The following is a 57671-nucleotide window of genomic DNA, read 5'->3' as shown; positions in this document are numbered from 1 at the left end:
TGATCGCCGCTTCGGTGGCCGGGCTGGTGTTCTTCTGGATGGGGCACAGGCTGGCGGCGCAGGGCTCCCATTAAACTCCAGCGAGCTACTTTGTTAGTGATACGCCATGAGCCATTTTTAGCGCAGGGGGGATTCTCTGCTCCGTCTGGTGAAGAACGAGACGGCGCAGAGAATCTACTTCCGGATTCATAACGGTTATCCAACTGCGCGCCTGAAATTTACGACTCATATTTCTTCTGAGTTAAAAAACCTAAGTAAAGTGCCTGAATAAAGGAAAACTCACGCTATTAACTTTAAATTAATTAATATGTGAAATATTAATTAATTGCATCTCATCTATTCGTCTGATCGATTTTATTTCCATCATTGCATAGATCTTTCTATTATCTATAATGCATATCGGCTTTTTAATTTTCATCACTTAAATGAACGTCATCAAGACGCCAGATGATATGAGCGAGACCGTCTTGAGGCGAGATAACCCACTATTTTTCAGTGTGTCATCAATAATACTCACCTGTAAAAACAGTCAGTTAAACAACGAATAATGTGTTTACAAGCCAGAGGGCAATATGAAAAGGAATTTCCCATTAAATCAAGATCGATACTTGGAAAATTTAACCAACGAAAGCCATTTACAAAATGGGGTTTGTTTTGCGATGACTCAGGACTGGCTAATGAACGAAATGTCAGCAACCAGAAAAGACAAGCAATATTATAAAGAGGTTCATCGTTTCTTTTCCCGTCAACGGGCATACTGTGAATTTACCTGGCTCACGCTGGGACAAATGTTGGTATTAAAAAGCGATCGTTATAAATCAACAGATGAAAAGTTACTTCGGTGCTATGAAGGTCAAAGAATTCATCAAGATAATAAGAATGGGTTCTATTTTGTAGCCGTCGTAAATGATGTGGATTTTTTCCACTGTATTGGCGTATCTGTTAATCAGAAAACTTATCGAGTATTTGATGCTAACTATGGCGAGTTTGAATGCTTTAGTCACAATGAAGAAGAATCTAAGTTAAAACTTCGGAGTTGGATAATGGAAAAATATTATTCTCGCAAAAATGCCCCTTACCTGACAATTGCCCGCTTATCGCCTAAATAAACGAAGAGAATGAAGAGCTTAAAAACGGCGGGTATCCTACCCACACCCGCCGTTCATCATTCTTTTCCGTTATTCTTCGAGCCCCCTGTTCTTCAGCATAGGCTCAATTGACGGTGCTTTACCGCGCCAGGTTTCGTACAGTTTTTCGAGATCTTCGCTGTTACCGCGCGAAAGGATTTGATCGCGGAATTTCTGCCCATTTTCCCGCGTCAGCCCGCCCTGCTCGGTGATACCCGCAAAGGCGTCGTCGGCCAGCATTTCGGTCCACAGGTAGGCGTAATAACCGGCGGCGTAGCCGTTGCCCCAGATGTGCTGAAAGTAGCTGGAACGGTAACGCGGCGGGACGTAAGCCAGATTGACGTTGTCCTTCGCCAGCGATTCTGCTTCGAACTTATCGACATCCTGCTGCGGATCGCTCGCGCTCAGGCTGTGCCAGTGCATATCGAGCAGCGCAGCGGCCAGCAACTCGGTCATGTCATAACCTTTGTTAAACTTATTGGCCTTCTCGATTTTGTCCTGCAATGCCTGCGGCATCACTTCACCGGTCTGATAATGTTTGGCGAAGTGAGTAAACACTTTCGGGTCACTCGCCCAGTGCTCGTTGAACTGTGACGGGAATTCGACAAAATCACGCGGCGTCGCGGTGCCGGAAAGGCTCGGGTATTGTTGATCGGCGAACAGCCCGTGCAGGGTGTGGCCGAACTCATGGAACATCGTGATCACGTCATCCCACGACAGCAAAGCCGGTTGCCCCGCAGCCGGTTTCTGGAAGTTCGCGACGTTGTAAATCACCGGTTTTGTGCCCAGCAGTTTGGACTGATCGACGTAGTTGCTCATCCACGCACCACCGCCTTTATTGTCGCGCTGGAAGTAATCGGCGTAGAACAGCGCCATTGATTTGCCGTCTTTGTCGAACACTTCAAAAACACGTACGTCGGGGTTATACACTGGCAGGTCTTTGCGCTCTTTAAAGGTGACGCCGTACAACAGGTTCGCCGCGTAGAAGACGCCATTTTCCAGCACATTATTCAGCTCAAAATAGGGTTTGATCTGTGCGTCGTCGAGGTCATATTTTTCTTTGCGTACCTGCTGCGCATAAAACTGCCAGTCCCACGCCGCGACCTTAAATTCGCCGTGCTGTTTATCAATCTGCGACTGAATATCTTTTGCCTCACGCTCTGCCCGGGCAGTCGCTGCCGGAACAATTTTGTGCATGAAATCCAGCGCGGCCTGTGGCGTTTTCGCCATCTGGTCTTCCAGCTTCCACGCGGCATAGCTCGGGAAGCCCAGCACTTTGGCCTGTTCGGCGCGGACTTTAGCCAGTTTCGCGATCAGTTCGCGGGTGTCATTGGCATCGCCTTTCTCTGCGCGATTGATTGAGGCTTCGTACAGTGCTTTGCGCGTTTCGCGGTTTTCCAGCGACTGCAACAACGGCTGCTGCGTGGTGTTTTGCAATACCAGCAGCCAGGTGTTATCCAGCTTGCGGTCTTTGGCTGCCTGCGCGGCGGCGGAAAGCTCGGCATCACTCAGCCCGGCCAGTTGCGCTTTGTCTTTCACCGTCAGGCCGCCCGCTTTGGTGGCGGCCAACAGTTTGTTGGTGAACTGAGTGCTGAGCGTGGCCGCCTGCTGATTAAGGGCTTTGAGTTTATCTTTATCCGCATCGGACAGATTCGCGCCTGACAGCTCAAAATCCTTATACGTCACCTCGATCAGGCGCTGGGATTCGGCATCGAGTTTTAGCGACGCGCGCTGGTCATAGACCGCTTTCAGCCGCGCAAATAATTTACTGTTGAGATGAATAGTGTCATCCATCGCGGCAAGCTTCGGCGACATGTCTTCATCTATTTTTTGCAGCGTATCGTCGGTATTCGCCCCGGTCATCGCGCCAAAGACGTTCTGGACGCGCTGCAACATCACGCCGGATTTTTCCAGCGCGACATACGTATTCTCAAAGGTCGGCGGAGAAGTGTCATCGGCAATTTTATCCACTTCAGCCAGTTTCTGACGGATGCCTTCAAGCAGCGCAGGTTCGTAATCACTGTCTTTATAGAGATTAAATTGCGGAGCCTGATACTCGAGCGGGCTGGCTTTTAAAAAAGGATTATCGGCGTTGATCGCGTGATTCATGACGTGCTCCTGCGTGGCGGGCGGCGCGGATTCTGCCGCCATTGCGTACTGGCTGAACGCCAGACTGGTTGCCATAAAGAGGATGGACAGACGCATTTCAGTCTTCCTTAGCTGATTGAAAGATGGACTCCGTTAAGCCTTTGAGAATAGACGCCTGCCAGCCGATCGGCAAAACGAATACTTAAGTAAATCGTGTTATTACGAGGCAGGTTCCATATTTTCGATCTGTATTTTCTGTCAGGATAAGCCCCTTCGCGGCGGGAAAAATGACAGAGAACGAGATGATCAAAGACCAGACTTTCAGCGACCAGCGGTTTAGCCAGAAGCAGCTGACGGGCGAAATATTTCATGATTGCCGGTTCCTGCGCTGCCGTTTCGACAGCAGTGATCTGTCTGAAGTCGCCTTCGTGAACTGTATTTTTTACGATGATGAAACGCAGGCAGGTTGCTCTTTTCAGCATGCGCAGCTGAAAGACGCCAGTTTCAAAAACTGCGATTTAACCATGGCCGACTTCAAAAATATTCAGGCGCTGGGTCTGGAAATCCGCGAATGCAAAGCCACCGGCGCAGATTTCAGCGGTGCCAGCTTTATGAATATGATCACCTCGCGCACCTGGTTTTGCAGCGCGTTCATGACCAAAAATAACTTCAGCTACACGAACTTCAGCAAAGTCATTCTGGAGAAATGTGAACTGTGGGAAAACCGCTGGACCGGTGCGAATGTGCAAGGCGCGAACCTCAGCGGCTCCGATCTTTCCGGCGGCGAATTCACCGAGTTTGACTGGAACAATGTGAACATCACCCATTGTGACCTGACGAATTCCGATCTTGGCGAACTGAACCTGCGCAAGGTCGATCTCGACGGCGTGAAAATCGATGACTGGCAGCAAAGTCATTTGCTGGAGAAATTAGGCGTGATTGTGATTCATTCGAAGTAAGGAAGAGATTGAAATTTTAAGAAGTGAGAAAAGGTTTTTTGTGCCGGAAATTCAGCAACTGAAACCCAAAAGTGCGCTTCCCCCATACCCGTCATCAGAATCCTTTGGCTTTGTGCTATAACAGACCTTCGCTGTAACCACGAAATTAACCTCATGAAAGATAATAGTATTTACTCACCGAAAACCTCTGTTCCGGAAAAATCACGGACATTAGGTTGGGCTGATTTATTCTCGCTTTGGTTCTCGCTCGGCATGGGCCTGATGGTATTGCAGGCGGGGGCGATTCTGGCTCCGGGTCTGGGGCTCGCGGGATCGCTGGCGGCTGTTGTGTTGGGTTCCGCAGTGGGCGTTGCACTGCTGGCGCTGGTCGGGGTGATCGGCGGACAGACGGGAATGTCGTCGATGGCATCGCTGAGGCTGAGCCTCGGTAAACGCGGCGTGGCGTTGCCGGTGGTGTTTAATCTGATCCAACTGGTCGGCTGGGGAGCGTTCGAAATCGTCGTCATGCGCGATGCGGCCACACTTCTGGCAAAACGGGCGTGGGGCGATGGCGGCTTGTGGGCCAATCCGACACTCTGGACGTTTATCTTCGGCGCAATCGCCACGCTGCTGGCGGCCAGCGGGCCTCTGGCATTTATCCGCGTGGTGTTGCGCCGCTGGGGGATCTGGTTGCTTCTGGCAAGTTGCGCGTGGCTGACCGGTTACCTGTTCCTGCATGCGGATTTATCCACGCTCTGGCACAAAGCGGGAGACGGCTCGATGCCGTTCGCGCAGGCCTGTGACATCGTGGTCTCGATGGCCTTTTCGTGGCTGCCGCTGGTGTCGGATTACACCCGGTTCGGCAAAACCGCCAGACAGAACTTCTGGGGAACGGCGTGCGGATATTTTCTCGGCAGCGTATGGATGATGTCACTCGGCGTGGGCTACACGCTGGCGTTCGTCAGCACATCGACTGACGCTAACGCCCTGCTGCTGGCACTTTCCGGCATCGCGCTGGGCATTCCATTGTTACTGATTCTGGTGGATGAACACGAAAACGCGTTCGCGGATATCCATTCGGCGGCGGTCTCGGCGGGGACATCGTTGCCCATCAGCATCGGAAAACTCACTCTGGGCATTGGCTTGCTGTGTACGCTTATCGCATGGGGTGTGCCGCTCACGCAGTATGAAAACTTCCTTCTGCTGATTGGCTCAGTGTTTGCGCCCCTGTTCGGCGTCGTGCTCACCCATCATTTTGTCCTGCACGCTCAGACCCATAAAGACCTGAATGTGCATTCACTGGCAGCATGGATTATCGGTATCGCGGTCTATCATCTGATGGCTCACCTGCTGCCGGACATCGGCGCGACCCTTCCGTCGCTGGTGGTCGCAGGGCTGGTGTGCTGGGGATTAGGGCGCAAATCCTGACCTACGAAAACCGCCCCGAGGGGCGGTTACGGCCACTGGATTATTTCAACTTACCCTGCCCGAAAAAATCGTTATACAACATATATAGATGCGCGGCGCTCCATGAGAAATTCGGGGCGCCCTGCTGCTTACCGTTGAGCGGGTTGTAATTCTCACGGATCGGGCCGTCGGTGATCAGTCCGTCGGCGTGGTCGAAGAAGGTCTGCGCCATAGCGATGGCATCATCGCGATAGCCATATTGCTCCATGCCTTTTAAGCCGAAATAGAGCTGATCGACCCACACGAGGCCACGCCAGTAGATGTCTGCACCGAACGCCGGATTGGTCAGCGAGGCGGTGCCGAGTGGCACGTAGGTGTTGAACTCTTTCGGATCTTTCATGACTTTTACTACCGCGTCGGCGTGGGCCTGCGTCGCTGCGCCGTTGAACAATGGGGACCAGCCTTCGGGACCTTTGCCACGTTCGACAATCGGCTTGCCTGCACAGCCATTTGCCAGCGGTTTGTCTTCAATACGGATGTCGTAGAAGAAGCCGCTGTGACTGTCGAACATGCAGGTATTGATGTAATCAGCCAGTTTCGCGGCTTTGCTGCGAAAAGCTTCCGCTTCGGATTTCTTGTCGAGAATGTCCGCCATTTCAGCCAGATATTTATTGTCGCTGAACATATAGCTGGCTTCGTCCACCGACTCCTGCAACAGCGAATAGCCTAACAGCGTGCCGTCGGCGGCGCGGTTTTCGGCGAAGCTGACCTGCCAGTCCTGTTTTTTACCCCCCTTTTCGACGTATTTCGCCAGCTGTTTGGCATCGATGAAGCCAAAGGCGGCGGCATCGTCACGGCCAGATTCCCAGGAGGCAGCAACTTGCGCGGGGATCTCAATGCTGTCGTATTTTCCTGACTTCACGACCTTGTCGTAATTCTTGAGCCCGGATTCTGTCTGTTCTTTTTGGCCGTCTTTGACGGTAAACAGCATCTTGCCGTCGGCAGTGTTATGCGCTTTATCGCGGGTCGCGCCATATTCCGGCACGCCGTTATGGTTATGATCACGGTTGCGCAACCACCAGTCATGATAAGCGACCAGCTTTGGGTACATCTCAGCCAGCCACGCCTTATCGCCAGTGGTTTTGTAGACTTCCATCACCGACCACGCCGCCAGACTCGGCTTGGTGTTGCGCTCATTCCAGTTGGTACCGTCCCCGCCGCGCTCGGCGCTCGGGTTATAGGCAATAAGATCGGGAACAAAACCGGCATCCCAGGGACGCAACGGATCGCCGGGCTGGATCTGAAACGCAAACACCGCACGGATATTGTCTTTCGCCACCTGCGGATTGAAATGGGCCATCGCGTACGCCTGTTTCCAGGTGTCCCATGGCCAGGTCTGATTACCAGAGAACCAGCGGCCGGTCACCGACGGCGTGACAGAATCAAACTTCATCGCGCCTGCCGCACCGCGCCAGTTACCGTTAAGGGTTTCGATGGCTTTTACCGCCACGCGTTCCTGTGCTTTTGTCGCGTGCGCATTGGTCAGCCCTTTATTCAAATACCCTTCCCAGCGCTCTTCACTTGCGGTGAGATAAGTGTGCGGATGGAGGAGAATATCGGCGATTTTCGGCTGTTCCTGCTGCACTTCGGCGGCAGTCAGCAGATGCGAATAGGTGGTGAAAATCGTAGTGGATCCGGAGATGTCCGCCTTGCCGGTAAACTGATGACCCTCGACGGTCGTCTGCATCGGCAGAGATTTGTGGATCTGATACTGTGATTCCCCTGATGTCATCAGGCTGGAAGGCGCACGCACTTTGCCGAAGGTAACGCGCAGCCCGTCAGCCGTCGGGAGGATAGTACGCGTATAGCCGGGATATTCCTGTTCGATGGTTTTATCCGACTGCGGCTTGCCTTCCTGAGCGTGAAGTTTCTCCAGAAGCTGGCCGTCCCACACCAGTTCCAGCGGGGAATCGGTGGTGATTTTGGTTTCAAGCAACGACGTGCGCGAGGTGACGAAACGCAGGGTCAGATCGATACGGATGCCGGGCGCAGTTAGCGTCTGAACAAGCGCGCCGGGAATGCTGTACGCCGTCATGCTCAGCGCGACTTTCTTACCTTCTTTGAAGACCGTCAGGCGGTCAAAATTCTCCGCCATAAAGTTGATGTATTCTTCGGTCAGCAGCGCCGGGCCAGGAAATCCGCCCATACTTTGCGGGCCTGCCGGTAATAAATGTCCATGCCACGCACCGTCATCAAATAACGGATTAAAACGCTGGTGCTCATCGAAATCATAATCGAGCATATATTGTGGCGCACCGGTACGGTTAATGACGTTTTTATAATCCCCTGCATGCAATATCTTGGCATTATTGGCCAGTGCAGTGCCGGAAATAAATAATGCCGCTGAGACCAAAAGTGTGGCGTATTTAAGTCTGCTGACGTTTTTCATTATGATTTACCCCAATAGAAATATTGCATCAGAAATACTGAATTACTGGCGCCGGTATTGTCGTTGCTCATATAAACTTTACTGTCTAATGCCGTCGCGAAGCGGCCACCGTAATATTCATACCAGATCCCAGCCTGTGCATAGGAAGTCGTGGTGTCAGCCGCATTATCTAAATGGTGTTCGGCGTAGCTGTACGCGGTGGAAAGATAGAGGCCTGACGCGGCTTCGGCCATCGCGCTGACCATCATCCCGGATTCGCTGCCCGGATGATTGCCATCGCCCTTGCCGGTGTGATGCCAGATGCGCCCGGCGAGATTTTTGCCCTGCAAACCGGCGAGAAACAGCTGCCCGGTGCCGTCGGTAAGCTCAAGGCCGTTGAGCAGCGTCAGCCCTTCCGTCAGGTCATATTGCGTATAACCGTTGACCATCGCCCGATAGGTGTATTTGTCTGAATAACGGTCATATTTTCCAAAATGCAGCAGCGCCTTGCTTTCATCGACACGGCTTTCCGGCGCGGCGGTCACGCTATAGCGAAACTTGCCAGTGAGGTTCTGAATTTTCGCAGCCTGAGTTAAATCGCGCGTATTGGGAATAACGTAACCGTATTCCGGTGTGAAATCGCCCCACCATTGCAGGTCATCGAGTGAGGAATCGTTGCGCATACTGAGGATCATCTCGGTGCCGTTATCCGTACGATAGCCGCCATAAAACCGGTTCAGGCCACCTTCAAATCCGCCCCAGCTGTGGTCCGGCACCCAGGCATTTCCCTGATGATCGGCCTGCACTGTCCAGCCTTCGCCATAAATAAGCCCGAACCAGTTGCCGTGCTTTATTTCCAGCCCGCCTTCGATATAAGTTCCATCGCTGTATTTATGCTGATCTTTACCGTTTAAATAGACGCTGCCGCCGCCGCCCATTTCACCATAAAAACGGTAGGCGGTCGCATCCGGGTTCTTAGGCGTTATTTCAGGCGGGGTTAATACATTGTGTTCGGCAGGTACGGCCGGTTCCTGCGCCCCTAAACTCATTGGCGAGGCGAATAATAAAAGCATTAATATTTTATTGAGTGATATTTTCTTCATGGTTATGCGCTTCGCTCAGGATGAGAAGTTTTAGGTGAGCCAAAAAGTAAAACGCATAGTAGTAAATATTTTACTAAAATATACTGAATTATTGGTAAAGCGTTAACCTTGTCACATTGCTTTTTTGGGCGCTCACGCAGCCGCAGCGGGTGTACATAAGCGGCTGATCACATTAAGCTACGGCTTTCGTTTACCTATTTATGAGACGCTGATGGCTACTTTGAAGGAAATCGCTGAGGCCGCGAACGTATCCGTTGCGACGGTTTCGCGCGTGCTAAATGACGATCCGAGCCTGAGCGTGAAAGCGCAAACCCGGCAGAACATTCTGGAAGCGGCGGAGCGTCTGGAATATAAGCTGTCCCCTTCCAAACGCAACGCGACGCACCGGATGACCTTCGCGGCGCTGTTCACCTACCGCCAGGGGCTGGAAATCGATGATCCTTACTATCTTTCCATGCGCTATGGCGTTGAAACGCAATGTGAAAAACTCGGTATCACGCTAATTTCTGGTTATGATTTCAGTGGCGATAAACCGTTGCCGTCCGCCGACGGATTTCTGGTCATCGGCCAGCCGCAGACCGCGCTGCATCAGCAACTCAGTCAGCAATCCTGCCCAGTGGTCTTCATTGACGGCGTGATGGAAGACGCACAGTTTGACTGCGTGAATGTGGATCTCTTTAAAATCAGCCAGAAGGTGATCGATTTCTTCATCGCCCAGGGTTACTCGCGCATCGGTTTTATCGGCGGGCGCGATCATCCGGAGTTCGCCGACCAGCGTGAGCAGGCGTTTGTGGAATATGGCCGGCTGAAAAACGTCGTGCAGCCACGGGATATTTATTACGGCGATTTCACCAGCCAGTCCGGCTATCAGTGTGCGAAGAAAATGCTGGCAGAGAACGCGCCCTGGCCACCGGCATTGCTGATTGCCACCGATTCGATTGCGCTGGGCGTGACCCGTGCGCTGCTGGAACATGGCGTGAAAATCCCCGAGCAAATCGCGCTGATAAGCGTCAACGACATCCCGACCGCCCGCTTTGTTTTCCCTTCTTTATCAACGGTTCGCATTCATTCAGAAACCATGGGTGCGCAGGCAGTCAACCTGCTGACTGAACGCCTGCGCGATGAACGCAGCGTACCGCTTTCGCTGTTTGTACCGAGCTCTTTGCAGCTGCGCGACACCACGCGCCGCTGATCCGGGGCTGGTACGAATCACTCTCTGGCACGCGGTTTTTCGATGAAAAGGCAGTGTCAGAGGGATCTCCGACGATCGGTAAAGTTAACTGCATGATCCTCAAACACATTTTTAAAATTGTGTGATCTCTCTGACAATCAGTAAATGTTTTTAGTTATTTTTACTAAATATTTACTATCTTATTTCCCATAGAAACACGTCTCAGGAGAGATCACGTGAATAATTGGGAAAACATCGACAAGCAGTCAGAAAACCGTTTACCGCCTCGCGCCCGGTTTTTCAGTTATGAAAACGCGCAGCAGGCGCTGAGCTTTGACCGCGCCGCCAGCCAGAATTTTCAGCTGCTTAGCGGCCGCTGGCAATTCCGCTATTTTGCGCATCCGGCGTTAGTTCCTGATGAATTCTACCGTCAGCCCGTGAGCGGCTGGGGTGATATCGCCGTGCCGGGGATGTGGCAAATGGAAGGCCACGGCCAGCTGCAATATACCGACGAAGGTTTTCCCTTCCCGATCGACATTCCTTTCGTGCCCACCAACAATCCGACCGGCGCATATCAGCGCACATTTTGTCTGGATGCTTCATGGGCAGGCAAACAAACCCTGATTAAATTCGACGGTGTCGAAACCTACTTCGAAGTTTACGTGAACGGTCATTACGTCGGGTTCAGCAAAGGCAGCCGCCTGTGCGCGGAGTTTGATATCAGCGCGGCGGCGCAGCCGGGCGAAAATCTGCTGTCGGTGCGCGTAATGCAGTGGGCGGATTCGACCTACATCGAAGATCAGGACATGTGGTGGATGGCGGGGATTTTCCGCGATGTGTATCTCACCGGCCAGGACCCTGTCCATCTGCAGGATTTTTCCGTCGTCACGGCATTCGATGAAAACTACTGCGATGCGACATTGAACATTGATGTCGCTCTGCACAACCTTCATCAGCCGGTCAGCGGTTACCGGCTGCATGCGCAGCTTTGGGATGGCGAACGCTGCATCGCGGAGTTGTCGGCAGAAGGCTTGTGTATCAGCGACGAAACCCGTTGCAGGCTGGAGATGCCGGTCAGTCAGCCACGTCAGTGGAACGCGGAGCATCCGGCGTTATATCAGCTGCTGCTGACGCTGTATGACGACGCGGGCAAGGTGATTTCCGTGGTGCCGCAACGCGTCGGATTTCGTGATATCACCGTGCGCGACGGGCTGTTTTATATCAACGGGCGTTACCTCAAACTGCACGGCGTGAATCGGCACGACCACGATCACCGCAAAGGGCGCGCGGTCGATATGGCGCGGGTTGAGCGCGATATCATCCTGATGAAACAGCACAACATTAACTCGGTGCGCACCGCACATTACCCGAACGATCCGCGCTTCTACGACCTGTGCGACATCTACGGCTTATTCGTCATGGCCGAAACCGACCTGGAAAGCCACGGTTTCGCCAACGTCGGCGATCTGAGCCGTATCACCGACGATCCGCGCTGGGAACGGGCCTATGTTGAACGCATCGAGCGACATGTGATGGCGCAGAAAAACCATCCGTCGATAGTGATGTGGTCGCTCGGCAACGAATCCGGTTATGGCTGCAATATCCGCGCCATGGCCACGCGCTGCAAAGCTCTCGACCCGACGCGTCTCATTCATTACGAGGAAGACCGCGATGCCGAGGTCACTGACGTCATCAGCACCATGTATTCCCGCGTTCAGATGATGAGCGCGTTCGGCGAATATCCGCACGCTAAACCGCGCATTATTTGCGAGTACGCCCACGCGATGGGCAACGGCCCCGGCGGACTCGCGGAATATCAGGCCGTGATGAACCGTCACGCCAGCCTGCAAGGGCATTACATCTGGGAATGGTGCGACCACGGCCTGCTGGAAACCGCCGAAAACGGGAAAATACGCTACACCTATGGCGGCGATTACGGCGATTATCCGAATAATTACAACTTCTGTATGGACGGCCTGATTTACCCTGATCAGACGCCAGGCCCCGGTCTGCGCGAATACAAACAGGTGTTGTGCCCGGTGGAAATCAGTCGCGATGGCGACGCTCTACGCGTCAAAAACCGTTACTGGTTCAGCTCACTGGCAGACATCACGCTGACGCTGACCGTACAGATTGCCGGGCGCTGCGCAGAAACCCGTAAAATCACCCTGCCGCACCTGCAACCTGGCGAATGTGAAGAAATTCCACTGCCGGAATTCACCGTCAGCGGCCAGGAAACCTTCCTTAACGTCAGCATCAGTAAAAACAGCCCGACCGCGTACAGCGAAGCGAATCATCCGCTCGGACATTATCAGGTGCTGTTGCAGGCCGCAGAGACGCTGGCGACCTTACCCGATGCGGATAGCCGCATACCGCTGGTTTGCGACGAGCAGAAGCTACTGATTATCGTCAGCGGTCAGGGCTTTCGCCTTGAGTTTTCCCGCCTCGACGGCGAACTGAAAAGCTGGCAGGTGGACGGCGAAGAAATCGTTGGCCGCGCGCCCACACTCAACTTCTTCAAACCGGTAATCGACAATCATAAGCCGGAGTTTGAAGGCATCTGGCAGCCTAATCATTTGCAGATCATGCAGCAGCATTTTCGCTCGCTGCATTGTGAGCGATTGAACAACGACGTCGTGATTGAAGTGCGCACGGTGATCGCCCCGCCGGTGTTTGATTTCGGTATGCGCTGCGTTTACCGCTGGCGGATATCGCCGCAGGGCGCGGTCAGTCTGGATCTGTCCGGCTCGCCCTATGGTGATTTTAGCCACGTTATCCCGAAAATCGGGCTGGATTTTGGCATCAGCCGCCGTTTTCAACAGGTGGAATATTACGGTCGCGGGCCGGGCGAAAACTATCAGGACAGCCGTCAGGCGAACCTGATTAGCCATTATCAGCAGCCGGTAAGCAGCCTGTTTGAGAACTACCCAATGCCGCAGGACAACGGCAACCGTCAGGATATCCGCTGGCTCAGCCTGCGCGATAACGCCGGAAACGGGATTTTCATTCAGCCGCGCCAGCCGATCAATTTCAGCCTGTGGCCGTACAGTTCGCAAATGGTGCAGCAGGCGCAGCACATCGACGAGCTCACGCCGGATAGCTGCCTGACCCTCAACCTCGACCATCAAATCATGGGGCTCGGCTCCAACTCCTGGGGCTCGGAAGTTCTCGATTCTTACCGCGTTTACTTCTCGGCGTTCAGCTACGGCTTCACGCTGGTGCCTTTCCGCCAGCAGGACACCGACAGCCTGAGTCTTGCCGAACAATCCTTTCAACCCCAGCCCTTAGAAACCCCGGAGGCGAACTGATGATTATTCTTGACTCGTTAACTGAATTTCAGCGGCTGTACGGCACAGGAAAAAAATGGCTGCGCTGCATGGAAGCAGTCAATAACGTTGAAAATATCCGTCCCGGCGTTTTTCACTCTGTCGGCGATTCGCTGGTATACCGACTGGCGTCCGGCGCAGAACCGCAGCGGGCAGAATTTGAAGGCCACCGCCGTTATTTCGATATTCACTACTACCTCGAAGGGAGCGAAGACATTGAATTCGCTGCCAAATCACGGCTTTACACTTTCGCGCCCTACAGCGATGAAACCGATCGTGAACTCTTCACCGGCAGCGGCGAAAAAATCACAGCGCGAAAAGGCCACGTCATCATTTTTGAAAATCACGAAGCCAGCCGCTTCCGGCCAGAAAAAAACGTTAAAAAAGTCATCCTGAAAGTGACCATCGAAGAAAGCTATTTCTTAAACAAATAATAAAAAACTCACCCTACAAATATCGCAGTTGGAGATTCACTATGGCCGGGTCCAGTCGCAATACGATCGGTAAATTTGGATTGTTATCCATGACGTTTGCCGCCGTTTTTAGCTTTAATAATGTCATCAATAATAATATTCAGCTGGGCATCGCCTCCGCGCCGGTCTTTCTGGTGGCGACTGTGCTGTATTTCATTCCGTTTTGTCTGATCATCGCCGAATTTGTCTCGCTGAATAAAAACTCGGAAGCCGGCGTTTACGCCTGGGTAAAAAGTGCGCTCGGCGGTCGCTGGGCATTTATGACGGCGTACACTTACTGGTTCGTGAATTTATTTTTCTTCACGGCGCTGCTTCCGCGCGTTATTGCTTATGCCTCGTACGCATTTTTAGGGCATGACTATATTTTCACACCGGTCACCACCGCCATCATCAGCATCTGTTTGTTCGCTTTTTCCACGCTTATTTCCAACAGCGGTGCGAAATTACTCGGCCCGATGACGTCGGTTACCTCCACATTAATGTTGCTGCTGACGTTTTCTTATATCGTGCTGGCGGGCGCGGCATTAATTGGCGGTGTCGAGCCGGCGAATCCGATCAATGTCGACGCCATGACGCCGCATTTTAACTGGGCATTCTTAGGCATTATCGCGTGGATATTTCAGGCGGCAGGCGGTGCGGAATCGGTCGCGGTATACGTCAATGACGTCAAGGGCGGCAGCCGCGCATTCGTCAAAGTCATCATCATTTCCGGGCTGGTGATCGGCGTGCTTTACTCCATCGCGTCACTACTGATCAACGTATTCGTAGCGCAGTCTGCGCTGCATTTCACCGGCGGCACGGTGCAGGTATTCGAAGGATTATCGGCACACTTTGGTTTACCGGCGGTAATGATGAACCGCTTCGTCGGCGTCGTTTCATTTACCGCGATGTTTGGTTCACTGCTGATGTGGACGGCCGCGCCGGTCAAAATCTTCTTTACTGAAATTCCTAAGGGGATTTTTGGGGAGAAAACCATCCGTCTGAATAAACACGGCGTGCCGACGCGCGCGGCGTGGATCCAGTTTCTTATCGTCATCCCGCTGATGTTAATTCCGACCCTGGGCTCAAACAGCGTGCAGGAATTAATGAATACGCTGATCAATATGACAGCCGCGGCATCCATGTTGCCACCGCTGTTTATTATGCTGGCGTATCTGAATCTGCGGCTGAAATATGACAACGTTGAACGCGATTTTAAAATGGGCTCTAGAAAGCAGGGGATCACCATCGTCAGTACACTGATTGTGATTTTTACCGTCGGATTTATCGCCTCAACATTCCCGACCGGCGCCAGCATTTTAACCATTGTGTTTTATAACGTCGGCGGGCTGGTGCTGTTCCTCGGTTATGCAGGGTGGAAATACAATAAATATTCTAAAGGGCTGGATGCACAAACGCGTTATCACGAAGACACCCCTTTGGCGAGAATTGTACTGGAATCGCAAAACGAGATGGCCCGCATAAAGGAGGCGAATATCGCAAAATCCCTTTCCGGCGCATGAGGAAAATAAAGGCATAAAAAAAACCGCCTGAGGTTAACAGGCGGTTTTTTTGTTTTTCGGTTAAGGAATTACAGCGCGATATCCGCTGGCAGATTGGTTTCTTCCTGCGCCTGTGCATCGAGCGGACGCAGCTGAACCACCTCGGCGACCGGCGTCGTCTTCATGGAAGGCGTCTCGAGTTGCAGAATACGGCTGGTTTCCAGCAGCTCTTTCTCGGTTGCTTCCACATTGCCGTTCAGTTTTGTGCCATACGACGGGATGATCTCCCGGAATTTGGCCTGCCATTGCGGGCTGGCGGCTTTCTCTTTAAACACGGTTTCCAGCAGCTTCATCATGATTGGCGCAGCAGTGGACGCGCCCGGAGAGGCGCCCAGCAAGGCGGCGATGCTGCCATCTTTCGCACTGACCACTTCAGTGCCCAGACGCAATACGCCACCGTGTTTGCCATCTTTTTTGATGACCTGCACGCGCTGCCCCGCCACCCAGCGTTTCCAGTCTTTTTGCTCGGCCTGCGGGAAGAATTCCTTCAGCGCTGCATGACGGTCGTTATCACTGAGCATCACCTGCCCGACCAGATATTTCACCAGGTCGAAGTTACCCATGCCGACGTGCGTCATTGGCAGTAAGTTCGAGCTGTTGACGCTCCCGAACAGATCCCACAGGGAACCGTTTTTGAGGAATTTGCTGGAGAAGGTCGCGAACGGCCCGAACAGCAGAACCTGTTTACCGTCGATGATACGGGTGTCGAGATGCGGAACGGACATCGGCGGGGCGCCCACGGCGGCCTTGCCGTACACCTTCGCCAGATGACGTCTCACCACGTCCTGATTCTCAGTCACCAGGAATTCACCGCCGACCGGGAAACCGCCGTAGTCACGCGCTTCCGGAATACCGGATTTTTGTAACAGGGTCAGCGACGCACCACCGGCACCGATGAACACAAATTTCGCGTTCACGACGTGATGTTTGTGACTGTGTTTGAGATCGGTGATGGTCACGCGCCAGCTTCTGTCCGGATTGCGCTGGATGTCGCGCACTTCCTGGCCATTCGCCAGCGTGAAATTGGATTTTTTCTGCAGGGCTTCCACCAGCTGACGCGTTACTTCGCCGAAGTTCACGTCGGTGCCTGCCGTGGTGCGGGTTGCCGCCACTTTTTGCGCCGGATCACGGCCATCCATTACCGCCGGGATCCACTGTTTGATTTGTTCCGGATCTTCCGAATATTCCATCCCACGGAACAACGTACTTTCCTGCAGGGCAGCAAAACGTTTGCGCAGGAAATCGATATTTTCATCGCCCCAGACAAAGCTCATGTGCGGCACGCTGTTAATGAACGAGCGTGGATTATTCAGCACACCTTTTTGCACCTGATACGCCATAAACTGACGGGAAACCTGAAAGGCTTCGTTGATCGCCACGGCTTTGGTGATATCGACGGAGCCGTCCTGCATCACCGGGGTGTAGTTCATTTCTGCCAGCGCGGAATGGCCTGTCCCGGCGTTATTCCAGCCGTTCGAGCTTTCCTGCGCCACGCCGTCCATGCGTTCGATCATATGGATCGACCAGTCCGGCTCGAGTTCCTGAAGATAGGTCCCGAGCGTAGCACTCATAATTCCGCCGCCGACCAGCAATACATCAACGGATTTTTCGTCTTCTGCGGCCGCAGGCTCGCTGGCACCCAGTGAGTCACGGTTGAGAAGCATACCAAGTATCTTTCTCATGACGTCTGTTTCTCTAAATGTTCAGTTCTGTTTCGTTATGACGATTTGTTATGACTTCTGTTATCACAATCGAACAAGAAATTAGCAAAAAAACACGCGGGAACGTTACTGAATCTTCATTTTTTCAAATGATGGCAACGAATATAACATTATCACTACATAATTTAAAAAAGGATTTAACCTTTCAAAAAAAGAGGAGATGAGAACGTCTGACTTGCGCGCAGGCCGCAATCCGACAGGGTTTTCGGGGATTTATGACGATGTTTTTGACAGATTTGTGGCGTACAAAGAACGCGCAATTCGTGCTAAATCGGATTTGAGGGAGGAAGAAATTGGAGAAGATTGTTAAAAAGGCGCGGTCTCCCGCGCCTTCCTGATAACGGCTTTAAGATTCAGATTACAGAGCGACGTCAGCCACTTGTTTCTGCTCCTGGCCTTGCTTCGGTGCTGAAGAGTTATCCGCCGCCGGTGCCGGTTCGACCGGTTTTGGCTGTGGATTATCCAGCATCAGAACGCGGCTGGTGTCGCCCAGTTCTTTCTCCGTTGCGGCCACGTTGCCGTTCAGCTGCGTGCCGTAAGAAGGGATGATTTCCTTCAGTTTGGCCTGCCACTCTGGCGTCGCGACTTTGTCTTTGAACACTTTTTCCATCAGGTGCAGCATGATCGGTGCAGCGGTAGAAGCGCCCGGTGATGCGCCCAGCAGAGCGGTGATGCTGCCGTCTTTCGAGCTGACCACTTCGGTGCCCAGACGCAGCACGCCGCCTTCTTTCTCATCTTTCTTGATGATCTGCACGCGCTGACCCGCTTCCCACAGACGCCAGTCTTCTTTCTTCGCATCCGGGAAGTATTCACGCAATGCATCGAAACGGTCATCGTCGGAGAGCATGACCTGGCTGACCAGATATTTCACCAGATCGAAGTTGTCGATGCCCACGTGGGTCATCGGCATGATGTTGGAGAAATTGACGCTACCGAACAGATCCCACAGGGAACCGTTTTTCAGGAACTTGCTGGAGAAGGTCGCGAACGGCCCGAACAGCAGAACTTGTTTACCATCGAGAATACGGGTGTCGAGGTGCGGAACGGACATCGGCGGCGAGCCAACGGACGCTTTACCGTACACTTTTGCCAGATGACGTTTCACGACGTCCGGGTTCTCAGTCACCAGGAATTCACCGCCAACCGGGAAGCCGCCGTAGTTATCCGCTTCAGGAATACCGGATTTTTGCAGCAGGGTCAGGGACGCGCCGCCTGCACCGATAAACACGAATTTGGCTTTGATGACGCTTTCTTTGTCGCCGTTTTTCAAATCAGCAACCGTGACGTTCCAGGTGTTATCCGGGTTACGTTTGATTTCACGGACTTCATGGCCAAGGCTCAGGGAGAAGTTAGGTTTCTTCTGCAAAGAAGCCACCAGCTGGCGGGTTATTTCGCCGAAGTTCACGTCGGTACCGATTGGAATGCGCGTCGCGGCCACTTTCTGTTGCGGGTCACGACCTTCCATCACCAGCGGGATCCACTGTTTGATTTGCGCCGGGTCTTCAGAGTATTCCATGCCACGGAACAGCGTGCTTTGTTGCAGCGCGGCGTGACGTTTACGCAGGAAATTGATGTTGTCATCACCCCACACAAAACTCATGTGCGGCGTGCTGTTGATGAAAGAACGCGGGTTGTGCAGAACGCCGTTTTCGACCTGATATGACCAGAACTGGCGGGAGATCTGGAAGGATTCGTTGATCTCCACCGCTTTGGAAATATCGATGCTGCCATCGGGTTTTTCCGGCGTGTAGTTCATTTCTGCCAGCGCAGAGTGACCGGTACCGGCGTTGTTCCAGCCATTGGAGCTTTCCAGTGCAACACCGTCCAGACGCTCAACCATATTGATTGACCAGTCCGGTTCTAATTCCTGAAGGTACGTCCCCAGCGTCGCGCTCATAATGCCGCCGCCGATCAGTAATACATCGACGGGCTTCTCATCTTCTGCGAACGCTGACTGACTGAAGGCAACCACGTTAAGGCAGAGGATCATGGCGAATATCTTTCTCATGACGTCTGTTTCTCTGAATGTTTAGTTTTAGTTTTGCAGGTGAAAGCTATCCAAATTTCCCTGGATAAACGAAATCAACAACCCGATGCGGTGGGAAACAAGCGATTGTTTCCACAGAGTATGAAAGGACAATAATGAGGAGTAACGAAAACTGCGGTGACTAACGACAATTCAACCACACAAATGTTACCGATTACTCATATTATCGAGATTTCGTAAACATTTTAACATTGCCGTTACGTGCATTAAAAATAGTTTAATACTTTAAATAATTACATAAGTTAGTTCCGTGACGAAACTATCTGCCACACACTCAGGCTAATTTTGCCTGCAAACTGGCCGCATGTTCCGCCAGAACCGCCGCCGGACTGTGGCCTATCAGCATGAAGTTATAGCCGGACTGCCTCCAGTAAACGACGTTCATTTTCTGCCGGATTTCACTCTCCTGCGCCGTGTCGTCGCGCTCTTCGCTACGGGTAATGCACAGCGCCATCGGGCCGAAACGTGCGTCCAGATAGGTGATCTGCGCGATGTCATATTCATCGTAATGCAGCATTCGGGCATTTTTCAGCGCCGCGCCCTGCACACTCAGCGCCGCCGGTGTTAACACGATCCCCAGCGATTTCTGCACCCGCGACAGCTGGAGCTGCTGCTGTTCAGGGGAATCGTTGATGTCCGCCAGCGTCTGCGCGGTGTAAAGCGACATGTAATCAGCCACGCGATCGCGCCAGGTGATGTCGGCACGCAGCAGGGTCGAATAACGCCCGGCGAGCAGCCCGACCGCCAGAAAACTCACCGATGCGGCAAGCAGTGCGCGACGGCTGACGCCGCGCGAAGCGGCGGCAGGTACATCCGGGATCGCATCCAGCGTGGCCTGAAGCCTGCCGACTGGCGCATCCTGCAACATTGCGCCGAAAGCATCGTGGAAAGGCAGACTACTGCGCGCCATCTGCGCCAGCCGCTCAGCCAGAACATCGTCGTGCGCCAGCTGTCGTTCAAACTGCGCGCGCTGTTTTGCGCTCAGCTGATTATCGAGATATGCCACTAAGGCTTCATCGGAAAAGGGAGAAGACAGGATTTCACGGTTCATTTTTTTTCTCCCTGTCGTGATGACATTCCGGTATTTTTTGCCAGCGTCAGCCGTGCGGATGCCAGACGGCTCATGATGGTGCCAATCGGCACTGACAGCGTCATCGCCGCCTCCTGATAGGTGAAACCTTCTACATACACCAGAAAAACCGCGTTGCGCTGGGCTTCAGGCAGGCGTTTCACCCGCTGCATCACCTGCGTATGCCAGTGCCTGTCCTCAAAGGTAAACGTCTCTGCGGGTTCATCCAAATCATCCACATCCACAAATCCCTGTCCCTGGCGAACGTGCTGCGCCCTGAGTTCATTGACCCAAACGGAGTGCAGAATTGAAAAGAGCCAGCGATCGACCCCGGCGCTCTCCTTCACCTGCGCGCAGCGCTCCAGCGCCCGCACGCAGGTGGATTGCACCAGATCGTCCGCCACATCGCGCTTATGCGATAATACCATCGCGTAGCGCCACAGGCGGGCCAGACACTGGCTCAGTTCGTGACGTAATTCTGTCGGTGAAATTTATCGTTCCCCGTACTCAGGATTCCGGATGGCCGTCGATAGCTGCGCTCAGATCGCGATATTCCTCGCAGCCGGTGCCGCATAAGCCTTTGATGGTTGCCAGCTGCGCTTTGGCGAGATCGGGACGCCCTTTAATCATATAAGCTTCGCCGAGATACTCGCGCACTTTGGCGTAATTCGCATCAATGGCGATGGATTTCTGATAATAGCCGATGCCTTCGTCGGTGCGCCCGAGTTTGCGGGTCGCATAGCCGCGATAATTCCATGCCTCTTTGGTGTTCTGATCTTTTAACGTATTCAGCACCGTCAGGGCTTCCTGATATCGGCCTGTTTTTGCCAGATGGTAGGCGTACTGAGTTTTATCCTGATCCGAAATCATACTGCCTTTATCTACCATGCAACTTTTGGTTTTGCTGTCGTAGATTTGTCCTTTCGGACAATCCGGCGTTTTCTTCGCATCTGAGTCGTCGCCCATCGCGCTGGCGCCTGCACTGAACAACAAGATATTGCCCGCGAAACAAACCACTGACAGCGCCTGAATCATCGTTTTTGTCTTCATTTTGATGTCCTGTAGAGAGGGATCGTTAACTTCGGCTGATTACCAGGACGACACCGTGAAGACGGTTTGAAGAAGCGCGCCGCCCCGACAGTGTTCGTTTAAAGGTAAACACCTGAGCGCGGCTTTCTATTCGGTTTATTTGGTGGTGGGAGCAAAAAATCATACTCAGGTGGGTGAAATATCGCCTATATATAATTCAGGGCGGTTCAAAGCCGCCCACTGACCGCAGAATTTCACTTTGAGCCAGTGAAAATATCAGAGTTAACCCAATAAAGATTTGTTCTGAGTGGCCGATAACCGTAGTGGGCGCTTTATACGTCAAAGGCTGCGCCAACATTTTGTGATTACTGCATATAGAGGTGTGGCAGGTGAGCGAAGTACCCAAAGAGTCGTTTGCTAAGCGTAACACGCTGGCAATTTTGTCCGTTTTACGGGACCTTAAAAAAAATCAGACGCTGGTCATGATCACCCACACCCGTGGTCAATTTATCAGTAAAATTCTGGACGTGAACGCCGACGGCCATCAGTTCTTATTCGATCTGGGCAGTTCCGATTACGAGAATGGGCTGGCGATGGAAGCAGAATCGCTGACCTTTGTGGCGGAACCGACCGGGGCAAAAGTCGAGTTCTCGTGCAGCAAAGTCCGCCAGGTGACGTTTGACGGCCTGCCGACATTTATCTGTGATATTCCGCCAGTGCTGTATTTCATCCAACGCCGTGAGTATTTCCGCGTTAATGTGCCGTGGCTGCCGGACTACCGTTGCAGCGGCAAACTCTCCGATGCCACCGAGTTTGCTTTTCGCGTGAGAGACATTTCGCTGGGCGGTCTGGGGCTGGAAATTGAGGGCACCACGCTGCCGGAAATCACCTCTGGCGAAGTGCTGAAGGATTCCGTGATCCAGCTGGCCGAGCTCGGTACGTTTAAACTGGATTTGCAGTATATCGGCTCGATGCCGCGTAAATCGGTGAGCAATAAAGGCGAGACGGTCAGCTCCCAGCGTCTGAGCTTTAAGTTTCCACGCTTATCGCCCGCGCAGGAGCGAGACCTGCAACGGGCAATTTTCGAACTGGAAAAACAACAGCATATGAAAGCGAAACGTTTCCAGCACGATTAACGCTGCCATCAGATAAACATGCCGCCTGATGCTTCGACGCGCTGGGCGGTCATCCAGCCCGCTTCATCGCTGAGCATCAATGCCACCATATCGCCGATATCATCCGGCAATCCGACACGGCCCAGCGCGGTGTTACCCGCCACCATTTTATTCACCTGCGGATTATCGCGCACCATGCCGCCGCTGAAATCCGTCGCAATCGCGCCGGGTGCCAGCACGTTAGCGGTGATGCCGCGCTCGCCTAATTCCCGCGCCTGATAACGGGTCAGCACTTCGATTGCGCCTTTCATGATGGCGTAGGCGGATGAGCCCGGCAGCGCAAAGCGCGCCAGCCCGCTTGATACGTTGAGGATACGACCACCGTCAGCCATCATCGGCAGCAATTTTTGCGTCAGGAAGAACGGACCTTTCAGATGGATGTTCATCATCAGATCGAACTGTTCTTCGGTGGTCTCAGCGAATGCTTCGTGCAGCCCGACACCGGCATTGTTCACCAGAAAATCGAAGTTATCGCGCTGCCAGACCGCCTGCAACTGCGCTTTCACCTCTGCGACAAAGGCATCAAAGCTGCTGCTGTTGCCCGCATCGAGTTTGACAGCCACCGCCTTCCCGCCCGCCGCTTGCACCGATTTCACCACCGCCTGCGCCGCATCCTGCTGGCTGTGGTAGGTCAAAATGATATCCACGCCCTTTTTTGCCAGCTTTTCAACGGCATTCTTACCTAAACCACGGCTTGCGCCGGTCACGATAGCGATTTTACGACTCATTTCAGACCTCATTGGGGTTATGTCACTTCTGCCTCGGATGAAACCCAGCCTATTGGATTACCCGCGCGTGATAAATGGTCCATAATGAGTTTCACTGTCTCAATCCAAACAACAATCGGATAAAATGTGGATAAAATACAGTCAATGCAGGTTTTCGTGCGCGTCGCCGAGCTGAGTAATTTTACCCGCGCCGCTGAAAGTCTGGGATTACCGAAGGGCAGTGTGTCTCGTCTGGTACAGCAGCTGGAGACGCGGATGTCCGCCCGCCTGTTGCATCGTTCAACGCGTCGCGTGCAGCTGACGCAGGACGGGCAGGTGTTTTATCAGCGCTGCAAGGAGTTGCTGGCCAACATGGATGAGCTGGAGACGATGTTTCAGTCGAACCCGGCGAACGTCAGCGGGCGGCTGCGGGTGGATATGTCAGTCGGTATGGCGACGCATCTGGTGTTACCGCGTCTGGCGGAATTTCTGAACCGCTATCCAGCGCTGGAGATCGAGCTGAGCAGTACCGATCACCGGGTGGACGTAGTGCGCGAAGGATTCGACTGCGTGATCCGCTCGGGCACACTGAAAGACTCGGGGCTTATCGCCCGTCCACTTGGGCATCTGAGCGTAATCAACTGCGCCAGTCCCGGTTATCTGCAACGTTACGGCACGCCGGATCACCCCGACCAGCTGGCTCATCATGCGATGGTGCATTATGAGCAAACGCTCGGCAGCCACACGTCCACGTTCGAATACCTCGACGGCAAGCAGGTGAAAAGCATCAAAAGCGGCGGCGCGGTGACGGTCAACAGCACCGAAACCTACGTCGCGGCCTGTCTGGCCGGGCTGGGGATTATTCAGGTGCCGCTGATTGGTGCGCAGGACGCGCTGGCAAGCGGCCAGCTGGTGAGCATTTTGCCGCAATTTCGCGCGCCGCCCATGCCGGTTACGCTGGTTTATCCCCACCGTCTAAACCTGTCGCGCCGCGTGAAAGTGTTCATGGACTGGCTGACGGAAATCACCCAAACGTTCATTGCCTGACCGCTTAAGCCTGCGCGGGCTCGTCTGCGCCGCACAGGTGTCTATACTTAAGGCCGGATGCACTTTTAAGGACAACATGGATCAATGCCCCTAATTTCAAAAGAAGACCTTTCAAAACACGCGCCGGCAAAGCAGGAAGAACCGACGCCGCTGATTAACATCAAAACCGGCAATCACACGGTAGACAAAAATATCAGCAGATTTTCGCGTCTGGTTGAGCACGTCAAATCCTGGGGATGGGTCGCACATCTGCTGCGCACCACCGAACGGTTTAACGATCGTCTCGGCAGCCAGTTTGGCGCGGCAATTACCTATTTTTCGTTCCTGTCGCTGATCCCGATTTTGATGGTGTCATTCGCCGCCGTCGGTTTCGTGCTGGCCTCGAATCCGGATTTGCTGGCCGGGATTATCAATAAAATCGTCAACAGTATCAGCGATCCCAATCTGGCGGCCACGCTGAAAAGTACCGTGAATACGGCTATCGAGCAGCGTACCGCCGTAGGTTTGTCCGGGCTGCTGATTGCGCTTTATTCCGGTATCAGCTGGATGGGCAATCTGCGTGAAGCGATCCGTGCGCAGTCCCGCGATATATGGGAGCGTAACCCGCAGGATCAGGAGAAAATTTATCGCCGCTATTTTCGTGATTTTATCTCTCTGACCGGGCTGGTGCTGGCGCTGATTATCACGCTCTCACTGACCTCTATTGCCGGTTCGGCGCAGAAAACTATCGTGGATGCGCTGGGGCTGGGCGGTATTGAATGGCTGAGGCCAGTGATGACCAGCATCGCGCTGGTGATTTCGATTGCCGCCAACTACCTGTTGTTCTTGTGGATTTTCTGGATGCTGCCGCGTCACAAGCCGCGTAAAAAGGCCCTGTTCCGCGGGACGCTGCTGGCGGCAATCGGTTTTGAGGTTATCAAGTTTGTGATGACCATGACGCTGCCGCGCCTTGCGACCTCGCCTTCCGGTGCCGCTTTTGGTTCGGTGATCGGCCTGATGGCGTTCTTCTATTTCTTCGCCCGCCTGACGCTGTTTGTCGCCGCATGGATCGCCACCGCGCAGTACAAGGATGATCCGCGCATGCCAGACAGCAAAGAACGGGCAGCAAAGAAGAAAGCCGCAACGGTAAACGACAGCGAATTTACGCAAGACCATATCATCGTGCCAGATGATATTCATATCGCAGACGTTAATGCTGAAAATGAAATAAGAAGGCAGTGATTACCACTGATTTCACACCATCCTGACCCCAAAAACCAGAATAACTGACTGAGAGCTGCACTTTAATTTCGCCATTTCCCTGTCAGTTATTCTGCATTTCATCTATTCACCGAACGTATGTCTGGTGAAACAAGATGTTAATAAAACAATCGGCCAATCCCGCCTGAAATCCGCTTTCCCCTGCTTCCTGACGCGTTGAAATGCCGCCGCGCTCTGCATAAGATGACTTTTCGCTATACATTTATTTACATTAATTCCCTCTCACTCATTACAAATAAGAAACACTTATGCAAGCCACCATCACTCCTGAATTAGAAGCTGACGCGCACCTGGTGAGTCAGAACTCCCGCGGCAAAGTCATCGTGGCATCGCTGATCGGTACGGCCATCGAGTTCTTCGACTTTTACATCTACGCGACCGCCGCCGTTATTGTGTTCCCGCATATTTTCTTCCCGCAGGGCGACCCGACCGCCGCGACGCTTCAGTCGCTGGCAACCTTCGCTATTGCCTTTATCGCACGCCCGATCGGTTCTGCGTTGTTCGGCCACTTTGGCGACCGCGTCGGACGTAAAGTGACGCTGGTTGCCTCGCTGCTGACCATGGGCGTTTCCACCGTGGTCATCGGCCTGCTGCCGACTTACGCCACCATTGGCGTCTTCGCCCCGCTGCTGCTGGCACTGGCGCGTTTCGGTCAGGGTCTGGGCCTCGGCGGCGAATGGGGCGGTGCGGCATTGCTCGCGACAGAAAATGCGCCACCAAAAAAGCGCGCGTTGTACGGTTCTTTCCCGCAACTCGGCGCACCGATTGGCTTCTTCTTCGCCAACGGCATGTTCCTGCTGCTGTCGTGGCTGCTGACCGACGAACAGTTCATCGCCTGGGGCTGGCGCGTGCCGTTCCTGCTTTCCGCCGTGCTGGTACTGGTTGGCCTGTATGTGCGTGTGTCCCTGCATGAAACGCCTGTTTTCGCCAAAATCGCTAAAGCAGGCAAACAGGTAAAAGTGCCGATCGGTACCCTGTTCACTAAATACAAAAAAGCGACGCTGCTGGGCACTTTCATCATGGTGGCCACTTACACGTTGTTCTACATCATGACGGTTTATTCGCTGGGCTACGGCACGGCGGCGCAGCCTCTCGGGTTAGGCATTCCGCGTAACGAATTCCTGCTGATGCTGATGATTGGCGTGATCGGATTTGGTGTGATGGTGCCGATTGCCGGCCAGCTGGCGGACAAATTTGGCCGTCGTAAAACTATGATCTGCATTACGCTGCTGATGATTGTCTTTGCGCTTAACTTCCCGGCGATTCTGGGTTCCGGTTCTCAGGCGCTGGTGATGGTCTTCCTGCTGTGCGGATTCATGGTGATGGGCCTGACATTTGGTCCGATGGGCGCGCTGCTGCCGGAGCTGTTCCCGACGGAAGTTCGCTATACCGGCGCGTCCTTCTCCTATAATGTGTCTTCGATACTGGGTGCATCCGTTGCGCCGTACATCGCCACCTGGCTGGCAACCCATTACGGGTTGTTCTATGTGGGCGTTTATCTGGCCTTTATGGCAACGCTAACCTTGATAGCGCTGCTGCTGTCCAAAGAAACGGCCCATCAGTCACTGTAACTGACCTGGACACCGTGCCCGGTACGCGCCCGGCACGGTGCCTTCTGCGAAGGTTTCTTATGCGCTTACGACGATTGATCCTGCCTGTCCTGCTCCTGCTTATCGTGATTGCCGCCGCCCTCTGGTACTTCTGGCCTCACAGCTCTAATCCCAACGCCCTGTGGAATATCATCAGCCAAAAATGCCTGCCGAATCAGCAGAGCAACGGCAAGCCCGCGCCCTGTGCGCAGGTCGATGAACAACAGGGATTTGTGGTGCTCAAAGACATGAACGGCCCGCTGCAATATTTGCTGATGCCCACAGCGCGCATCACCGGAATGGAAAGCCCGGCGCTGCTGGAGCCGGCCACACCAAACTTCTTTAGTCAGGCGTGGGCCGCACGGCATTACATGGCGGAAAAGTACGGCAAACCGATTGATGACAGCAATGTCTCATTGGCAATCAATTCTCAGTACGGGCGTTCACAGAACCAACTGCACATTCATATTTCGTGCCTGTTGCCAGAGGTGAAAAACCGGCTTATCAAAGACGGCGCGGCGATGGGATATGACTGGCAGGAACTGCCTGACAAGCTGCTCGGCCACACCTATCTGGCACGCAAAGTCACCCCTGCTGAACTGAATCAGAGGGGCGCTTTCCGCATTCTGGCCGAAGGTGTGCCGGAGGCTGATAAAAAGATGGGACACTTCGGTATGGCGATGGTCAGCCTGCAAGGCGGCGATTTTCTGCTGCTCGCCAGCGAACGCGACCTGCTGAAACTGAACAACGCTTCAACCGAAGAAATCCAGGATCATGACTGTAAGGTGCTGAACCCACTCCCTTAATGATGAAAACTCCTCCCCTGCACAGAGGAGGAGCTGAATATTATTTCTCCTTCATCTGCTGCAATATCGGGCCGCACTGGTTTTCTGCGCTATCGCTCGGCGAGATCAGCGCGAGCAGCGCGGCGGCAGGTGCCACGACAGCGCCTAACGCGACAGCGGCGGCGCCACGGGCAATGAGCGGCCCCGGTTTGACACCGGCATCCGGATTTTTATAGGTGCCGCGCACGTACAGCGGCGAGCGCAGGGTCAGGACACGCAACCCCTTACTTTCCGGGTCGATGGTGAGATCCAGCCGCTCGGTCGCCATGTTGGTGCTGCCAGTGATAGTGATCACCGCATTCTCGGTATCGAATACGAACAGACGCGGCGTGACCAGACCGTTTTTAATATTCACATTGGCGGCAGCGCAGTTGATCGCCACTTCGTCATCGCCGAACAGCTTCCCGACCAGATAATTCCCGACGTTCAGCCCGGCCAGTTCCATCAGGCTGCGGCTGATGACGCCGTCATTTATCAGGATTTTCATGTCACCGTTGCTGCTGCCCAGCAGCGCCGCGACAGAGTTACCGGTGCCGGTCAGCGTCGCATCGCCGTTCAGATCGCCCAGACTGCGCTCCATCGACTCCATTTTCGGCAACAGCTGTTTCAGTTTTAAATGACGGGCGTGCAGATCGGCACGCGCACGCATCGGCGATTTATCCCCTTCCAGACGAATAGTCGAATTGAGGCTTCCGCCCGCGACGCCAAAACGCAGCGGATCGAGCAGGATTTCACCATTATTGAGTTTCAGATGCGTGCTCAGTTCGCTCAGCGGCAGGGATTCGCCATGCTCGATGCGTTTCGCGCTGAACTTCACGTCAGCATCCATCGCCCCCCAGCTTTTCGTGTCGAATTTTTCCACCGGCAGGACTTTGTCCGCAGGCTGACGCGTCGTCTCACCGCGTTTGGCTTTATCTTTATTGGAATCAGCACCGATAAGCGGCGCCAGATCGGCAAAGCGCAGCTGTTTAGACACCACTTCACCGGTCAGTTTTGGCCGCGGTTTGCTGGCCTGATAGGTCAGGGAGCCGTGGATGTCACTGTCGCCAATTTCCCCGTTGAAGTTCTGATAACGGTAAATTGCGCCGTTTTTATCGTGCAACGTCGCCGATAAATGGCCGTCGGTAGAATACGGCGGCGTTTGCGGTAACAGGACACCGGTCAGGCCGTACAAATCAGACAATGTCTGGCCTGAGAATTTCAGACGTAAATCCAGACCACCGAGGTTCATCGGATCCTGAAGCGTTCCGGCGACGGCCACGCGGGTATTACCCGAGCGCACGTCAGCCTGCAACGGGAACAGCGCATCGGCGTCTTTCAGCGCTAACATGCCGCCGATTTTCCCGCTGCCTGAGAGCGATTCACCCTTGTATTTGCCATCCACTTTCCAGCCAAACACGAACGGCGGCGTTTTAGTTTTCGGCGCGTCTTTCTTATCGCCCATGACTTCGGTAAACGGCAGCGGTTTGCCCAGCGGGTCAATCACTGCGCGGAAATCGGCTTTCATTTGAGCATCTTTGTAATCAATCTGTCCGCGATCAAAAACGATATCGTTAAGCGTGAACGACCAGGCTGACGGCGGCTGCGCCGGGTCTTTCTTGTCGCTGTTGGCGAGATTGAACGTCCAGTTATTTTTGCCGTTGGCTAAACGCAAGAGCGAGGCGTCAGGCTGTTTCAGCCAGATGCGCGGGATCAGCACTTCTTTGTGCAGCAGTGCGAGCGGCGCAATGCTGGCGTCGACGCGGGCAAGCTTCACCATCTGCGCGTCTTTCTCGCCGCCCTGAACGTCGGGAGGGTTACCCAGCACAATGTCTTCGGCGTGAATATGCGGCCACGGCACCCACGCGCGCCAGCCTGCCTCATCCTTCTGACGAGACCAGTCCACACCCAGATCGCCACGGATGGCGAACGTCCGGTTAAGCTCGGTGCTGACTTTTTGGTTGATAGTGGGTTTGAGGCGATTCCAGTCGAACATCGCAATGAAAATGACGATGGCGACCAGCAGAATGATAATCACGCCTGCAATCCACGAGATCACCTTACCTGTGCGCGTCATAAACGGGTTCCTTTCAGACAGTTAACGAATTCCAGAGTTTAAACATAGTTGAATTCGACATAGCTTGCCTGAAACGACACAGAGGCGACGGGATCATACGGAGGGAGGAAGTGAGTATAAATCACGTAAAATCAAGCTGATGGGAATGTATCACACCAGTGCAACTCCCCCGGCATTTTGAGACTTGCCTGAGCTAAGTTTGGTGTGATTCATTATCCTTCGAAATGTATTGGCAGGTTGTCGAGGCCGTCAAACGTCGCCGGGCGCGCCAGATAGTATCCCTGAGCGGCTAACGCGTCAGATTTGCACACCATTGCCCACTCTGCGGCGGTTTCCACGCCTTCAATAATCACGCCTTTGCTGTAGCGGTTCATGAGCGTCACCAGCGTATAAAACAGGCGCGAGCCCTCTTCGCTCTGACACAGCAGAATAAACAGGTCGCGGGCAATTTTGATGTACTCATAATGCCAGGTCGTGAAAGAAGAAAAGTTGGCGATACCCTGGCCAAAATCATCCAGCCAAAGGCGATCAGACTGTTCTATTTGCGAAAGCGGAATACTCAGCGCATTTTCGGCACTTTCGACCAGTTCAAACCGTACATATGGCATCGCGCTGATTTGTGCGCGCAGCGATGATTCGGACTGCAACATCTCCAGCACCTGACCGTCGACGTTGATCGACGCCAGCAGGCCGTTATCGATAAACAACCGCTGCCAGCGCTGCAAAAGGTCGAGCTGTTCCTGCACGATTTGCAGGCGTTTACCTACCGCTATCGCGACAAAATAATGCTCAGGCGAAATAAATTTCTGCGGTTCTCCTGGATGGAAAACGCCGGTCAGCAATTCAATGCCCAGTAATTTTCCAGTTGTACGGTAAATGGGCTGAAAACGGTACACTCTCTGACATTGACGCCAGTAAGACTGTGCTTTCACGCGCTCAAGGGCGGTAAAAGAAGGCGTAATCAGCCCTAACATCATCTTAGTTATCATATTTTTCTGCCGTCATGAATAAGAGTCAGATAATCAGGGACATGCGGCAACATGTCTTCCGTGACTACAATGTATGACGTGCCGACAAAGTAGTTCGATTTCCTGGCTTTCTTTTGTAGAGATATCTATCGGCGCAGCGCGCAGAAACTTTAATCACTCCGCATTTCCCTGCGACTTTTCCGCACAAAAAACCGTAAACCGGCGCTGGAAGTTCTTTTGTGCAGGCTCTACATTGGAAGCCCTGCAACACTCCATTAACCGCACGTTCCGATTCGGAGAGAAAAATGCCTTACGTCAATATCAAAATCACCCGCGATGGCGCGACTGCCGAACAGAAGAAAGCGCTGATCGCAGGCGTGACCCAATTACTGGTCGATACACTGGGCAAAAATCCAGCGACCACCACGGTAATCATCGATGAAATCGACACGGATAACTGGGGGCTGGGCGGGCGTCCGGTGACGGAACTGCGTAAAGAAAGCAAATAACGCGCTTTTCTATATGTCTGATGTGGAAGCCGCGCGGCTTCCACTTTCACCTCACTTGCACGCTTTTTTCGATCTTCCTCGTAAAAAATAAAACCTCGTTTTAATTTTATTGACTGACCGCATTCTTATGCAGAGACTAGAGCGCAATAATGACGGACTTTTCTTCTCTTTCGTTTTAATGCTTCAGACATAGGCCAGGTACAATGACTCGCAAAAACATTGCCGTTATCGGCGAATGCATGATCGAATTGTCACAAAAAGGCGACGCTTTAAACCGGGGTTTTGGTGGCGATACGCTGAACACGTCAGTTTATATTGCCCGTCAGGTGTCGCCCGACGCGCTGAACGTGCATTACGTCACCGCCCTCGGCACCGACAGTTTCAGCAATGAAATGGTGCAGGCGTGGCAGAAGGAAGGGGTTAAGACCGATCTGACCCAGCGTCTGGATAACAAGCTCCCTGGCCTGTACGTGATTGAAACGGATGAGACTGGCGAGCGCACTTTTTACTACTGGCGCAATGACGCCGCCGCGCGTTACTGGCTGGACAGCCCGCACTCTGAAGAAATCTGTCAGAAGCTGGCGCAATTCGATTATCTGTACCTGAGCGGCATCAGTCTGGCTATTCTGAACGACGAAAGCCGCGACCGCCTGATGAGCCTGCTGAAAGCCTGCCGTTCACGCGGTGGCAAAGTGATTTTCGATAATAACTATCGTCCACGTCTGTGGGCCAGCAAAGAGCAGACGCAATCGGCCTACAACGCCATGCTTTCCTGTACCGATATCGCCTTCCTGACGCTCGACGACGAAGACATGCTGTGGGGCCAGAAGCCCTACGAGGAAGTGATTGCCCGCACGCACGCGCTTGGCGTGAGTGAAGTAGTAGTGAAGCGAGGCGCTGACAGCTGCATCGTCTCCAGCGCCGAGGGCGAGCTGCATGATGTGCCTGCGGTGAAACTGCCGAAAGAGAAAGTCGTCGATACCACCGCTGCCGGAGATTCTTTCAGCGCGGGATATCTCGCGGTGAGGCTCACAGGCGGAAGCGCGGTGGAAGCGGCCATGCGTGGACATGAAACAGCGAGCACGGTGATCCAGCATCGCGGGGCGATCATCCCGGTGGAGTTTATGCCGAAGCGGGCATAAGGCGACACGGAGCAGGGCGCAGGTTTGAAAAGCGTGGGGAGTGCAGAGGGGAAAGGCTTTTCCCCTCTTCCAGGTTTCGACGCAGAAAGTCATGTGATAACGGCTGCTGAAAAACCGAATGACTCTCGATCAGATTAAAAAGGGATTTATAAGGAAATCCCTTATTGCACCGCTGCCGTCGGTGCGGCCTCCACCGCCGGACTGGCTTCAGCTGGAGCCATAATCTTATCGTATATCGCCCGCAACTCCCCGGCATTGACCTCCGGTTCGCCTTTCGGCTGCGCGACAATTAACGCCGGATCACGTGACAATTGCTGTTTCAGCTCCTGATTTAACACCGGTAACGTCAGGGTGGAAAGGAACTGTTGACGCAATTGCTGATACTGCTCCGGAGCAATGTCCACGACGCCGTTCTGCTGTGAACGCAAACGCTGACTCATCAGCACGTCGGTGTCGGTGCGAGCGTAGGTGGCGAAAAGTTTGCTCAGCTGATCGTTTTTCTGGGCAATCAGCGCATCGAATTCTGCCTGTGAGATGCCTTTATCACGCATCACCAGTAGCTCTTCGGAAAGGCGTTTAAACAGCTCCGGAAGTTTGGCCTGCGATGCTTCGATGCGGATAGAGCACTGAGCGCGCTGGAACTGAACGTTGCAGTCAAAACCTAATCCCGGTGCGGGCGTTGTGGCGTCTTTCTTACTTTCGAATGTGGTTTTCAGCACTTCATGTAAATGCCAGAACAACGCTTCACGGGCTAAATCGCTACGCCAGTAAACAGCCAGCGCCTGTGAATCCTGAATCGGTTGCCACGCGCTATCCCACATTAATGACAAACGATCCTGCGTCAGGTTGTCGTCCATCAGCGTCATAGATTTCGTCGTCAGCTCAGAGAGCGTCGGCAAAGTTTGCGGCGTCTGTCGGCTACCCTTCAGCGGTGAAAAAGTACGGTTGATTTGTTCATTCAGCGTACGGCCATCGACGTTGCCGACCACGAATAACGTCATCACGTCCGGCGTATACCATTGATGATAAAACTTGATCAGGGCATCGATATTGACCGGTTTAGTCGGTAACTGGTCAGGGTTATGTCCCACCAGCGTTGAGCCGGTAATACGTGCACGCCAGAAAGCGTCCTGAGTATCTTGTGGCAATGCCCCCACCGGATCCTGCGATTCCTGACGGGCGGCGCTTACCAAAGCAGGCGTCACCGAGATTTTCCCCGCCGTGTTCGCCAGCCAGTTCAATGCGTCTTTCAGCAAATCCGGACGGTTGTTCGGCAGGCTCAGGTTATACAGGGTGAAATCATACGAGCTGACGGCGGGCGGTAATGGCCGTTGCGGATTGATACCCTGCTGCCAGAGAGACTGGAGTTGGGCCGTGCTGAATCCTTCGCTGTGCATTAATGCCAGACGAGGGAGGAAATGGGTGTAGCCAGACTGTTGGGCAGACTCTGCCAGCGAACCGGTGCGTACCAACAGGCGTAATTCAATGCGATCGCTCGGACGTTGTGGTGTGGTCAGAAGCTGCCAGGTGAACCCGTTATCTAATTTCCCCTGCTGCCAGGCCGGGTCGGGTTGTAATGTTTCTGCCTGCACATGACTTGCCGCTGCTGCCAGCAGCAATCCACCAATGAGTAAACGGATTTTGGTGCCCTGCATGTGAACCCCTACGTAATGACAATCTAATTATCAGAGTGCTGTCCTGCCGGTGTCTTAAGACGCGCCCACAGGAACTGAATGCGTAAAATAAAGGCCGAAAAATTGCGGCTCTTCGTTAGACCGCGGGTTTTTCGCAATGTCGCGCACCCGACGAAAATATTCTGGGAAATACCGCAGTGAGCGGTGTTTGAGAGGCATATTATGAAGATAATCCACCGGTTACATCAAGTAAACGGTGGATATTAGGGGGGATTGAGGCCAATTAAATGCGTTTTTTGGAACCTTGAGCGGGTTTTATGCACAGATATCACCCGCTATTTGGAAAGGTTTAAGCGCCTGAAGCTGACTTCTCCGCTTCTGTCAGGCCTTTCTGGCCGTTCAACGTCGCCTTAAGCTGGCCTTCATCGAGCTGACCGCACCACTTCGCGACCACAATAGTTGCCACGCCGTTACCCACAAGATTGGTCAGCGCACGCGCTTCTGACATGAAACGGTCGATGCCCAAAATCAGCGCCAGACCCGCTACCGGCAAATGCCCCACTGCCGATAATGTCGCCGCCAGAACGATAAACCCGCTGCCGGTCACGCCTGCCGCACCTTTTGAGGAGAGCAGCAATACCACAATCAGGGTGATCTGATGCCAGATATCCATGTGGGTATTGGTGGCCTGCGCGATAAAGACCGCCGCCATTGTCAGGTAAATCGAGGTGCCGTCGAGATTGAAGGAATATCCCGTTGGGATCACCAGCCCGACCACCGACTTCTTACAGCCCAGACGCTCCATTTTATCCAGCATACGTGGCAGCGCCGACTCAGAAGAAGATGTCCCCAGCACGATCAGCAGTTCTTCTTTGATGTAGTTAACAAACTTGAAGATGCTGAAACCGGTGAAGCGCGCGATAAGCCCGAGTACGACCACCATGAACAGCACGCAGGTCAGGTAGAAGCACAGAATCAGCTGGCCGAGTTGCACCAGAGAACCTACGCCGTATTTGCCGATGGTGAACGCCATCGCGCCGAATGCCCCCAGCGGTGCCAGACGCATGATCATATTAATGATGCCGAAAATGACCTGCGAGAAACTGTCAATTACGTTGAAAATCAGCTGGCCTTTGTGGCCAAGGCGGTGCAGCGCAAAGCCAAACAGTACGGCGAACAGTAAGACCTGCAGGATATTCCCGCTGGCGAAGGCACCGATTACGCTCGAAGGAATGACATCCAGCAGGAACGGAATGATGCCCTGGCTTTGAGCCTGTTCGGCGTAGATTGCGACCGCTTTAGCATCCAGCGCCGCCGGGTCAACGTTCATTCCCGCACCTGGCTGAACGATATTGACGATCACCAGCCCGATAATCAGTGCGAGAGTGCTGACAATTTCGAAATACAGCAGCGCGATGGCTCCCGTACGTCCGACCGCTTTCATGCTTTCCATGCCGGCGATACCGGTGACGACCGTACAGAAGATGACAGGCGCGATAATCATCTTGATCAATTTAACAAAACCGTCACCTAACGGTTTCATTTGCGCACCGAGGTCAGGGTAGAAATGTCCCAGCAGGACACCCAGGGTTATTGCCAGAAGCACCTGGAAATACAGGCTTTTGAAGAGAGATATTTTCATGACTAGCCATCCTGATGTGAGAGTATCGCCCTCTGTTTTGTAGGGGTACGGATAATGGGCGACTGCCGAAAAGTAACACCATCACAACATCATGGAAATATTTTGTTTCCTCCCGAAAAGACGGGTCATGAAAAAACAGAACTGAAAGCATTCAGCAGACGGAGAGTAAGTAAAAAAAGTACGAAAAGTGACGGTCTGGAGGGGAATTCCTGCCCTGAGGCAGGTTATTCAGTGGGGCAAAACTTTTGTTCGAAGAGGTCTTTTGACAGCGGCGCAGAGAATAAATAGCCCTGGCCCAACAGAATGTTTTGTTCAAGCAGCCACTGGCGTTGCGCTTCAGTTTCGACACCTTCGGCCACTAACTGGATGTTCATCGCTCGGGCGATGGACGCCACAATGTTGACCATGACGTCGTCCTGCGGCAGAACGCCGACAAAGCTGCGGTCGATTTTAATGACATCGATCGGCAACGAGCGCAGGCGGTTCAGGTATTCCAGACCCGAATATCCGAGGCCAAAATCATCCAGTTCGATCGACACGCCCACGGCGCGCAATTCGCCCAGCAGCAGCAGCGCGCGATCTAAATCGTCGATGCGCGCGGTTTCGGTGATTTCCAGCACCAGCTGCCCCGGATTGATTTTATAACGGCTCAGCAGACTGCGAAGTTCCGGCAGGAAATTGCGCTGCTGTACCTGAACACCGGACAGATTCACCGAGAGCGGTAAATTGATGCCACGACTCTGCCAGTCCGCGAGGATCACGCAGCCCAGTTCAAGAATCTTGTAGCCCAGCATACTCATGACGCCAATTTCTTCCGCCAGCACGATGAAATCACTTTCCAGACCGTAGCTGCCGTCGGCCATTTTCCGACGCAACAGTGCTTCAGCACCGACCACCGCGCCGGTGCGCATATTCACCTGCGGCTGGATAAACAGCGTGAAATCATTTTGTTCCATCGCGTGCAGAATGTCGTTTTCCTGCAACAAACGCTTTTGAATCTTTTCCGTTAATTCCGGCTCGAAGAACAGGATTTGATTTTTACCCTGCTGATAAGCCGAAACGCGCGCGGCGCGGGCATTGACCATCAGCTGCTGCGCGGTCGCCGGGGATTCGCCGGTATGCTGCACTATCCCGATGCTGCCGGTCGGATGCAGAGACATATTGCCTGCATCGCTTTCCTGCGGGGCATTGATGCGCTCCATGATTTGTCGGGCAAGGCGCATTGCCATAAACGGTCGGGCAATATCCCCCGCCAGCAAAGCAAATTCGTTATAGCTCAGACGCGCCAGTAAGCAGTGGTCAGGAAGCGCCTCAATGATTGAAGAGACCAGCGGGCAATCCACATGACCGTCATCGCGCAGGCTTTCAATACCGATTAGCAACAGATGAAAGCCCTTTTCAGGCTCGGTGGACTGCAACCTGTGTTGCAGACGCGCCATAAACTGTTCTTCATTACTGACGCAGTTTTGCGCGAGCGGCGGCGCGTCACTGATGTGTTGTTGTATTTTTTGTAACTGTTGCTGATTGCGGTTGTAGCTGCGCACCAGCATTCCGATTTCATCATCTTCATGCAGCAAAGGCATGGTTAGCTGATGAAAGGGCACGTCGCTTTCCGGCAGGGACTCCAGCTCGCGGGCAATAGTGCGCAGCGGTTTGACGATGAGCCGGTTGATGACCCAGCTCAGTGAAATGGTCAGGATCAGCGCCAGCAGCAGGTAAGTCGTCAGCATGGTCGACAGTGCGCTGACAATAAACTGGTACATCCGGTACGAGTCAGCCTGCAAAACCAGATAGGCCAGCGGTTTCGGATCTTTAGGGCTGGCCGCGGCGGAATAAAGAGGAACAGAAATGGTCACCGGCAGATTAAACCCGCGGGAGATCCACGGTGGCACCGGGCGACCCGCCGGGAAGTTGGTGTGCAACGCGGCGATTTGATTAGGCATCACGACTTTCGCGCGGCTGAGGATCCCCACCGGTTGCAGTGTATTCAGGATGTCCTGAGTTTCATTCAGATCCACATCCAACACCGCCTGAGACAGGGGCTCCCTTACAGAATGTGCTATGTTTTCAAGCTGCTGGGCGTAATCATCCCTCCGTTGTTGCACAAAGTGAAACAACTGGATGACGATAAAAAAACAAATAGTTATCGCAGCCACGCTCGACACGGCTGCCATCTGTTTGATTGTTAACGAACGCCTGACCCGCAACATAGTTCTCCATCAACCGCCGACCTGTTTTGCTCCGTGTACCTTATCAGGAACAGTATTTGTGCGCAGTATACCTTATATCGTGTTATTTCGAGGCGAAACAGGGTCGTTTGGTTATAAAAAACAACGTCTTTGCCAGGCAACATTTATCACAGAATGACTTAATGTGTTTTTACTGACGTAAAACCTGCACCCGACATTAACCTGATGATTTGTGATGTTATTAAAATTCTGAGTTTAGCGCTTCTGATAGAATCAATGTGCTGTGCATCACACTAAAAACAATGGTTTCATCTCACATAACAGAAAGTTTCAGCTCAAATAAATAAAAAACCTTTTGTGACAGCGGGTTAAAGGGGTAATGTTTTCTATGGTGCAATTCCTAATTTTTGTAAAAAGTGCTCTATGCTGTAAAAGAACTGATATATTAAGATTATTCTTATCCCGAAAAAAAACGCTAAAAAATTAAACCTTTTACACTCTTTGTTAGCGGTTCTCGTGTGGCCGTTTTGACGTCCAGATAATCCCCACACAAATATAATCCTACCGGGCGGGATAATATGAATAAATATGACGACATTAAGCGTTTTATGGATAAGACCAACCTTAAAGAGCTTGATTATAAAGAGCTTAATGATAAATCCACCGGCGAATCTATTACTGGTTCAATGAATCAATGGACGTTAATAAAACAGGTTTCTGCCAGCCAGACACCCGGCGGTCCTTTAGACAGCGGGCGCTCCACCCAGCCCACGCCGCAGGCCATTTCTGCTGATGAGTTCTCGCCGTCTTCGGCACAGGAAACGCTGAACGCACAGCATTTGCCCCCCTTTACCGACGCCTCGCATACGCACGACGAACCACGTTCTTCGGAAGTTTCTCCTCCGGCGGCGGGCTTTGGATTGCTGGATGCTCTGCGTGAAACACTGCCGCCCGCGCCTGCTCATCCGGCCCCCGCGCCAGCGCCGCAGCCAGTTCACTCAACGCCGTCGTTGCACGCACAGTCTGTGGTGCCAGACAGCGGTTCGGGTTTGCTCGATTCACTGAGAAAAGCCATGCCTGAAACCGTGCGTCAGCCGCCTGTCGCCCCGGCCGCTCCCGCACAACCGGCTACGCCGGTCTCAACCGTACCGGTTCACTCGCCAGCACCGACGTCCCGTTCAGCCCCATTACATACTCCGGCCCCCGCGCCCGTGGCGTCAGCGGATAGCGAACAGCGCTTTAAACAAATGTTTAAACAGCGGGCTCCGCAGCCTGTCAGCGCTTATCTGCATCGCGACACACCGCTTCAACCTTTGTTAGAGATGATTGCCTCATGCCGTTAGTTTGCGTTTGTTCACCGAAAGGTGGAGTAGGAAAAACCACGGTGGCCTCCAACCTGGCCTACTCGCTTGCCCGTAGCGGCAGCAAAGTATTGGTCATCGACTTTGATGTGCAGAATGCCCTGCGCCTTCATTTCGGTGTGCCGATATCAGATACCCGCGGTTTTGTTGCCGGTTCAGGTAATGAGTCCGACTGGAGCCAGTTCATTCTCAAAGCCGGTTCCAATACCTTTGTTCTGCCGTATGGTGAAGTGAGCGAAGATCAGCGACTGGAATTTGAACATCAGTTAGCCAGCGATCCGCATTTTTTACAGCGAGGATTAAATACCGTTCTAAATTATCCGGGTTTAATTATTATCGCGGATTTCCCTCCCGGTCCAAGTCCGGCATTAAAAGCCGTGCAAAGTATTGCGGATTTACACGTAGTGGTAATGCTGGCGGATACGGCATCGTTATCTTTATTGCCATTAATGGAAAAGAATAAATTAATTGGCACGCCCCTGAATAATAAAAAAGGGGAATATTACGTAGTAAATCAAAGTGACACCCGCCGGACATTAAGTCGCGACGTCACCCAATTCTTCGAACAACGTTTGAATGAAAGATTATTAGGCACAATCCACAGGGATGAATGTGTGCCAGAGGCGAATGCCTCGCAGCGCTCTATTATTGATTTCAGTCCGGTATCCGCGTCCGCGTTTGATATTGAGCTGATCAGCAAAAAAGTCGCCGCTATTTTAGGGATTAAAGTCGGTGATGGTGAGTTACACGCCGCGCCTAAAACCGGCAGTTATTAACTGTCACTGATAACAGCGATCCCAAAGCGATGAATAAATTCCTGTTTTCCCTGCTTGTGCTCCTGCTGCTGCCGGTGGCAGCAGTTATCGTCATCACGCCAATGGACAGCCAGAAGCAGTACATCTTCGGGCTGATAAGCATTGGCCTTTTATTTTTACTGGGCATCAGCAAAAGCCGGCGGATAAGCGTGGTGATGGTCATCATGTCCGTCATGATGTCGACGCGCTATATTTACTGGCGCGCGACGGAAACGCTGCATTTCAATTCCACCATTGAAGCCATTTTAGGCATCGGGTTATTCCTCGCCGAACTTTACGTCTGGCTTATTCTGTTACTCGGTTATCTGCAAACCACCTGGCCACTGAAACGCACCATCGAACCCTTGCCGGATGACACCACGCTGTGGCCGACGGTCGATGTGTATATTCCGTCTTATAACGAAAGTCTGGACGTGGTGCGTGATACCGTTCTGGCGGCGCAATGTATCGATTATCCAAAAGATAAAATCAAAATATACGTGCTTGATGACGGCAAGCGCGACGAATTTGCCGTGTTCTCCGCCGATGCGGGCGTGGGATATATCACCCGTGATAATAATGCCCACGCGAAAGCCGGTAACCTGAACCATGCGATGAAACTCACCAAAGGCGAGCTGATTTGCGTCTTCGACTGCGACCACGTCGCCACCCGCGCATTTTTACAGGCGACCGTCGGCAGCTTCCTGAAAGACCCGCGTCTGGCGCTGATCCAGACGCCGCACTATTTCTATTCACCCGACCCGTTTGAACGCAACCTCTCTGCTGGGCGCACCATGCCAAACGAAGGCGCGCTGTTCTACGGCCCGGTTCAGCAGGGTAACGATAACTGGAACGCCACGTTCTTCTGCGGTTCCTGTGCGGTGATCCGCCGCGTGGCGCTGGAAGAAGTCGGCGGTTTTGCGGTAGAAACCGTAACCGAAGACGCCCACTCGGCGTTGAAAATGCAGCGCCGTGGCTGGAATACCGCGTTTCTGGATATTCCGCTGGCGGCCGGTCTGGCGACAGAACGTCTCGGTCTGCACGTCATTCAGCGTACCCGCTGGGCGCGCGGCATGACGCAGATTTTCCGCGTCGATAATCCGTTATTTGGCCGTGGTCTGAAATGGCAGCAACGCTTGTGCTATCTCAACGCCATGCTGCACTTCCAGTTCGGCCTGCCGCGTGTGGTGTTCCTGACCGCACCGCTGGCCTTCCTGCTGTTCAACCTGAACATCATCTCCTCGTCCGCCAGCCTGATTTTTGCGTATGCGCTGCCGCATCTGGTGATGTCGCTGTACATCAACTCCCGCATGAATGGCCGCTTCCGCTATACGTTCTGGGGTGAAATTTACGAAACCGTGATGGCGTTCCACCTGATCCTGCCGACGATTGTCACCCTGCTTGCGCCAAAACGCGGCAAGTTTAACGTGACCGACAAAGGCGGCCTGCTGGACGTGGGCTTCTTTGACTTCAACATCGTCAAGCCGCATCTGATCGTCGCCATTCTGATGATTATCGGTATCGGCTACGGCTTAGTGCGCGCAGTCTTCCATAACTACTTTGCCATCGACCCGAGCGTAATCGCGCTGAACGTGGCGTGGGGCAGCTTCAGCGTGCTGATCCTGCTGGCAGCCATTGCCGTGGCGAAAGAAACCCGTCAGGTGCGTAAAACCATCCGTATTGATGTGGCGATCCCGGCCATCATTCATTACGCCAACGGCATTTCCCTGCGCACCACCACCATCGATATGTCGATGGGCGGCGTGCAGCTGGTGACGCCGGACGTGCGTTATCTGGACGAAGAAATTGAAGAGGTAGAAATTCAGCTGTCCTCGGGCGCGGAAAGTTTTCCGGTGACGCAAATCAGTGGCAACAAAGAGCGTATCCGTCTGCAATTTGAAAATCTGCCGTTGTCGAAACGCCGTGAACTGGTGCGCGTTGTCCTGTGCCGTGCGGATGCCTGGATCGGTGAAGAATATCCACCGGACAATCCGTTCCGCTCGCTGCTCAGTATCATCCGCTGCGTATTTGAGTTGTTCTACAACACATGGAAAGAACGTCGCGGCAAAAATACCCCCGCTGAGACCACCAGCAAGAGTGAAGCAGCATGAAACGACCACGTAAGCCGATGATCAAGTGCCGTTTATTTGCTGTGCCGGGTGCGTCCCTGCTCAGGAAAATTTCCACTGGCCTGCTGCTGACCTTCAGCGGCCTGCCGTTTACGCATGCGGAAGAAACCCCTGCCCCGGCGGTTGATCCGGCCACCAGTCTGCCTGCAGCACCGTCATGGCTGCCGCCCACGCCAGCGATGCCGGAAGAAGCCGCGCCTGCTGACACCGCAGCGCCGGTCGCACCTCAGGCGGTGCCGTCAGAATATATGCCTCAGGCGGATACCACGCCGGTCAATAACAGCGATTCGGCCAATGCAGCAACCCCGGCCATGCCGGTGGCCGATCCCGCAGCCGCACCTGCGCCAGTAATCCCGCTGGTTCAGCCGGTCACCAGTAATATTACCGTTGCCGAAATGGGCCAGCCAAAAGGCCTGACCCTCAGCGGCGGCCAGTTGCAGTCCGGCATTCTCTTCACCCTGCCGGCAGATGAAGTGGTGACCAACGCCCATCTCTCGCTGGCGCTGAAAATTTCTCCGGCGCTGATCGCCCGCGATACCACGCTGGAACTGATGCTCAACGGCCAGCCGCTGGGTAACCTGCCGCTGAACCAGACCAGCAACGGCGGCGATGTCTACGAGCTGGATATCCCGTCAGCGATGGTGGTCTCGAGCAATAACCTGAGCTTTCGCGTGCATGACAGCAACACCATGACCTGCGAGAAGGATCAGTCGGACAAATATTGGGTCACTATTTTGCCGACGACCAGCATTGGTCTGGAAGGTCAGCAACTGAATATTGGGCGCAATCTGGGCAACTTCCCACGTCCGTTCTTCGACAGCCTGCAAATGCAGGAGTCCAAAATCACCATGGGCTTCCCGGCATCAATGAAACCGGGAGATGTCAGCGCCGCCGCGATGGTCTCTTCTTATCTCGGCATGTTGTCCGATTATCGCGACGTTGATTTCCCGGTTATTCTGAATGATTTGCCCGATCAGAACGGTATTTTGTTCGGTAAACCTGGCGATAAAATCGGCTCTCTGACGCTGCCTGCCAGCAGCGGTGCATCGATTCAAATCATTGATAACCCGATTAATCCGGTCTACAAGCTGCTGCTGGTTCTGGGTAACGATGACAATCAGTTGCGTCAGGCGGCTTACCGGCTGATAAGCGCCGGAATGCCGAACAACACCGATCATCTGGATGTCGCACAGCAAACCATTCCGCCCCGCAAGCCGTATGACGCCCCGCGCTGGATCGACACGTCGCGCCCGGTCACGCTGGGTGAACTGGCAGGCAAAGATCCGGATTCGCTGATTTCCAACGGTATTTATCACGATGGCATTCAGGTGGCGTTCCGCGCCGCGCCGGACTTGTTCATGTGGGATGGCCACAACATTCCGGTTCGTATTGATTATCGCTTCCCGACGGAAAACTGGATTGATGAAGATAATTCGCGCCTGAATGTCTCCATCAACAGCAATTTCCTGCGCAGCCTGACGGTGAACAAAGTCGGTCTGGTAGAAAACATCTGGCGTCGCCTCGGCGGTGACAGCCGTCAGGAACGCTACACCATGCAGCTCGCGCCGTACCTGATTTACGGCGACAACCAGTTGCAGTTCTATTTCGACATCAAACCGAAAAAAGACGCGCCGTGCAGCATATTGACCAGCGATAACATCAAAAGCCGTATCGATCCGAAATCCTTCATCGACCTGAGCGGAAGCTACCATTTCGCGCAGTTACCGAACCTGTCGTATTTCGTCGGTGCGTCCTATCCGTATTCCAAACTGGCCGATTTCTCCGACACGCTGATGCTGCTGCCGCCGGAACCGACGGCTGATGAAATTCACACCTTGCTGAACCTCACCGCCCGCGCGGGCAAAGCCACCGGCGTGCCGGTGAGTCATGTGCAGATTGCCTTTGGTCTGAAGGGGGACGAGCAGGGAAATCCGCTGTTTGACCGCGATATTCTGGCGGTCACCACGCTGGGCGATTCCTCCTTTAATCAGCAGTTACTGGCTGATTCGCCGTTTGGCCTGAACGCGAATTCGATGGGCGTAAAAACGCCAACCGAAGTACAGCGCATCGTGGCGTGGCTGACCGGTGACTGGTATCGCCAGCCGGTGGATGCCGACCGCTATCTGTCATCAACCGGCGCATGGCGCGGGTTTGTCAGCTACCGCTCGCGCTGGTCTAACGATCACGTGGTGGTCGTGGCAACCGGTACTGACGATCAGCAGTTGCTGAAAATCCACAGCGATTTGAAATTGCCACAAATCAACGCCAACGTACGAGGCGATCTGGCGATCATTACTGATGAAAACGGCATCCGCAGCTTCTCGGTCGGCCAGCAATTCCCGACCGGACAAATGCCGTGGTACATGATGGTGCTCTGGTACGCCAGCACGCACATCGTGATCCTGTCGCTGATTGCCACGCTGGTCTCGCTGGTGGTGGGCCTGAGCCTGTTCGTCGTCCTGCGTCGCCATGCGGCTAAACGTCTGGGCCACAAATGAAAAGCCTTAAAACAAAAAGAACAACAATGAAGGTAGCCTTTACTCCCGGCTATAACCTGGCGATTACCGGAGCTGGAAAATGAAAAAACATAAACTGTCCCTGGCGGTGATCAGGGCTATTTATCTGGTAGGGATCGCCGGAGTCGTGAGTTTTAGCGCCTCAACGTTTGCCGCGGATACGACCAATCCGGCCATGAAAGCCCTGTTCGATCAGGCGGCTTACTGGCACGAACGCGCCCATGACGATCTGGCGAAAGACGCCTTGCAGAAAGTGTTGCTGGTCGAGCCGAACAACGCCCAGGCGCTGTATCTGATGTCGCTGTACTCGATGCAAAGCGGCGACAAAACCGCGGCAAACCAGTGGCGCGAAAAGCTGTCTGCCGCGTCGCCGGACGATCCGCGCTTAGCATCGCTAAACAGCGCCAAAGCCATGCAGTCAATTCCCCCGGCGCAGCTAGCCTCTGCACGCCAGATGGCCGCGCAGGGTAACGTCAGCGGTTCACTTTCGGCCTACCGCACTATCTTTAATGGCAACCAGCCGCTCGACAGTCTGGCAACCGAATATTACCTGACCATGGCGGGTGATAAATCGCTCCAGCCGCAGGCAATTGCGGGTTTGCAGCAGCGCGTAGCGTCCCGTCCGGACGATACGCAGGCGCGTCTGGCGCTGGGTAAAGTGCTGACCTATCAGGAATCTTCCCGCCGCGACGGCATCAAATTGCTGAGCACCATGGCGGGCAGCAGCAGCGACGCTGACCGCTCGCTGCGTCAGGCGCTGTTATGGATGGCACCGCAGGAAAGCGATCGCGATTTGTATCAGGGCTATCAGGCGCGTCATCCGAATGACACCGGCGTAATGGCCTATTTCCAGAAAAATATCGGTGGCGCGGCCAAAGGTCAGGGCTTTACCGCGCTGAACAGCGGCGACGTCACCGATGCGAAAGCCAAGTTTGAAAGCGTGCTGGCGGGCGATCCGAACGATGCCGACGCACTGGCCGGTTTGGGTTACATCGCGCAGCGCAGCGGCAATTTCGAAGCCGCCTCGCAGTATCTGAGCAAAGCCGCCGCACAGGGCGGACCGAACAGCGCACAGCTGAGTAATCAGGCACAGGACTCTGCGTTCTACGCTCAGCTGGCGAAAGCCAAAGAAGCCGCCGGTTCGGGCAGTTATGACGCCGCGTTGGCCGCGGTCACGCCGCTGACGCAGGTCGGCGGGGAGAAAGGTCAGTCCGCAGGATTACTGCGCGCCGACATTCTGCGCCGCAAGGGCGATCTGCCCGGTGCCGAGCAGCAATTCAGCGCGCTTGGCGATAACGCCGATGCCCGCGCAGGATTGTTCTATGTGCTGCGTCAGCAGAACAAAACAGCCGAAGCCAATCAGGTTCTCAAAACGCTGCCAGCGGATATTCAGACCAAGATGAATCCGCCAAAAGTGGCCGACGTCATCGAGCCGTTGCGCCGTCAGGCTGCACAGGCCGTCGCGAACAACGATCCGCAGCGCGCGCTGAACTTACTCCAGCAGGCGCAGGAACGTCAGCCGTCCAACGTCTGGGTGAAACTGGACATGGCGCGCATCCTGCAATCTCAGGGACAAACTGCGCAGGCGCAGTCGATCATGGCACCGTCCGCGCGCCCAGGAGCCTCGTCTGCCGATCTCTACGCCGCGGCCTTATTCGCGTCGGAAACCAAAAACTGGTCCACCTCCAGCGCCCTGCTCTCGCGCATTCCGCGCGGCAGTCAGAATCAGGGTATGCGTGAACTGGCGCAGCGCGCCAACTTCAATGCGCAAATGGCCGATGCCGAAAACTATCTGCAACAGGGCAACAGCGCGGCCGCTGCCAATACCCTGCGCGCGCTGGCGCAGAACCCGCCAACAGCACCGGCTGACGTGGGTGCGCTGGCGAAAAATCTGGCCGCCACCGGGCAGCTTCCGCTGGCGGTGCAACTGGTGCGCCAGAACATGCGCAACGGCGTGAAAGGTAACGCCGGGGATTACGCCGATCAGGTCACTGTGCTGAATCAGGCCGGACTTGGCAACGAAGCGCAGGCGTTCCTGCAAAATCCGGAAATTCAGTCCGGCACGTCGCCGACGGCGCTGGCGAATCTGCGTAACGGTTTCGTTATCACGCAGGCCGATCAGCTGCGCGAACAGGGTCAGTACGCCGCGGCGTACGACAAGCTGGTGGTCGCGCTGCAAGCCGATCCGCAAAACCGCGATCTGATGTTGGCGATGGCGCGCCTGTATCAGTCCGGCAAACTCAATAAACAGGCCGGTCAGGTTTACAACTACCTGATGACCAACGACACACCGACGCAGGATGCCCGCGTCGGGGCGATCAATATCGCGCTGGGCGAAGGCGATACGCAGCGTGCGCAGCAGCTGATGAACGGGCTGACCGGCCCGCGCACGCCAGACCGCCTGTTGCTGGCGGCACGCGTTGCCGAGGCACAGGGCGATCATCAGCAGGCGATGGCGCTGTTACGTTCAGCGAAGGGCAAGATGATCGGGCTGGAAGGCGCAGACGGTTCGGCGCAGGTCGCCGGATTGCAGCTGAGCGACAACCCGTTCATCAACCGCTCGACGCGCACCACGGCTTCACGCCCGACAACGCAATCCTCTTACGGCGCTGTCATGCCGTGGCAGGTCTCCGATCAGGTTTCCACGCCGGGGAATATTCCTGCGACCACCGCAGAACCGACGGCCGTGACACAGCGTAATGCGACAGAAAAACAGATCGACGACATGCTCGACGATTTGCAGGGCAAAACCGCCACCTGGGCGCAGGGTGAGATGTCGATTCGCGGACGTGACGGCGAAAGCGGCCTCAGTCAGCTGACCGAAGCCAAAGCGCCGATGACCTTCGCCTTCGTGCCGTTTGATACCTCGCGCCTGAGCATCGGCGTGACGCCGGTTTCGCTCAGCGCAGGCAGCCCGTCCGGTACATCCAACAGCCGCTTTGGGCAAGGCGCGCTGGCTCAGGCGCAGTCCGCGCAGAAAGATGTGGCAGCGGCGGCGTCGGCGGCAGGTCTGAACATCGCCGATTACAGCACTTTCGCCAAACTGCAGGCGGCGGCTTCCACCAATTCCAGCGCAAACTGTAGTTCGACCAACGCGGCCTCGGCGCAGTGCGTGGCCTATAACACCATTACGGGTACCGATCCGACCACCTATTCCGCCCCGGATGCCGGTAATCAGAAAGCCACCGGTGTGGAAGTCAACGCCGCGCTGACCGGTGACAGTTACAAAGCCGATGTGGGCAGTACGCCGCTCGGGCAGGATTTGAGCTCGCTGGTCGGTGGCGTGCAGTGGGCACCGAAACTGACGGACTTCACCACGCTGACCGTGACCGCAGAACGTCGCGCGATCACCGACAGTATTTTGTCCTACGTCGGTACCAAAGATAACTACAGCGGCAAAGAGTGGGGTCAGGTCACTAAAAACGGCGGCAGCGTTAACCTTTCTTACGATGACGGTGACGCGGGCTTTTACGCCGGTGCCGGTTACTACAGCTATCTCGGTAACAATGTGAAGAGTAACCAGTCGGTCAATGCCAACGCCGGGCTGTACGTTCGTCCGTACCGTTACGACGATCGCGAGCTGAAAACCGGGGTTAACGTCGGTTACATGAACTTCGACAAAAACCTCAGCTACTACAGCTACGGTCAGGGCGGTTACTTCAGTCCGCAGAACTACGTCAGCGTCTCCTTCCCGGTGGAATATACCCAGAAGTATGACGACTGGGATATGAAACTCTCGGCATCCGTCGGTTATCAGTCCTATTCTCAGGATAAGAGCGCCTACTTCCCGAATAACCCGGACTTGCAGAAACAGCTGGAAGATCTGGTGGCGGCGGGCTACGGCACCGAGGCTTACTATTCCGGTAAAACCGAAAATGGTATCGGCTGGAATGCTGGCGTCGGCGGCAATTATCATCTGAACAAGAACATGCAGATTGGCGGTCAGGTTGGCTACGATACTTTCGGCGATTACAACGAAAGCAAAGCGCAGGTCTACTTCCGCTATCTGATGGGCCAAAATTAATCCCGGTGGAATAAAACCATGCAAGAACAGAACTATACACAGGTCGCGCAGGAATATTACCGCCAGCGGCACTCCACTCCGGGCTGGCAAAGTCTGGTGCAGGTGCTATTTTCAGGTATTCTGGCATCCGCCGAAGACGAAGATGGCCGCCGTTTTCTCACGCTGATGGGCGGTAATCTGGGGCGACAGCATCCTCTGCCGGTGTGCGCCACGCTCGGCGAACTGGAAGAAAACATCAACCACATTCTCAGCCGTTTCGACTGGGGCGTGGTGAAAATTGAAGCTACCCAGCAACAGCTTGCGCTGGTGCACATCGCCTGGCCGGTTTCGCCGCAAGGTGAAGACGACGAACTGTGGCGCATCGCGCTGATTTCGCTGTTTGAAGGGCTGTATGCCCAATGGTTGCAGGCGCAAGGCGGACAGCCTTACGTTCCCCTGCGCTGGCAGGAAAGCACATCGGAAGGCGCATTCGTCTTCCGCTATCAAAATGGTTTGTAAGGAATTTTTATGTTGGCATTTCGACGCTACGGCCTGGTGCTGTGGTTCGGTCTGGTTTTCTCGTTTTTCACTACCGCAGTAATGGCGCAGGATCAGGGCTGGTCAGCCTACAAAAGCCGCTTTCTGATGCCTGACGGCCGGATCATTGATACCGCCAATAAAAACGTCAGTCACACCGAAGGCCAGGGTTTCAGCATGCTGCTGGCGGTATTCAATGACGATCAGGCCACTTTCGATAAGTTGTGGCAGTGGGCGAACACCACGCTGTATCGCAAGGACATCGGCCTCTATTCGTGGCGTTACGACCCGAATAACAGCGTGCACGTCGCTGATAAAAATAACGCCTCTGACGGCGACCAGCTGATGGCGTGGGCACTCCTGCTGGCGGGCGATAAATGGAATGACACGCGCTACACGAAAGCCTCCGAGAAATTACAGACAGCACTGATCAAATATAACGTGATTGATTACGCCGGTTACAAAGTGATGCTGCCGGGCGTGACCGGGTTCAATCAGACCAGTAACGTGACGATCAACGCCTCCTACTTTCTCTTCCCGGCGTGGAAAGCGTTTTACGCCCACAGCCACCTGAAAGTGTGGAAGGATCTCGATGAAAGCGGCACCGCGATGCTCAGCAAAATGGCGTTCGGCGAATTACGTCTGCCGACCGACTGGGTGGACATGCAGGCCGATGGCAGCATGAAGCCCGCCAGCCGCTGGCCGACGCGTTTCAGTTATGACGCCGTGCGTATCCCGCTGTACCTCGGCTGGGCGCATCCGGGCAGCCCGCAGCTGGCACCCTTCATTCTCTGGTGGCAGAAGTCGCCACGCACCGCGACACCGGCCTGGATTGATGTGATGACCGGCACCAAAGCGGGCTATAACATGTCGCCGGGCTTACTGGCTATCCGTGATTTCACCATGGCCAACGCCGCTGCCATCAGCCCGAACCTCGCGCCGAAAGATGATTACTATTCGTCTACGCTGCAACTTCTGAGCTGGTGGGCGAGTAAGCAGGGGTAATTTTCTCCGCTGAATAAAAAAGGCCGCTTTCGCGGCCTTTCTCATTTCTGTACGTCACCTGATTTACGCGACGGTCTGCGTAGTGCCGTTCTCGTCCTGATCCACGGCGAAACAGGCGACCAGCTGATCGCCGTACTGTTTCAGTTGTGGCTGGAATTGTTTGCAGGTGCCGAACGCGCGACGGCAGCGGGCGTTGAAGGCGCAACCGGCTGGCGGGTTCAGCGGGCTTGGCAGCTCGCCGGTCAGCTTGATGCGTTCACGGCGCTCGTCCGGGTTCAGACGCGGCGTTGCAGACAGCAAAGCCTGCGTGTACGGATGACGCGGATTGTTGAAGATGGCGTCTTTCGAGCCCTTCTCCACGCAGCGACCAAGGTACATCACCATCACTTCGTCGGCGATATGTTCAACAACCGACAAATCGTGCGAGATGAACACGTAGGACAGCCCCAAATCCTGCTGCAAATCCATCATCAGGTTCAGAACCTGCGCGCGGACGGAAACGTCGAGCGCGGAAACCGGTTCATCGGCGATGACCACGTCAGGATCCAGCATCAGACCACGGGCAATCGCGATACGCTGACGCTGGCCGCCGGAGAACATGTGCGGATAGCGGTCGTAATGTTCGGTTTTCAGGCCGACTTTCGCCATCATCGCCAGCGATTTTTCACGACGCTCGGCGCTGCTCAGTTTGGTGTTGATCAGCAACGGCTCTTCGAGGATCTGCCCGACTTTCTTACGCGGGTTCAGTGATCCGTAAGGATTCTGAAACACGATTTGGATCTTCTGACGGCGCAGCTTTTCCGCTGTCGCATCAGGTTTCAGCAAATCCTGCCCGCGGTAATACAACTCACCGCCTGTCGGGACTTCGATCATGGTCAGCAGACGGCCCAGCGTGGATTTCCCACAGCCGGATTCACCCACCACCGCCAGCGTTTTACCGCGTTCGAGAGTGAATGACACGCCGTCGAGGGCCTTAACTGTACGTTCCGGGGCGAACATCCCTTTCTTCACCGGGTAGTGCTTTTTCAGGTCAATCGCATGCAACAACGGCTGCGATGCGGTGTTATCAGGACTCATAAGTAGGTCTCCCGGCATCATCGAGCGGATAATGACACTTCGACTGACGCCCGTTCGCGAGATCGCGCAGCGCCGGTTCTTCTTTACGGCAAAGATCGGTGGCATACGGGCAACGCGGGTTGAGCAGGCAACCGTTCGGACGGTCATATTTGCCCGGCACCACGCCCGGCAATGACTGCAAACGCGCTTTGTCAGCGGCAAATTCCGGCAAGGATCGCAGCAGCGCCTGAGTGTACGGATGGCGCGGCGCACGGAAAATCTCCGTGGCTCTTGCCGATTCCACTACCTGACCGGCATACATCACGATGATGTGCTGCGCGGCTTCGGCCACCAGTGCGAGGTCATGGGTAATCAGCATCAGCGCCATGTTCTCTTGCTGTTGCAGCTCGAGCAGCAATTCGATGATCTGCGCCTGAATGGTCACGTCGAGAGCGGTCGTCGGTTCATCGGCGATCAGCAGTTTTGGACGGCAGGCGATCGCCATCGCGATCATTACGCGCTGACTCATCCCGCCGGAAAGCTGATGCGGATACACGTCGAGACGCGAAGCCGGATCGGGGATGCCGACCAGATTCAGCAGATCGATGGTGCGCTGACGACGGGTCTTTTTGTTGCCACCCTGATGCACCTTGATGGCTTCCATAATCTGGAATCCGACGGTGTAGCACGGGTTAAGGCTGGTCATCGGATCCTGGAAAATCATCGCGACTTCGGCGCCGACAATCTGGCGGCGCTCTTTTTCGCTCATGCCTTGCAGGTCACGGCCACCGAACTCCAGCTTTTCAGCCATCACTTTGCCGGGGAAATCGATAAGTCCCATCAGCGCCAGTGAACTGACCGATTTACCGGAACCGGATTCGCCGACAATCCCGACCACTTCGCCCTGTTTCACACTGTAGCTGATACGATCTACGGCGCGAAACGGCGTGCCTTCGTCACCAAAATGCACGGAAAGCTTATCAACGGTCAGCAGCGTTTTGCCGACCGGTACGTCTTGAATTAATGTGGTTTCCATCTCTCGTCCCCTACTGCTTGAGTTTAGGGTCAAGGGCGTCGCGCAGGCCGTCACCCATCAGGTTAAATGCCAGTACCGTCAGCAGAATGATCACACCAGGGAAGGTCACAACCCACCAGGCGCTTTGAGCAAACTGTAAGACGTCGGACAGCATCGTGCCCCACTCCGGCGTTGGCGGTTGCGCGCCCATGCCGAGGAAGCCGAGAGCCGCCATATCGAGGATGGCGTTGGAGAAACCGAGCGATGCCTGAACGATCAGCGGCGCTAAGCAGTTAGGTAAAATATTGATGAACATCTGACGCGTCGCACCGGCACCCGCCACGCGCGAAGCGGTCACGTAGTCGCGGTTCACTTCCACCAGCACCGCCGCGCGGGTAAGTCGCACGTAGTGTGGCAAGGCGACGAACGTCAGCGCCAGCGAGGCGTTGACTATCGACGGACCGAAAATTGCCACCAGCACCAGCGCCAGCAACAGGCTTGGCAAGGCCAGCATGATATCGACCACACGCATGATGATAGCGTCGATGACACCGCCGTAATATCCGGCAAACAGACCGAAAATCACGCCGAGGATCAGCGAAAGCACCACGACCAGGCAACCGACCAGCAGCGATAACCGTGCGCCGTACATCAGACGCGACAGAATATCGCGGCCCACGTCGTCGGTGCCTAACAGGAATTTCCAGCTTCCGCCCTCCATCCAGACCGGCGGACGCAGCAGGGCATCACGGAACTGTTCAGCCGGGGCGTGTGGTGCGATCACATTCGCCCCAATCGCAATCACCAGCATGATGATGATATAAGCCAGACCAGTCACGGCCCCTTTATTACGCTTGAAGTAATGCCAGAATTCCCGCAATGGCGGCATCGGCACTGGCGCAGCCGTCACGATTTCATTCGCAACGGGCTCTGTAACCTGAGACATTTTGCGCCCCTTATTTTCTGTGGCGAATACGCGGGTTGACCACGCCGTAGAGCACGTCTACCAGCAGGTTAACCACGATGATCAAAGTAGCGACCAGCAACACTCCGCCCTGCACGACCGGATAGTCGCGGCGCTGGAGTGCATCGATCAGCCACCGGCCAAGTCCCGGCCAGGAGAAGATGGTTTCCGTCAGAATGGCGCCGCCCAGCAGCGTCCCGACCTGCAAACCAATGATGGTCACCACCGGCAGCAGCGCATTGCGCAGTGCGTGGACGACAATCACCCGCATACGGCTGACGCCTTTGGCGCGCGCGGTACGGATATAATCTTCACCCAACACTTCCAGCATGGAAGAACGGGTCATACGCACGATAACCGCCAGAGGAATGGTGCCGAGCACCAGCGCAGGCAAAATCATGTGCATTACGGCGTCTTTGAAGTCGCCCGGCTCGCCCCAGATGAGGGAGTCGATCAACATAAAGCCGGTCAGCGGCATGCTGTCATCAAGAAAAACGGTATCGCTTATTCGCCCCGATACGGGCGTGAGGTTGAGCTGCACCGAGACCAGCATCACCAGCATGATCCCCCACCAGAATATCGGCATGGAATAGCCGGTCAGCGAGATACCCACTGCCGTGTGGTCGAATATCGATCCGCGTTTGACCGCCGCCAGCACGCCCACCGGAATACCGACAACAATCGCGAAAATCATCGCGCAGATGCCCAGTTCCAGCGTGGCTTTAAAGCGCGGGACAAACTCCTGCCAGACAGGGGTTCGGCTTTTTAAGGAAGTGCCCAGGTCGCCGTGCAGCACCCCGTTCACATAGTGGAAGTATTGCTGATAAAGAGGCTTATCGAGCCCCATATCTGCCATTAACTGGGCGTGACGTTCGGGGGAAACACCGCGTTCGCCTGCCATGATGGTGACCGGGTCGCCTGGTATCATATGTACGAAGGCAAAAGTCAGCAAAGTTATGCCGATAAACGTTGGGATAACTAACCCCAAACGTCGGAGTATGAACTGAAACATATCCCGTACTCTCTGTATAAAATGCCCGGAGAACCGTAGCTCGCCGGGCTTATTAGTAGCTCACAAAACTCTATACCGCTGAACTAAAAGACGTAGTGAGCGCGCTGCGAGCAAGGCGGAGGAGCACAGCAATTGAAACATACCCTCAGGCAGGCGAAAATTGCGAGCACCGCACAACGCAGCTCCCTGTGCGCTCAATCGTCAATCATTCCATGCTGACGTTTTCGAAGTGGTGTTTGCCTAACGGGTCAACGACATAGCCTTTGACTTCTTTACGGACAGGTTCGTACACGGTGGAGTGAGCGATGATCAGCGCCGGAGCCTGGTCATGCATCACAACCTGTGCCTGCTGGTACAGCGCAGCACGTTTGGCGTGATCGGATTCAGCACGGGCTGGCTGGATCAAATCTTCAAACGGCTTGTAGCACCAGCGGGAATAGTTGGAACCGTCTTTGGCGGCCGCGCAGCTGAACAGCGTGGCGAAGAAGTTGTCCGGATCCCCATTGTCCCCGGTCCAGCCCATCATCACAGACTGATGCTCACCGGCTTTAGCACGCTTGAGGTATTCGCCCCACTCGTAGGTGACGATGTTGGCTTTCACGCCCACTTTCGCCCAGTCAGCTTGGATCATTTCAGCCATACGGCGCGCGTTCGGGTTGTACGGACGCTGTACCGGCATCGCCCACAGATCGATAGTGAAACCGTCTGCGTGACCTGCTTCTTTCAGCAGCTCTTTGGCTTTCTCAGGGTTGTAATCGTAATCCACAACGTCTTTGTTGTAGCCCCACATAGTCGGTGGGATCAGGTTTTTAGCCGGCTGGCCAGCACCCTGATAAACCGCATCGATGATGGCTTTTTTGTTCACAGCCAGGGTCAGTGCCTGACGCACTTTCACTTCATCCAGTGGTTTTTTCTCAACGTTGAAGGACAGATAACCGACGTTCAGACCTGGCTGTTGCATCAGGTTGATGGTTTTATCTTTCTTCATTGCCGCGATATCAGCCGGGTTCGGGTACGGCATGACCTGGCATTCGTTTTTCTGCAATTTCGCGTAACGCACGGAGGCGTCAGGCGTGATGGAGAAGACTAAACGGTCGATCTGCGGCTTGGTGCCCCAGAAACCAGGGAAAGCTTTGTAGAGGATGCGTGAATCTTTCTGGTATTGCACAAGCTGGAACGGACCGGTACCGATCGGATCCAAATCGACTTTCTCAGGTGTTTTCGCTTTCAGCATGTTATCCGCGTATTCCGCAGACAGGATGGAAGCGAAGTCCATCGCCAGGTCAGCCAGGAATGGCGACTCCGGGCGGTTCAGCACAAACTGAACGGTATTGTCGTCAACTTTGACAATCTTGTTGATCAGATCGCCCATCCCCATGCCTTCGAAGTATTCGTAGCTACCGCCAGAAACGCCGTGGTATGGATTGTTTTTGTCGAGCTGACGTTCGAAGGAATACACCACGTCATCCGCGTTGAAATCACGGGTTGGTTTGAATTCCTTGTTGTCCTGCCATTTCACGCCTTTGCGCAGATGGAAGGTGTAGGTTTTGCCGTCTGCCGACACGTCCCACTTCTCAGCCAGACCCGCCTGAATTTCTGTGGTCCCGATCTTGAACTCAACCAAACGGTTGTAGATAGGCACGGAGCTGGCGTCATACGTGGTGCCTGAGGTGAACAGCTGAGGGTTGAAGCCTTCAGGTGAACCTTCAGAACAATACACTAACGTTTTTGCCTGCACGCTTGCCGCAACGGTCAGCGCAATCAGGCCCATACTGAATTTCAGTAGCCCCGACTTACCTAAAGAGATTGTCATCGCTTCTGCTCCATTGATTAATGGTGATGTGGATGTGTGTGTTGTGTTTGCAGCTCACGCCACCCTTTATTTTTATTTGCGGGTGACTGTGTTGGTGTGCGCTGCATTAAGTCCAACCAGAGCATGGTGAACTGCCATTTTTTTTCCTTCGAACTGTAAAGCGGGCTTTACGGATCTTTACCGGAAATAATCACTGGTCTTCCTTGGGGCTATCAATTTGGCAACTCCTATCCCTGACGTCAATATAACCATCAGGCATTTACACAGACTGTGAGTAACAGCAAACAAACATAAAAAAACATTCCGTTAACCAAATCAGGATGAATGTTCAGTTTTTGAACCCGAAACCCACACAATCAACTTTGTAAAAGAATATTCCTGGGGGTTTTGCACATATTAAATCCCTAAAAATTTCTCGCTAAATGATGAATATATGAACGGTTATTTTTGAGATAGGGGTGGAAACCAGCTGAAAATGCTGAGAAGAGCAGCAGATGACATGGGACTGTCATAAAAGGGCTTCACGCACTGACCCCTTCAATCACCCCAAAAAGGCGCAGATGCCCGATGATGGTGCAGCCACCCTCGTGGATATGTTTCGTGTGTTTTTTCACCGAAAGGCACTGTGCGGGCTGAAATACCCCGAAACCAAACTGTTCTTATAATCCAAAGACTGGCGCGTTTTTTGCTTAAATCAGGGGGTATCTGGATTTATGGCAGCAGGTTTTTTTGTATCTCACCCGCCAGAGGTTTTGTGATGGAACTAAAGTGGTTTGAAGATTTTCTCAGCGTATCTCATTGCTACAGCTTCACGCGCGCCGCCAGCGAACGAAATATCACTCAGTCCGCACTCAGCCGCCGCATCCGCCAGCTGGAAGAGTGGCTCGGCGTTGTGCTGTTTGACCGCAAAACTTACCCCATCCGCCTGACCCCGGAAGGCGAAGAATTCCTCCACGTCGCCCATGCAACAGTATTTTCCATGACGCGGTTACGCCGCAGTTTTCGCGCTAAAGCGCATGAGACGGATGTAACGGTGTGAACAGATTTTATTTGTTTCGCGACAGCGCGAAGAACCGGTAATACCGTCGGCTTCTCCTTCCTTCACCGCGTTACCGCCGACTATCAGAACTCTACAAATCACAGGAAAGAGGATTTGAAGCTGATGAGGTTAAGGGTGCGCACACAACAAAAAGCCCGCAACCAGAAAGCAGCGGGCTTTTTATAGACGAAAAAAA

At 54.1% G+C, this 57671-nt stretch carries 42 protein-coding genes (1 of these 42 running past the window's edge); 23 read left to right on the top strand and 19 right to left on the bottom strand.

The annotated features are described in order from the left end of the window. Together TU92_RS12100 and TU92_RS12095 are read left to right on the top strand one after the other, a co-directional pair. A protein-coding gene (locus TU92_RS12100; protein ID WP_112167474.1) for an MFS transporter crosses the window boundary here: on the top strand, window positions 1-74 show its final stretch. Its footprint begins 1129 nt before the window's first position; 74 of the gene's 1203 nt are visible here — the last part of the coding sequence; its start codon lies beyond the left edge, outside the window; the stop codon is at window positions 72-74. A gap of 498 nt (window positions 75-572) precedes the next feature. After that, window positions 573-1109 carry a hypothetical protein gene (locus TU92_RS12095; RefSeq protein ID WP_112167473.1) on the top strand — a complete coding sequence of 179 codons (537 nt, stop codon included), beginning with the start codon at window positions 573-575 and terminating at the stop codon, window positions 1107-1109. Window positions 1110-1178: 69 nt separating this feature from the next. On the opposite strand, the gene dcp is transcribed toward TU92_RS12095, so the two are convergent. Beyond that, window positions 1179-3332, bottom strand: coding sequence for a peptidyl-dipeptidase Dcp (gene dcp / locus TU92_RS12090; RefSeq protein ID WP_112167472.1), 2154 nt, complete (start codon window positions 3330-3332; stop codon window positions 1179-1181). Window positions 3333-3517: 185 nt separating this feature from the next. On the opposite strand from dcp, the gene TU92_RS12085 reads away from it, so the two are divergent. Together TU92_RS12085 and cytX are read left to right on the top strand one after the other, a co-directional pair. Next, on the top strand, window positions 3518-4174 hold the full coding sequence (locus tag TU92_RS12085; RefSeq protein ID WP_112167471.1) for a Qnr family pentapeptide repeat protein: 657 nt from the start codon (window positions 3518-3520) through the stop codon (window positions 4172-4174). Window positions 4175-4327: 153 nt separating this feature from the next. Then, entirely contained in the window at window positions 4328-5581 is a 1254-nt protein-coding gene (gene cytX / locus TU92_RS12080) for a putative hydroxymethylpyrimidine transporter CytX (RefSeq protein ID WP_112167470.1), read from the top strand. A gap of 40 nt (window positions 5582-5621) precedes the next feature. Here the strand turns inward: cytX and ygjK are convergent, their stop codons facing one another. Both ygjK and ygjJ read right to left on the bottom strand, forming a co-directional pair. Continuing rightward, the gene (ygjK, locus tag TU92_RS12075; protein WP_112167469.1) at window positions 5622-8009 is read right to left on the bottom strand and encodes an alpha-glucosidase; all 2388 of its coding nucleotides are present in this window, start codon (window positions 8007-8009) and stop codon (window positions 5622-5624) included. Next, a complete protein-coding gene (ygjJ, locus tag TU92_RS12070; protein ID WP_112167468.1) occupies window positions 8009-9091 on the bottom strand; it encodes a protein YgjJ in 1083 nt (360 codons plus the stop codon). The genes ygjK and ygjJ overlap by 1 nt, the downstream gene beginning before the upstream one ends. A 211-nt stretch (window positions 9092-9302) precedes the next feature. On the opposite strand from ygjJ, the gene ebgR reads away from it, so the two are divergent. The 4 genes from ebgR (at window position 9303) to TU92_RS12050 (ending at window position 15563) form a co-directional block, all read left to right on the top strand. Next, complete coding sequence (gene ebgR, locus TU92_RS12065) at window positions 9303-10283, top strand: transcriptional regulator EbgR (protein WP_167457488.1); 981 nt, start codon at window positions 9303-9305, stop codon at window positions 10281-10283. A 215-nt stretch (window positions 10284-10498) separates the two neighbouring features. Next, window positions 10499-13570: a beta-galactosidase subunit alpha gene (ebgA, locus tag TU92_RS12060; protein WP_112167466.1), complete on the top strand. Its 3072-nt coding sequence runs from the start codon at window positions 10499-10501 to the stop codon at window positions 13568-13570. After that, the gene (locus tag TU92_RS12055) at window positions 13570-14022 is read left to right on the top strand and encodes a beta-galactosidase subunit beta (RefSeq protein ID WP_112167465.1); all 453 of its coding nucleotides are present in this window, start codon (window positions 13570-13572) and stop codon (window positions 14020-14022) included. Before ebgA ends, TU92_RS12055 begins: the two co-directional genes overlap by 1 nt. A gap of 41 nt (window positions 14023-14063) precedes the next feature. Beyond that, entirely contained in the window at window positions 14064-15563 is a 1500-nt protein-coding gene (locus TU92_RS12050) for an amino acid permease (protein WP_112167464.1), read from the top strand. Between the two features lie 68 nt (window positions 15564-15631). On the opposite strand, the gene mqo (TU92_RS12045) is transcribed toward TU92_RS12050, so the two are convergent. The 5 genes from mqo (TU92_RS12045) to TU92_RS12025 form a co-directional block, all read right to left on the bottom strand. Beyond that, window positions 15632-17284 (bottom strand): malate dehydrogenase (quinone), encoded by a 1653-nt coding sequence (gene mqo / locus TU92_RS12045; protein ID WP_112167463.1) that lies wholly within the window; start codon window positions 17282-17284, stop codon window positions 15632-15634. 397 nt (window positions 17285-17681) lie between these two features. After that, window positions 17682-19331 carry a malate dehydrogenase (quinone) gene (mqo, locus tag TU92_RS12040; RefSeq protein WP_112167462.1) on the bottom strand — a complete coding sequence of 550 codons (1650 nt, stop codon included), beginning with the start codon at window positions 19329-19331 and terminating at the stop codon, window positions 17682-17684. A 313-nt stretch (window positions 19332-19644) separates the two neighbouring features. Next, entirely contained in the window at window positions 19645-20421 is a 777-nt protein-coding gene (locus tag TU92_RS12035) for an anti-sigma factor family protein (RefSeq protein WP_112167461.1), read from the bottom strand. Continuing rightward, a complete protein-coding gene (locus TU92_RS12030) occupies window positions 20418-20903 on the bottom strand; it encodes a sigma-70 family RNA polymerase sigma factor (RefSeq protein WP_338053241.1) in 486 nt (161 codons plus the stop codon). Before TU92_RS12030 ends, TU92_RS12035 begins: the two co-directional genes overlap by 4 nt. Window positions 20904-20946: 43 nt before the next feature. Continuing rightward, window positions 20947-21489: a tetratricopeptide repeat protein gene (locus tag TU92_RS12025; protein ID WP_112167459.1), complete on the bottom strand. Its 543-nt coding sequence runs from the start codon at window positions 21487-21489 to the stop codon at window positions 20947-20949. A 368-nt stretch (window positions 21490-21857) separates the two neighbouring features. On the opposite strand from TU92_RS12025, the gene TU92_RS12020 reads away from it, so the two are divergent. Further along, window positions 21858-22604, top strand: coding sequence for a flagellar brake protein (locus tag TU92_RS12020; protein ID WP_112167615.1), 747 nt, complete (start codon window positions 21858-21860; stop codon window positions 22602-22604). Window positions 22605-22612: 8 nt separating this feature from the next. On the opposite strand, the gene TU92_RS12015 is transcribed toward TU92_RS12020, so the two are convergent. Continuing rightward, window positions 22613-23371 carry an SDR family NAD(P)-dependent oxidoreductase gene (locus TU92_RS12015; protein WP_112167458.1) on the bottom strand — a complete coding sequence of 253 codons (759 nt, stop codon included), beginning with the start codon at window positions 23369-23371 and terminating at the stop codon, window positions 22613-22615. 126 nt (window positions 23372-23497) lie between these two features. On the opposite strand from TU92_RS12015, the gene TU92_RS12010 reads away from it, so the two are divergent. The 4 genes from TU92_RS12010 (at window position 23498) to TU92_RS11995 (ending at window position 28052) form a co-directional block, all read left to right on the top strand. Next, window positions 23498-24397, top strand: a complete 900-nt coding sequence (locus TU92_RS12010; RefSeq protein WP_167457489.1) for a LysR family transcriptional regulator — start codon at window positions 23498-23500, stop codon at window positions 24395-24397. A gap of 84 nt (window positions 24398-24481) precedes the next feature. Then, window positions 24482-25618 (top strand): inner membrane protein YhjD, encoded by a 1137-nt coding sequence (gene yhjD, locus TU92_RS12005; RefSeq protein WP_112167456.1) that lies wholly within the window; start codon window positions 24482-24484, stop codon window positions 25616-25618. Between the two features lie 287 nt (window positions 25619-25905). Then, window positions 25906-27228, top strand: coding sequence for an MFS transporter (locus TU92_RS12000; RefSeq protein ID WP_112167455.1), 1323 nt, complete (start codon window positions 25906-25908; stop codon window positions 27226-27228). A gap of 59 nt (window positions 27229-27287) precedes the next feature. Beyond that, window positions 27288-28052, top strand: coding sequence for a CDP-diacylglycerol diphosphatase (locus TU92_RS11995; protein ID WP_112167454.1), 765 nt, complete (start codon window positions 27288-27290; stop codon window positions 28050-28052). 40 nt (window positions 28053-28092) lie between these two features. Here TU92_RS11995 and TU92_RS11990 read toward each other — a convergent pair whose 3' ends face one another. Continuing rightward, the gene (locus tag TU92_RS11990) at window positions 28093-30147 is read right to left on the bottom strand and encodes an AsmA family protein (RefSeq protein ID WP_112167453.1); all 2055 of its coding nucleotides are present in this window, start codon (window positions 30145-30147) and stop codon (window positions 28093-28095) included. A 212-nt stretch (window positions 30148-30359) separates the two neighbouring features. Continuing rightward, entirely contained in the window at window positions 30360-31136 is a 777-nt protein-coding gene (pdeH, locus tag TU92_RS11985; RefSeq protein WP_112167452.1) for a cyclic-guanylate-specific phosphodiesterase, read from the bottom strand. A gap of 284 nt (window positions 31137-31420) precedes the next feature. On the opposite strand from pdeH, the gene TU92_RS11980 reads away from it, so the two are divergent. Both TU92_RS11980 and kdgK read left to right on the top strand, forming a co-directional pair. Then, window positions 31421-31624: a 2-hydroxymuconate tautomerase family protein gene (locus tag TU92_RS11980; RefSeq protein ID WP_112167451.1), complete on the top strand. Its 204-nt coding sequence runs from the start codon at window positions 31421-31423 to the stop codon at window positions 31622-31624. A 203-nt stretch (window positions 31625-31827) separates the two neighbouring features. Continuing rightward, window positions 31828-32766 carry a 2-dehydro-3-deoxygluconokinase gene (kdgK, locus tag TU92_RS11975; RefSeq protein WP_112167450.1) on the top strand — a complete coding sequence of 313 codons (939 nt, stop codon included), beginning with the start codon at window positions 31828-31830 and terminating at the stop codon, window positions 32764-32766. Between the two features lie 161 nt (window positions 32767-32927). Here kdgK and TU92_RS11970 read toward each other — a convergent pair whose 3' ends face one another. The 3 genes from TU92_RS11970 to hmsP all read right to left on the bottom strand — a co-directional run bounded on the left by TU92_RS11970 (window position 32928) and on the right by hmsP (window position 38249). Beyond that, entirely contained in the window at window positions 32928-34421 is a 1494-nt protein-coding gene (locus TU92_RS11970; protein WP_112167449.1) for a M16 family metallopeptidase, read from the bottom strand. Window positions 34422-34749: 328 nt separating this feature from the next. After that, entirely contained in the window at window positions 34750-36042 is a 1293-nt protein-coding gene (locus tag TU92_RS11965; RefSeq protein WP_112167448.1) for a dicarboxylate/amino acid:cation symporter, read from the bottom strand. Window positions 36043-36266: 224 nt separating this feature from the next. Beyond that, window positions 36267-38249: a biofilm formation regulator HmsP gene (gene hmsP / locus TU92_RS11960; protein ID WP_112167614.1), complete on the bottom strand. Its 1983-nt coding sequence runs from the start codon at window positions 38247-38249 to the stop codon at window positions 36267-36269. 560 nt (window positions 38250-38809) lie between these two features. Between hmsP and TU92_RS11955 the strand changes: the two genes are divergently transcribed. From TU92_RS11955 to TU92_RS11925, 7 genes are all read left to right on the top strand, one after another. Next, complete coding sequence (locus tag TU92_RS11955; RefSeq protein ID WP_112167447.1) at window positions 38810-39574, top strand: cellulose biosynthesis protein BcsO; 765 nt, start codon at window positions 38810-38812, stop codon at window positions 39572-39574. Continuing rightward, window positions 39565-40368 carry a cellulose biosynthesis protein BcsQ gene (gene bcsQ, locus TU92_RS11950; RefSeq protein WP_112167446.1) on the top strand — a complete coding sequence of 268 codons (804 nt, stop codon included), beginning with the start codon at window positions 39565-39567 and terminating at the stop codon, window positions 40366-40368. Before TU92_RS11955 ends, bcsQ begins: the two co-directional genes overlap by 10 nt. A gap of 29 nt (window positions 40369-40397) precedes the next feature. Continuing rightward, a complete protein-coding gene (gene bcsA / locus TU92_RS11945; protein ID WP_112167445.1) occupies window positions 40398-42497 on the top strand; it encodes a UDP-forming cellulose synthase catalytic subunit in 2100 nt (699 codons plus the stop codon). Further along, entirely contained in the window at window positions 42494-45013 is a 2520-nt protein-coding gene (gene bcsB / locus TU92_RS11940) for a cellulose biosynthesis cyclic di-GMP-binding regulatory protein BcsB (RefSeq protein WP_112167444.1), read from the top strand. The genes bcsA and bcsB overlap by 4 nt, the downstream gene beginning before the upstream one ends. A gap of 79 nt (window positions 45014-45092) precedes the next feature. Next, window positions 45093-49055 (top strand): cellulose biosynthesis protein BcsC, encoded by a 3963-nt coding sequence (locus TU92_RS11935; RefSeq protein ID WP_112167443.1) that lies wholly within the window; start codon window positions 45093-45095, stop codon window positions 49053-49055. 18 nt (window positions 49056-49073) lie between these two features. Beyond that, window positions 49074-49553, top strand: coding sequence for a cellulose biosynthesis protein BcsD (gene bcsD, locus TU92_RS11930; protein WP_112167442.1), 480 nt, complete (start codon window positions 49074-49076; stop codon window positions 49551-49553). Between the two features lie 9 nt (window positions 49554-49562). Next, entirely contained in the window at window positions 49563-50576 is a 1014-nt protein-coding gene (locus TU92_RS11925) for a family 8 glycosyl hydrolase (protein WP_112167441.1), read from the top strand. A 63-nt stretch (window positions 50577-50639) separates the two neighbouring features. On the opposite strand, the gene dppF is transcribed toward TU92_RS11925, so the two are convergent. The 5 genes from dppF to dppA all read right to left on the bottom strand — a co-directional run bounded on the left by dppF (window position 50640) and on the right by dppA (window position 56436). After that, on the bottom strand, window positions 50640-51653 hold the full coding sequence (gene dppF / locus TU92_RS11920) for a dipeptide ABC transporter ATP-binding subunit DppF (RefSeq protein ID WP_112167440.1): 1014 nt from the start codon (window positions 51651-51653) through the stop codon (window positions 50640-50642). After that, window positions 51643-52668, bottom strand: coding sequence for a dipeptide ABC transporter ATP-binding protein (dppD, locus tag TU92_RS11915; protein ID WP_112167439.1), 1026 nt, complete (start codon window positions 52666-52668; stop codon window positions 51643-51645). Before dppD ends, dppF begins: the two co-directional genes overlap by 11 nt. 10 nt (window positions 52669-52678) lie before the next feature. Further along, window positions 52679-53593, bottom strand: coding sequence for a dipeptide ABC transporter permease DppC (gene dppC, locus TU92_RS11910; RefSeq protein WP_112167438.1), 915 nt, complete (start codon window positions 53591-53593; stop codon window positions 52679-52681). A gap of 10 nt (window positions 53594-53603) precedes the next feature. After that, window positions 53604-54623 (bottom strand): dipeptide ABC transporter permease DppB, encoded by a 1020-nt coding sequence (gene dppB / locus TU92_RS11905; protein ID WP_112167437.1) that lies wholly within the window; start codon window positions 54621-54623, stop codon window positions 53604-53606. A 205-nt stretch (window positions 54624-54828) separates the two neighbouring features. After that, complete coding sequence (gene dppA, locus TU92_RS11900) at window positions 54829-56436, bottom strand: dipeptide ABC transporter periplasmic-binding protein DppA (protein WP_112167436.1); 1608 nt, start codon at window positions 56434-56436, stop codon at window positions 54829-54831. Window positions 56437-57193: 757 nt separating this feature from the next. Between dppA and TU92_RS11895 the strand changes: the two genes are divergently transcribed. Further along, the gene (locus TU92_RS11895; RefSeq protein ID WP_414060058.1) at window positions 57194-57475 is read left to right on the top strand and encodes a LysR family transcriptional regulator; all 282 of its coding nucleotides are present in this window, start codon (window positions 57194-57196) and stop codon (window positions 57473-57475) included. Window positions 57476-57671 lie beyond the last annotated feature (196 nt).

Source organism: Rahnella inusitata, from assembly GCF_003263515.1.
GTDB classification, from domain to species: Bacteria; Pseudomonadota; Gammaproteobacteria; order Enterobacterales; family Enterobacteriaceae; genus Rahnella; species Rahnella inusitata.
The sequence above is the reverse complement of the archived record's forward strand: the minus strand, read 5'-3'. Positions and strand labels throughout refer to the sequence as shown.

What these genes read in the sequence shown, in the direction of transcription:
- TU92_RS11980 (WP_112167451.1), top strand. Translation starts at nt 31,421, where the DNA reads ATGCCTTACGTCAATATCAAAATCACCCGCGATGGCGCGACTGCCGAA.
- dppA (WP_112167436.1), bottom strand. Translation starts at nt 56,436, where the DNA reads ATGACAATCTCTTTAGGTAAGTCGGGGCTACTGAAATTCAGTATGGGC.
- TU92_RS12025 (WP_112167459.1), bottom strand. Translation starts at nt 21,489, where the DNA reads ATGAAGACAAAAACGATGATTCAGGCGCTGTCAGTGGTTTGTTTCGCG.
- TU92_RS11990 (WP_112167453.1), bottom strand. Translation starts at nt 30,147, where the DNA reads ATGACGCGCACAGGTAAGGTGATCTCGTGGATTGCAGGCGTGATTATC.
- yhjD (WP_112167456.1), top strand. Translation starts at nt 24,482, where the DNA reads ATGCCCCTAATTTCAAAAGAAGACCTTTCAAAACACGCGCCGGCAAAG.
- bcsA (WP_112167445.1), top strand. Translation starts at nt 40,398, where the DNA reads ATGAATAAATTCCTGTTTTCCCTGCTTGTGCTCCTGCTGCTGCCGGTG.
- mqo (WP_112167463.1), bottom strand. Translation starts at nt 17,284, where the DNA reads ATGAGAAAGATACTTGGTATGCTTCTCAACCGTGACTCACTGGGTGCC.
- pdeH (WP_112167452.1), bottom strand. Translation starts at nt 31,136, where the DNA reads ATGATAACTAAGATGATGTTAGGGCTGATTACGCCTTCTTTTACCGCC.
- dppF (WP_112167440.1), bottom strand. Translation starts at nt 51,653, where the DNA reads ATGAGTCCTGATAACACCGCATCGCAGCCGTTGTTGCATGCGATTGAC.
- TU92_RS11935 (WP_112167443.1), top strand. Translation starts at nt 45,093, where the DNA reads ATGAAAAAACATAAACTGTCCCTGGCGGTGATCAGGGCTATTTATCTG.
- TU92_RS12095 (WP_112167473.1), top strand. Translation starts at nt 573, where the DNA reads ATGAAAAGGAATTTCCCATTAAATCAAGATCGATACTTGGAAAATTTA.
- TU92_RS12085 (WP_112167471.1), top strand. Translation starts at nt 3,518, where the DNA reads ATGATCAAAGACCAGACTTTCAGCGACCAGCGGTTTAGCCAGAAGCAG.
- bcsD (WP_112167442.1), top strand. Translation starts at nt 49,074, where the DNA reads ATGCAAGAACAGAACTATACACAGGTCGCGCAGGAATATTACCGCCAG.
- TU92_RS12035 (WP_112167461.1), bottom strand. Translation starts at nt 20,421, where the DNA reads ATGAACCGTGAAATCCTGTCTTCTCCCTTTTCCGATGAAGCCTTAGTG.
- TU92_RS11965 (WP_112167448.1), bottom strand. Translation starts at nt 36,042, where the DNA reads ATGAAAATATCTCTCTTCAAAAGCCTGTATTTCCAGGTGCTTCTGGCA.
- ebgR (WP_167457488.1), top strand. Translation starts at nt 9,303, where the DNA reads ATGGCTACTTTGAAGGAAATCGCTGAGGCCGCGAACGTATCCGTTGCG.
- ygjJ (WP_112167468.1), bottom strand. Translation starts at nt 9,091, where the DNA reads ATGAAGAAAATATCACTCAATAAAATATTAATGCTTTTATTATTCGCC.
- dppC (WP_112167438.1), bottom strand. Translation starts at nt 53,593, where the DNA reads ATGTCTCAGGTTACAGAGCCCGTTGCGAATGAAATCGTGACGGCTGCG.
- TU92_RS11895 (WP_414060058.1), top strand. Translation starts at nt 57,194, where the DNA reads ATGGAACTAAAGTGGTTTGAAGATTTTCTCAGCGTATCTCATTGCTAC.
- TU92_RS12000 (WP_112167455.1), top strand. Translation starts at nt 25,906, where the DNA reads ATGCAAGCCACCATCACTCCTGAATTAGAAGCTGACGCGCACCTGGTG.
- TU92_RS11955 (WP_112167447.1), top strand. Translation starts at nt 38,810, where the DNA reads ATGAATAAATATGACGACATTAAGCGTTTTATGGATAAGACCAACCTT.
- TU92_RS11970 (WP_112167449.1), bottom strand. Translation starts at nt 34,421, where the DNA reads ATGCAGGGCACCAAAATCCGTTTACTCATTGGTGGATTGCTGCTGGCA.
- bcsB (WP_112167444.1), top strand. Translation starts at nt 42,494, where the DNA reads ATGAAACGACCACGTAAGCCGATGATCAAGTGCCGTTTATTTGCTGTG.
- TU92_RS11925 (WP_112167441.1), top strand. Translation starts at nt 49,563, where the DNA reads ATGTTGGCATTTCGACGCTACGGCCTGGTGCTGTGGTTCGGTCTGGTT.
- dppD (WP_112167439.1), bottom strand. Translation starts at nt 52,668, where the DNA reads ATGGAAACCACATTAATTCAAGACGTACCGGTCGGCAAAACGCTGCTG.
- TU92_RS11995 (WP_112167454.1), top strand. Translation starts at nt 27,288, where the DNA reads ATGCGCTTACGACGATTGATCCTGCCTGTCCTGCTCCTGCTTATCGTG.
- TU92_RS12055 (WP_112167465.1), top strand. Translation starts at nt 13,570, where the DNA reads ATGATTATTCTTGACTCGTTAACTGAATTTCAGCGGCTGTACGGCACA.
- TU92_RS12050 (WP_112167464.1), top strand. Translation starts at nt 14,064, where the DNA reads ATGGCCGGGTCCAGTCGCAATACGATCGGTAAATTTGGATTGTTATCC.
- mqo (WP_112167462.1), bottom strand. Translation starts at nt 19,331, where the DNA reads ATGAGAAAGATATTCGCCATGATCCTCTGCCTTAACGTGGTTGCCTTC.
- bcsQ (WP_112167446.1), top strand. Translation starts at nt 39,565, where the DNA reads ATGCCGTTAGTTTGCGTTTGTTCACCGAAAGGTGGAGTAGGAAAAACC.
- ygjK (WP_112167469.1), bottom strand. Translation starts at nt 8,009, where the DNA reads ATGAAAAACGTCAGCAGACTTAAATACGCCACACTTTTGGTCTCAGCG.
- dppB (WP_112167437.1), bottom strand. Translation starts at nt 54,623, where the DNA reads ATGTTTCAGTTCATACTCCGACGTTTGGGGTTAGTTATCCCAACGTTT.
- dcp (WP_112167472.1), bottom strand. Translation starts at nt 3,332, where the DNA reads ATGCGTCTGTCCATCCTCTTTATGGCAACCAGTCTGGCGTTCAGCCAG.
- kdgK (WP_112167450.1), top strand. Translation starts at nt 31,828, where the DNA reads ATGACTCGCAAAAACATTGCCGTTATCGGCGAATGCATGATCGAATTG.
- TU92_RS12015 (WP_112167458.1), bottom strand. Translation starts at nt 23,371, where the DNA reads ATGAGTCGTAAAATCGCTATCGTGACCGGCGCAAGCCGTGGTTTAGGT.
- cytX (WP_112167470.1), top strand. Translation starts at nt 4,328, where the DNA reads ATGAAAGATAATAGTATTTACTCACCGAAAACCTCTGTTCCGGAAAAA.